This is a genomic window from Gammaproteobacteria bacterium (genome assembly GCA_016200485.1).
GTDB lineage: Bacteria > Pseudomonadota > Gammaproteobacteria > Tenderiales > Tenderiaceae > JACQEP01.
This window is the reverse complement of the sequence record JACQEP010000008.1, coordinates 1-57671: the sequence shown is the minus strand read 5'-3', so window position 1 is coordinate 57671 and position 57671 is coordinate 1. Positions and strand designations below refer to the sequence as shown.

Genomic DNA, 57671 nt, shown 5'->3' with positions numbered 1-57671 from the left:
AGCGAGCCTATTTTAAAATGGGATCACTCCTGGCGCTCGGAAACACGAATAATACTATTAACCATTCTTTGGCCAGAATTTACGATTCCGGTTATGTGAGACCGGAAAACGTTCCTGCTGGTGAGCTGACAGGAAATGAGGGTGTTTATAACAATATAGCGATGCGCGAAGTCGCGGTATTGTCCTACAACGATAGAATTTCCGTGATCGATGCCGGTGCCGGTGATGATGTTGTGGGCACAGAAGCCATTTATCAGCCGGGTTCGATTTGGGAAGCGGTTGGAAGTACCTCATTTTACGGACCGTTGTGCATTGAGGGGGGAGAGGGTAACGATTGGCTGTTTGGCGGGAGTACTGGCGATTTCTTGTCCGGCGGGCAGGGTAGTGATGTCCTCTTTGGCTATGCAGGTGATGATGTACTCTCTGGGGGCGCAGGATGGAACTATTTGTACGGTTCTGGCGGCTCGGATCGATACGTTGTTGACCTGAGTGAAGCGACTGAAACCCATATCGTTGATAATGGGCTTTTTACGAGCAGTGATATTGGGACCTTGCTTTATGAAGCTATGTCAGGCACGTATGAACAGAACATTCAAACCCTAAAAGGGCCGGAAGCGACACTGACCACGCTGATCCCTGAATTACAGGCCATTTTTACTAATGGTTTGGTGCTTGCGGAAGATACTCTGAAGGTTAACGTCAATCTGGCGGATGTAAAGCTCAGCTGGGTCGCGCCGGACAGTGATGGCCGTTTGGGCATCAAAATCACTTCAAAAAGTAATCCCGATGCCTCTGTCTATGTGGCCCAGCGCGGGGACAATGATTTTCTCGGGTTTGGTATCGAAAATTATCAATTCTCTGATGTTACGTTGACGCGATCAGACCTGCTTAATTATTTAGGGCCAGTTCCAACGACCTGGGTTTTCGAAGGTACCGCTGGGAATGACTATTTCACTGGTTCGCAAGGAACTGACATTTTTGTGGGTAAAGAAGGTGCGGATGATCTAGAGGGTGATGACGGCAATGATGTCTATCTCTTTAACCCAGGTGACGGTGGAGACTTTATTTGGGATCTTTCGACACTAACTGGAAATTCTGGTGGTATTGATACATTGTCATTGGGTATGGGTATCCATCCAGAAGATGTGACTGCCTCGCTTCAGTTTGAAGACTACGGAAATGGTAATACGTGGTCAATGTTGCATCTTCAAATTGGGAGCGCAACGGGCGATAGTGTTGATATCAATTGGCAATATACCTATGACGATGGTACCGGAATCGTCAGTAACGATGCATTTGTTGAACAGCTACAATTTCTAAATATCAACGGCGGCCAAGTTTTTGACCTGCTCGGCATCATCAATGCGAGAAAGAACGAATTAATTGACGCCTACAATCAAGGAACTTCAATTCCGCTGTTCACGGCTGATGTAATCGCCAATTTCGATATCACCTCTACGGTGGGATTGGCTGGCGGCGACTATGCATATAACTATGCTACGACGGGTGATATTTATACGGCACCCGCACAGGGGCAGCCATCAACGAACACAGCGCCTCAAGTCAGTCTTCCAATATCTGATCAATTGGCCAGCGAAGGTGCCGTATTTAGCTTCGCAGTGCCTACGGGGATGTTTACAGATGCTGATGCGGGAGATAGCCTGACGCTAAGCGCAACTCGTGCTGATGGAACGGCATTGCCAGGCTGGTTATCCTTTGATGCGGCGACGCAGACTTTTAGCGGCACGCCAGCCAATGGTGATGTGGGTGTAGTAGGTGTTAAAGTCACCGCGACCGATCTGGCAGGTGCTTCGGTAAGTGATAACTTTGTGGTCACTGTTGCCAACACCAACGACGCGCCGACGGCTGCTGCACTGATCGCAGATCAAGCAGCGACCGAAGACCAGGCGTTCAGCTTCACTGTTCCAGTGAACACATTCGTCGATGTGGACGCTGGTGATAGTCTGATATTCACCGCTACAAATGCCGATGGCAGTGCCTTGCCAAGCTGGTTGAGTTTCAATGCAACAACTCGAACCTTTACGGGTACGCCAGTAAACAGTGATGTTGGCAATATCGACATCAAAGTGATGGCTACCGATCTGGCCGGTGCCACAGTGAGCGATAACTTCATCATCTCCGTGGCCAATGTCAATGATGCACCAATCGTGGCTGCGCCTATCGTTGATCAAGCGGCGAATGAGGGCCAACCGTTCAGCCTTACCCTTCCGGCAGGTACCTTTGCCGACATTGATGCCGGGGACACGTTGACCCTGACGGCCATCCAGGCGGATGGTACTGCGTTACCGAGTTGGATGAGTTTCAATTCCGCGACGCAAACCTTCAGCGGTACCCCTGCCATTCCGGATATGGGTACACTGACGATTCGTGTCATCGCAACGGACACCTCAGGGACCCAGGTGACGGGTGATTTCCTGATCAATGTGGGCACCACGCGCAATGTCGTTACCGGAACGAGCGGCAATGATGTGTTGTCAGGCACCAGTGGGGCTGATCTGATGTATGGCTTTGCGGGTAATGATAGCCTGGATGGCGCAGCTGCGAATGATTCGCTGGTGGGGGACGCAGGGAATGATACTTATCTCTTTGGTCGAGGCTATGACGTCGATACCGTCACCGAAAACGACACCACCGCCGGTAACACGGATGTGGCATCGTTCGGCGCCGGGATTGCGACCGATCAACTCTGGTTCCAGCATACAGGCAACAACCTGGATATCAACATCATCGGCACTTCAGACCACCTGGTGATCAAAGACTGGTATCTGGGCAGTGCCTACCACGTCGAGCAACTCAAAACCGCAGACGGTAAGACATTGCTGGACACCAACGTCGAAAATCTCGTCTCAGCGATGGCCGCGTTTTCGGCACCGTCTGCGGGGCAGTTGACCTTGTCGCCGGATGTTGAGACCGCCTTGGCGCCGGTGTTGGTGGCCAATTGGCAGTGAGCGAAATCAGCCTCGGCGTAAATAACGGGGCGATTCGCGAGTAGTCATGTGATCGATACCCGCCCTCATCCTTGAGGGTGGGTATTTTTTTACCTGAATCTGAGTTGCTGGCAATTAATCCGATGGCCTAGTATTATGATGGGACATATTTCAGGTCAATAATTGATATTATGTTTGTGTAACATATTAATATTTTTATATTAAATAACATATTTTCCCCGGACATTTTTCGAGACATTTTGGGTGACAAAAGATATCGAATCTCAGCTCAGAGTGGATACCGACCGTTTTGTCCCCTTTACCTTCCAGGTCGGGGTGGATCTGGCTGCTGTAGAAACCCTGTTGCTGCGTATCGAAGATGCTCACCAGCGGTTTCGTGGCTCACCGTTGTCCCAGGTCGCCAGCCGGTTAGAGAAAGAGGTAGTCGTCAACAGTATCTTCGGCACCAACTCCATCGAAGGCGGCACCCTGTCGGAGGAAGAGACAGAACAGGCGCTTGACCTTGCGCCAGCCCAGGTGCATGACGTTGAGCAGCGGCGCGCCATCAACCTCAAACATGCCTACGAACTGGCCCAACATGCCGCTGCCACACCCGGCTGGCAGCTGAACATCGATTTCATCCGGCAGGTTCATGCCGCGGTGACCGATCAACTGCCGCACGACTACAACCAGCCTGGTCTGTTGCGCGATAACCCCAAGGCATTGTGACCCAAGTGGGTAATAAAGAGCATGGTGGTAGTTACAAGCCACCTCAGTCTGGTCGGGATGTAGAATCACTGCTCAGTTATCTCATTGAGTGGCAGCAAACGCTGAAATTGCAGGGCGTGCCGGTGCTTATCCGGGCGCCGTTGGTTCACCTCTATTACGAGTTGATTCACCCTTTCTGGGATGGCAATGGTCGCGTCGGCCGGGTGCTGGAGGCGACCTTGCTCCAGGCGGAGGGATTCAAATACGCCCCTTTCGCCCAGGCGCGCTATTACTTCGATAACATTCACCACTACTTCACATTATTCAATACCTGCCGCAAACAGGCGGAAAATAAGGTGGTTTTTCCCAATACGGCGTTTATCGCCTTTTTTCTGCAAGGCATGCTTACCAGTATCCATAATCTGCATGATCGCGTGAATGCACTGGTCAGTCTTCTTCTTTTTGAAAATGATCTCAAACATCGTCACGACGAAAAAGAAATCAATTCTCGGCAATACGCGATTGCCAGCCAGCTCATGGCTGCAGGAAAACCGATGTCCTTGGCTGAGCTGCGTAGCGCGCCTTGGTATCAGGCGCTATACGTTAAACTCACCGATAAAACCAAGCAGCGTGATTTGCGTGAAAAGGGGCTCGTAATTCAGGATGAAAACAACAGGCTCTGGCCTGGCTGTGTGGCGCTCGCATCTGAACACAAATAATTCAACGAATGCTCAACATACCTAAGAAAGAGATAATAAAAAGTAGACTATTCGTCCATTATGCAATCAGATTGCATAATGGACGCAATGAGTTTCTCGAGGATCGCAAGGGTAATTTGTTCTTTTCCATTGTCGAGCGTATTCACGCGATGCCAATAGGAGTGTTATAGCGATGCCTCTCGATTTCACCTACCCCCAAATCATGGGCATCCTCAACGTCACCCCGGATTCATTTTCCGACGGCGGTTGTTATGTCGCGCCTGAAATTGCTGTCGAGCGGGCATTGGCGATGGTTGAGGAAGGCGCGGATATCATCGACATTGGCGGTGAGTCGACGCGCCCCGGTGCGCAACCAGTGACAGTAGTCGATGAGATCGCTCGCGTCGTGCCGGTGATCAAGGCGATTCGCCAGCACAGTAATGTTCCAATCTCGGTCGATACCAGCAAGCCAGCAGTGATGCGGGCGGCCGTGGCGGCGGGGGCGAGCATGATCAACGATGTGCGTGCGCTGCAAGAAGAGGGTGCGCTGGCGGCTGCGGCTGAATTAAATGTGCCGGTGTGTTTGATGCACATGCAGGGCGAGCCGCGGACGATGCAGGCTGATCCTCACTACGATGATGTTGTGGCTGAGGTTTTTCATTTTCTTGAACAACGAATCAACGCTGCGCTGGCTGCAGGCATCGCGCGCCATCATCTGTTGATCGATCCAGGTTTTGGCTTCGGCAAGACTTTAGCGCATAATCTGCTTTTACTTAAGGAATTGAACCGATTTAAGGCGCTGGGTGTGCCGTTGCTGGTGGGGATTTCCCGCAAGGCCATGATCGGGCAGATCTTGGGCAAGCCGGTGGAGCAGCGTTTGTATGGCAGTCTGGCGGCGGCTGTCTTGGCCTTGTCACAGGGAGCTGATATTTTGCGGGTGCATGATGTGGCCGCGACGGTGGATGTGCTGAGGGTGTGGCGGGCGGTGTCAATGGTGTGAGGACAGATTATTTATTATCCCCGCCTTCTTTTAGGAGACGGGGAGACATAAGTGGACGCAGGTGACGAGACAAGTATGAAACAACAAAAACGCAAATATTTCGGCACCGACGGTGTCCGTGGCAAGGTAGGTCAGTTCCCAATTACGCCTGAATTCGTGCTCAAGCTCGGCTGGGCGGCGGGCCGGGTACTGGCGGAAAGCAATGGCCGCAAGAGCAAGGTGCTGATCGGCAAGGACACCCGGATCTCAGGCTATATGTTCGAGTCGGCGTTGGAGGCGGGATTATCTGCTGCTGGGGTCGATAGTCACCTGCTGGGGCCGATGCCGACGCCCGGGATTGCCTATCTGACGCGCACGCTGCGGGCCAAGGCCGGTATTGTGATCAGCGCCTCGCACAATCCTTACTATGACAATGGTATTAAATTTTTCTCGGCCGATGGCACCAAGTTGCCGGATGAGGTTGAGCTGGCCATTGAAGCGGAATTGGAAAAGGAAATGACCACGGTGGCGTCCAACGCCCTCGGCAAGGCCGAGCGCGTGCGTGATGCGGCGGGCCGCTACATCGAATTCTGCAAGAGCACAATTCCAAATCGCATCAGCTTGCGCGGTCTGACGATCGTGGTGGATTGCGCCCATGGCGCGACCTATGACATCGCCCCCCATGTTTTTGAAGAACTGGGGGCCAAGGTGATTACCTTGGGCACCGAGCCCGATGGCTTGAATATCAATGAACATTGCGGTTCGACCAGCCCCGAGGCGCTGCAACATGCCGTGCAGGCGAAACGCGCCAATCTGGGGATTGCCCTCGACGGGGACGGCGACCGGCTGATCATGGTCGATGACCAGGGTGAGATCATCGACGGCGACGAGATTCTTTATATCATCGCCCGGGCGACGGCGGGGTGTCAGGATGTGGTGGGGACCGTGATGAGCAACCTCGGCCTCGAGCATGCCCTTACCGAGCAGGGCATCCGCCTGCATCGGGCGGCAGTAGGGGATCGCTATGTGATGGAAATGTTGAAGCAGGGCGGCTGGAGCCTCGGCGGCGAGTCGTCGGGTCACATTATTTGCTTGGATCAGACCACCACCGGCGACGGCATCATCTCGTCCTTACAGGTGTTGGCGGCGATGATCGACAGTAAGCAGAGTTTGCGCCACCTCAAGGCAGGGATGGTCAAGTACCCGCAGGTGATGATCAATGTCCGTACTGAGCGGCGCTTTGATTTTGCCGCCTCGCCTCAGGTGAAGAAGGCGGAACAGGAAGTCCAGGCCCGGCTGGCCGATCAGGGGCGCATCCTGCTGCGCGCCTCAGGTACCGAGCCACTGATCCGGGTTATGGTCGAGGGGCGGGATGCCATCCAAGTCAAGGATTGTGCAACTTATTTGGCCGATACCGTGCGCGAGGCCTATGCCGCGTCGGAGGGTGCGGTATAAAACTGCTAAGCGAGTGGTATCCCCCGCATGTAGGGGCGATTCATGAATCGCCCCTGCGGTTGAGTTCACCTTTCAAGCGAGGATAATTGCAGGACCTCCCAACACCCCGGAAAATTTGATTTATTACGCCGGGGACTGTAATCTTTGCGTTCTTTTTTCATGGCCCAACACAGGCAGCAGAATGCGTAAACCGTTAGTCGCCGGAAACTGGAAAATGAATGGCAGCCGCCAGGCCGCGCAAGCCCTGATCGAAGGGGTCTTGGCCGGGATGGCGGGGGTTAAAGCGGAAGTCGCGGTTTGTCCGCCCTTTGTTTATCTGGGGCAAGTGAAACAACAGTTGCAGGGTTCGGTGGTAGTCTTGGGGGCACAAAATGTCTCTCACCGCGATAGCGGCGCGTTTACCGGTGAAATTTCGCCCGCCATGCTCAAAGACATGGGATGCGACTACGTCATTATTGGCCATTCCGAGCGTCGCGCCCTTTACGGGGAAGACGATGCCGTTGTGGCCGATAAATTGATCGCCGTCAGCAAGGCGGGATTGAAACCCATCCTCTGTGTGGGCGAGTTGCTGGAAGAACGGCAACAAGGCAAAACCGAGGCGGTTGTTGCCCGCCAGCTGGATGCAGTACTGAATAAAGAAGGTGGTTTGGCTGCGCTGGCCAACGCTGTGATCGCCTATGAACCGGTGTGGGCGATTGGTACCGGGATGACGGCATCGCCGGAGCAGGCGCAGGCGGTGCATGCGTTTATTCGCCAGCGATTGGCGGCGCGTGACAGTGGCTTGGCGCAGAAGATGCGGCTACTCTACGGTGGCAGCGTCAAAGGCGATAATGCTAAGGAGCTGTTTGCACAGCAGGATATCGATGGCGGCCTGATCGGTGGTGCCTCGCTCAAGGCGGATGAGTTTCTGACGATCTGTCGGGCAGCGGTTTAATAGAGGATTGATGTAATGTTTACGGTTTTACAAGTGTTTCTCGTCGTGCTGGCAGTGGCTCTGAGCGTGCTGGTGCTGATCCAGCGCGGTAAGGGGGCTGATATCGGCGCGGCTTTTGGCAGCGGCGCATCGAATACGGTTTTTGGCAGCCAAGGTTCGGCCTCATTTTTAACGCGGGCCACGGCCGTGGTTGCGACCTTGTTTTTTATTACCTGTCTCGGGTTGGCTTATCTGACCGGCAAACGTGTCGAAGTTAATAAGAGCGTGGTGGATATGGGGGCGCCGGTACAGTCTGTGCCCGCTGCTCCAACAGCACCCGCAGACGTTCCAGTACTGCCTGCTAATAAGTAATAGAATATAATTGATTTGTTGGCTGAGCCTTGAGATCGGAAATGGCTCAGCCAATGTTGTTTTATGTAATGCCGATGTGGTGGAATTGGTAGACACGCTATCTTGAGGGGGTAGTGGCGAAAGCCGTGCCGGTTCGAGTCCGGCCATCGGTACCATTTTTGTAATAACTGAAGAAATTGTGACTGTTGTTGGATATACGCTTGTTTTACATGAAGCTAGTTACCTTATGTGTATCTAACCTCTAGAATAACAAGGGTATATTCGGATAAGAACCGGGTTGACACTTCACAAAAAACTAACCTAGACTCGACCTCTTAACACTTTTAAAAAACACCCTTCAGGGGTGTTATAAAAAAATGGGGACACAACGCCCTTTATTTCAAAAATAAGGGCTGATTAGGGACAGTATCCGATCGCATGCTGGATAATTATTTACCAATTCTAGTGTTCGTAGTACTTGGTGTTTTGTTCGGCGTCGGGCCGATCATCGCCGGTTTTATTTTGGCCCCGTACCGGCCGGACAGTGAAAAATTATCACCGTACGAATGCGGCTTCGAAGCATTCGAAGACTCGCGCATGAAGTTTGATGTGCGCTATTACCTCGTCGCCATCCTGTTCATCATTTTCGATTTGGAAATTGCGTTCCTGTTCCCGTGGGCCGTGGTATTGAAAGAAATCGGCATGTTCGGTTTTCTGGCAATGGTTTTGTTCCTGGCGATCCTGGTGATCGGTTTCATTTACGAATGGAAAAAGGGAGCGCTAGAATGGGAATAACTGAATTTGCGAGGATGCGAGCGTCCGCGAATGCTGCTGGCTGCCAACGGATGAGTGTTTTGGAGGCAAGCTATGGGTATTGAAGGCATACTCGAAAAAGGCGTGGTCACCACGACCGCTGACAAGTTGATCAACTGGGCGCGCACCGGTTCGTTGTGGCCGATGACCTTTGGTCTGGCCTGTTGCGCCGTTGAAATGATGCACGCAGGCGCAGCGCGTTATGACCTGGATCGTTTTGGCGTGGTGTTCCGACCCAGCCCGCGCCAGTCTGACGTGATGGTGGTCGCAGGTACCTTGGTCAATAAGATGGCGCCCGCATTGCGTAAGGTCTATGACCAGATGGCCGAACCACGGTGGGTGATTTCCATGGGTTCCTGTGCTAATGGCGGCGGTTATTACCATTATTCCTATTCCGTGGTGCGTGGTTGCGACCGGATCGTGCCGGTGGATATTTATGTGCCTGGTTGTCCACCCACGGCCGAGGCGTTGCTCTACGGCATCATCCAGTTACAGAACAAAATTAAACGCACCAATACCATTGCCCGCTGAGCATAAATTATGTCGATCTCGAACGAGAAATTGGTGGAGCGTTTACAGGGGAAGTTCGGCGACGGGCTGGCTTCCTGCGTCGTCGATGTCAATGAAGTCACGATTGAAGTCGGATGTGAGCGCTTGCATGAAACCTGCCTCATTTTGCGTGATGACGCCGGGCTGCATTTTGAGCAGTTGATCGATCTTTGCGGCGTGGATTACCTCGAATACGAAGACGGCGCCTGGCAGGGGGCGCGTTTTGCCGTTGTTTATCATTTGCTGTCAATCAAACATAACATGCGCCTGCGGTTACGCGTGTTCGTTGCAGATGATGATCCAAGGATAATTTCAGTGGCTGATATCTGGGCGAGCGCCAATTGGTATGAGCGCGAAGCCTTTGACCTATATGGCATCCTGTTTGATGGACACCCGGATTTACGTCGCCTGTTGACCGATTATGGTTTTATCGGTCATCCATTCCGCAAGGATTTCCCGCTGATCGGTCAGGTCGAGATGCGTTATGACCCTGTGCGCAAGCGCGTGGTTTACGAGCCGGTATCCATTGAGTCGCGAGTCAATGTTCCGCGCGTGATTCGTCATGACAATCGTTATGCAAAAGTGGCTAAGAGCAGGTAGGCGGCATGGCTGAGATTCGCAATTACACCATGAATTTCGGGCCACAGCATCCGTCCGCTCACGGCGTGTTGCGTTTGGTGCTCGAGCTGGATGGTGAGGTCATTGAGCGTGCCGATCCGCATATCGGATTGCTGCATCGCGCGACTGAGAAACTGGTTGAAGGTAAACCATATCTCCAGAGTATTGGTTATATGGATCGGCTCGATTATGTGTCGATGATGTGTAACGAGCATGGCTATGTGCTGGCGATTGAGAAGTTGTTGGGTATGGAGCCGCCATTGCGGGCGCAATATATCCGCGTCATGTACGACGAGATTACGCGGATTCTGAATCATTTGCTGTGGCTGGGGGCGCATGCACTGGATATCGGTGCGATGACGGTGTTTCTCTACGCCTTCCGCGAACGTGAGGATCTGCTGGACGCCTATGAAGCGGTTTCCGGTGCACGTATGCATGCGACATATTATCGCCCCGGCGGTGTGGCGCGTGATTTGCCGGATACTATGCCGCACTACAAAACTTCAAAATGGCATAACAGCCGTGAAGTGGACCAGTTGAATCGCAATCGTCAAGGCTCGTTGCTCGATTTCCTGGAAGATTTTACGGTTCGTTTCCCGACCTATATCGATGAATATGAAACCTTGCTGACGGATAATCGCATCTGGAAGCAGCGCACTGTCGGTATCGGCGTGGTCTCGCCGGAGCGTGCGTTGCAGATGGGATTTACGGGGCCGATGTTGCGTGGTTCCGGCATCGAGTGGGATTTGCGCAAGAAGCAGCCCTATGAAATTTACGACAAGCTGGACTTCGATATTCCTGTCGGTGTGAACGGCGATTGCTATGACCGTTATCTGGTGCGCGTTGAGGAGATGCGGCAATCCAATCGCATCGTGCGGCAGTGTATCGATTGGTTGCGCAAAAATCCCGGCCCGGTCAAGGTCGATAATTACAAGGTGACACCGCCACGGCGTGAGAAGATGAAGGGTGATATGGAAGCCCTGATTCATCATTTCAAGTTGTTCACGGAAGGATATTCGTTGCCGCGCGGTGAGGCGTACGCCGCTGTTGAGCATCCCAAAGGTGAATTTGGGATTTATCTGGTATCGGACGGCGCGAACAAGCCGTACCGGATGAAAATCCGCGCGCCGGGCTTTGCACATATAGCGGGGCTGGATGAAATGTCGCGCGGTCACATGATCGCTGACGTGGTGGCGATTATCGGTACCCAGGATATCGTATTTGGAGAGGTTGATCGCTGATGTCGTCGAGCAAGTTGCATTTGATTACTGACGCTTCGCGTGCCGAGATTGATACTTGGATTGCCAAATACCCTGTGGAGCGGAAGCAATCGGCAGTGATGCCCGCATTGCGTATTCTTCAGGATCAAAACGGCGGCTGGCTGACCAACGATCTGATGGATGCTGTGGCCGAGTACCTCGATATGCCTGCGATTGCAGTCTATGAGGTGGCTACGTTCTATTCGATGTACGAACACAAGCCGGTGGGTAAACACAAGATATCCGTTTGCACTAACATTTCCTGTTTGTTGTGTGGTTCCGAGGATCTTGTGCGACATTTGGAAGTAAAGCTTGGTGTCAAATTAGGGCAGACCACCGGTGACGGCAAATTTACCCTCAAGGAAGTTGAGTGCCTGGGGGCATGTTGCGGTGCGCCAATGATGCAGATCGGGCGGCAGTATTTTGAAAATCTGACGCCGGAAAAGATCGATCAAATTCTGGATAGTCTCGAGTAACGGCCATGACCAACGAAGTCTGCTTCCGTAATAATCATATCGACAAGTCATGGACGTTTGACGTCTATCAGAATTCCGGCGGTTATGACGTATGGAAAAAGATTCTGCGCGAGAAAACGCCCGCGGAAGAAATCATCAATCAAGTCAAAATTTCAGCCTTGCGCGGTCGTGGTGGCGCGGGTTTCCCAACGGGTCTGAAGTGGAGCTTCATGCCGCGCAACACCCCGGGTCAGAAATACATCGTCTGTAATTCTGATGAAGGTGAACCGGGTACCTGCAAGGATCGTGATATCTTGCGTTTCAATCCTCACCAATTGGTGGAGGGGATGGCGATTGCCGGGTACACCATTGGTGCCACCAAAGGTTACAACTATATTCGCGGCGAGTTCTGGGAACCGTATGAACGTTTCCAGGCGGCCATTGAAGACGCTCGTGCCGCAGGGCTGCTGGGTAAGAACATTCTGGGCTCGGGAATCGATTTCGATCTTGATGTTCACCTGGGTGCCGGAGCTTATATTTGCGGTGAAGAAACCGCACTGCTGGAGTCGATCGAAGGCAAGAAGGGGCAGCCGCGTTTCAAGCCGCCGTTCCCGGCCAGTTACGGACTTTATGGTCGGCCGACAACGATCAATAACACTGAGACGCTGGCTTCGATTCCAATGATTCTGCGGAATGGCGGTCAATGGTTTCTTGAACTGGGTAAGCCGAACAATGGCGGAACCAAGATTTTCTCTGTTTCCGGCCACGTGAATAAGCCGGGCAACTATGAAGTCTCCATGGGCATGCCGTTTTCGCAGCTGCTGGAAATGGCGGGTGGCGTGCGCACCGGCCATAAATTGAAGGCGGTTATTCCCGGTGGTTCTTCAACACCCGTGGTGCCGGGCGATATGATGATGGATGTGAACATGGATTACGATTCCATCGGCAAGGCGGGTTCGATGCTGGGTGCCGGTTCGGTGATTGTGATGGATGATTCGACCTGCATGGTGAAGGCGCTGGGGCGTCTGTCACATTTTTATTTTGAAGAGTCCTGTGGTCAATGTACGCCGTGCCGCGAAGGTACCGGTTGGCTGGCGCGGATGGTACATCGGATCGAGCATGGCGAAGGGCGGCATGAAGATTTGGATCGGCTGGTGGATGTGTCCAACAAGATCATGGGGCGCACGATTTGTGCCCTGGGCGATGCGGCAGCGATGCCGGTTGCGAGTTTCATCAAACATTATCGCGACGAGTTCCAGTATCACATCGACCATCGCAAGTGCATGGTTTGAAGTGAGCGCTGAGATGAAGAAAATTATTGGCGGAGCCTTTGATGGTTAACATAGAGATCGACGGCAAAAAGATTCAGGCAAACGACGGGGCAATGGTGATTGAAGCCGCCGATGCCGCCGGTATTGCTGTTCCGCGTTTTTGCTATCATAAGAAATTGTCGGTCGCCGCCAACTGTCGCATGTGCTTGGTTGAGGTTGAGAAGGCAGCCAAGCCATTGCCCGCATGCGCCACCCCGGTGACTGAGGGGATGAAGGTCTTCACTCAGTCGCGTAAAGCGATTGAGGCGCAAAAAGGCGTGATGGAATTTTTGCTGATCAATCATCCGCTGGATTGTCCGATTTGCGATCAGGGCGGCGAGTGTGAACTTCAGGATTTGGCAATGGGTTTCGGCAGTGACCATTCCCAATACTCTGAAAAGAAGCGTGTAGTGGCGGACAAAGACATCGGTCCGCTGATTGCGACCGATATGACGCGCTGCATCCACTGTACCCGTTGCGTGCGTTTTGGCGAAGAGATCGCCGGTTTGCGCGAACTGGGTGCCACCGGACGTGGTGAGCATATGCTTATTGGTACCTATATACAGAAATCTGTCGCTTCGGAACTTTCGGGTAACGTCATCGATTTGTGTCCGGTCGGGGCACTGACCTCCAAGCCGTTCCGTTTTCACGCCCGTTCGTGGGAAATGGACAAGCGTCCTTCGGTGGCGGCGCATGATTGTGTCGGTTCCAATATTCATGTCGAAACCTTGCGCGGAGAAGTGCGTCGTGTCACGCCCAAAGAAAATGAAGAAATTAATGAAACCTGGATCTCCGATCGTGACCGTTTCAGCTATGAAGGTGTCAATAGCGCTGATCGCTTGACAGTGCCAATGATCAAGCGCGAATCGGGCTGGCAGGAAACGGATTGGGAAACGGCGCTGAATGTCGCAGTGAGTGGGCTGAAGAATGTCGTCTCGCAACGCGGCGCAGCGCAGCTTGGGGCGCTTGTTTCGCCAAGCGCGACTATCGAAGAAATGTATTTGCTGCAAAAGCTGATGCGTGGCATCGGAAGCTCCAATGTGGATCACCGTAACCGTCAGCTTGATTTCAGTGATCAGGATCTGATGCCGAGTGTTCCGACGCTGGGAACTGCAATCCAGCATCTTGAAAAGGCGGATGCTGCGTTATTGATTGGTTCGAATGTGCGCATGGAGCAGCCGCTGATTGGTCATCGTCTACGTAAGGCAGCAGTGCATGGCGGTCGCATCATGTTCATCAATCCTGTCGATTACGATTTCCGCTTTGATGTGCATCAAAAGATTATCGCTGATCCTGTTGCCATGGAGCGTGCATTGGCGGGTATTGCCAAGGCGCTATTGGATGGTCATTCCGGGAATGCACCGCAGGGATTGTCTAAGTTGCTGGCAAGCGTTGTCGCCAATAAGGCAGAGCGCAAGATTGCAGATACATTGAAAGCGGCCTCGAATGGCTCGGTGCTGATCGGTAATTTTGCCCTCAATCATCCGGCGGGTGCTGCATTGCGGGCGTTGGGATTGGCGATTGCACAGCTGAGTGGCGCCAAGTTTGGCTATTTGACCGACGGTGCCAATGCCGCAGGCGCATGGATTGCCGGTGCGGTGCCGCATCGCGCCGCCGCAGGCAAGGGCGGCAGCTTTGGCCTTAATGCGCACGATATGCTACAGGAAAAGCTGCAAGGATATGTTGTGTGCGGTTTAGAGCCGGAATACGACTGCGCCAATCCAGCAATGGCGATGACCGCGCTCAAAAATGCGGAAATTGTAGTGGCGCTGACGGCTTACAAGAGCGGTGCGATGCTCGAATATGCGGATGTACTGCTGCCGATCGCTCCGTTTGCTGAAACCTCCGGTACGTATGTCAACGTGGAAGGCCGTTGGCAGAGTTTCGGTGCGGCAGTCGCTGCCAAAGGTGAAGCTCGTCCTGGCTGGAAAGTGCTGCGAGTGTTGGGCAATTTGTTTAGCCTCGGTGGTTTTGACTATGTGTCATCGGAAGATGTGCGTGATGAACTCAAGCGCGCCAGCGACGCTGAGATTGAACGTGCCAGTGGCACGATGAGCAAACAAGAACATGGTTGGCGTTGTCCGGAAAAGTTACATAGCGCGCCGCCTGGCATGGTGCGTATTGCCGATGTGCCGATTTATGCGCTCGACGCAACGGTGCGTCGTGCGGTCTCGCTACAAAAGAGTCCGTTGGCTGAAACGGCGTTAGTACGTATTAATGACGCTGACACGAAGAAACTAGGTTTGGCTGATGGTGATTTGGTGTCGGTCAAACAGGAAGGCGCCGAGAGTATATTGACCTTGGTGGTGGACAACCGTGTGGCGTCGGGTTGTGCCTGGATATCCGCCGCGCTGGCCGGAACCATTGGCTTGGGTGCTAATGGCATGGCTGTGGAATTAAAACGGGCCTGAGGACGGAGACAATAGCGGGTATGTTGGATACAGCACTCACACTCTGGAGCAGTTTGCCCGTATTGCTGCAGATTATTATCAAGATCGTCGTCATTGTGGTGCCGATCATGCTTAGCGTTGCCTATTTGACGCTGGCTGAACGCAAGGTGATTGGTTACATCCAGGTGCGTATCGGCCCGAACCGGGTAGGCCCGCGTGGCTTGTTGCAACCCATTGCCGACGGTATCAAGCTGGCATTCAAGGAGGTGGTGATTCCGACCAATGCCAATAAATTCCTGTTTCTCTTTGCACCGATCCTGACGTTGGCACCGGCATTGGCAGCGTGGGCGGTGATACCGTTTGATAAGCAACTGGTATTGGCGAATATCGATGCTGGTCTACTTTATATTCTGGCCATGACTTCAATGGGGGTTTACGGCATTATCATCGCTGGCTGGGCCTCCAATTCGAAGTATGCCTTCCTCGGGGCGTTACGTTCATCGGCACAGGTGGTATCTTATGAAATCGCCATGGGTTTTGCCTTGGTCGGTGTGTTGATGGCGGCGGGTAGTTTGAATTTGCGTGAGATTGTGTTGGCCCAGCAAGGCAGCTTCCTGCACTGGTACTGGTTGCCGCTGTTTCCGCTGTTTCTGGTCTATTTTATTTCTGGACTTGCTGAAACCAACCGTGCACCCTTCGATGTGGCGGAAGGTGAATCTGAAATTGTTGCCGGTTTCCATGTTGAGTATTCCGGGATGACCTTCGCCGTCTTCTTCCTGGCGGAATACGCCAACATGATTCTGGTGTCGGCGTTGTGCGCGACTATGTTTGCAGGCGGCTGGCTTTCGCCGTTCCAGGGAGTTCCGGGCCTTGAAGCACTCTTTGCATGGGTACCAGGCATCGTATGGTTGCTGGCCAAGATTTCGTTTTTCCTGTTTTTCTTCTTGTGGTTCCGGGCGACATTCCCGCGTTATCGGTATGACCAGATTATGCGTCTCGGATGGAAAGTGTTTATTCCAGTCACCATCGTCTGGCTGTTGGTGGTTGGTCTGGCGATCATGGGCCATATCGGCCCCTGGTTCGATTAGGCCCTGGGAGGTGCTGCGATGAAAACAATGCAACACTATGTTAAGAGTTTCATACTCTGGGAATTGTTGATTGGTCTCAAGTTGACGGGGAAGTATTTCTTCGCCAAAAAGATCACGGTGCAATACCCGGAAGAGAAGACGCCAATGTCGCCGCGTTTCCGTGGCTTGCATGCGTTGCGGCGTTACCCGAATGGTGAAGAACGTTGTATCGCCTGTAAGCTATGTGAAGCGGTGTGCCCGGCACTGGCGATTACGATTGAGTCGGATCAGCGTGAGGACGGCAGCCGCCGCACCACGCTTTATGACATTGATCTGTTCAAGTGTATCTATTGCGGCTTATGCGAAGAGGCCTGTCCGGTTGATGCGATTGTTGAGACCCGTGAGTTCGAGTATCACTTCGAACGACGCGGTGAGCAGATCATGACCAAGGAAAAACTCCTGGCGGTGGGCGATCGTCTGGAAAAACAGATTGCGGCTGACCGGGCGGTGGATTCGCAATACCGATGACAGCGATGGGACACCTCTATAAATTCGCTGAAGCCGCGCTGGCGGTGTTGCAAACGGGCTCAAAATGCTCATGTACTACATGTACACTGCGCTTTTTCGCCCGTTTGCGCCTTGCCATCATCGGCTTGATCGAATTTATAGAGGTGTCCTTTAGTTTTAATTTAAAAGAGAATAACGACAGGACATGGACACCGTAATTTTTTACTTCTTTGCCGCGATCTTGATCGCTTCTGCGTTGGCGGTGATTACCGTGCGCAATCCTGTGCATGCCGTTCTGTTTCTGGTGCTGACTTTTTTCACCAGTGCCGCGATCTGGTTGATGCTGGAGGCCGAGTTTCTTGCGATCACGCTGGTGCTGGTCTACGTCGGCGCGGTCATGGTCTTGTTCCTGTTTGTGGTGATGATGCTGGATATCAATATCGCTATTCTACGTGAAGGTTTTATTCGTTACCTGCCGGTGGGTATCGCGGTAGCGGTGATTATGGTGATTGAGCTGAGCATGGTGGTCGGCGCCAAGAACTTCGGCCTCGACAAAGTGGCCGCACCGGTGCGTCATGCGGCGGATTACAGTAATACCAAGGAACTGGGACGAGTGCTGTATACCGACTATGTCTATTCCTTTGAGCTGGCTGCTGTCATCCTGGTGGTGGCGATTATTGCAGCGATTGCGTTGACCCTGCGGCGTCGGCCGGATAGTAAGCATCAGGACCCAGGTGCGCAGGTTGCAGTGAAGCGCGAGGATCGCGTCCGTATAGTGAAGATGGCGGCTGAAAAAAAAGAAGCCAAATAAGGGATCCAGGTTCGTAGATTACGAACCAATGAGGGGATTATGATTGCGTTATCACACTTTCTGCTGCTGGGTGCAATCCTGTTTTGCATCAGTGTGGCGGGTATATTTATCAACCGCAAGAATGTCATCGTGCTGTTGATTGCCATTGAGTTGATGTTGCTGGCAGTGAATCTGAATTTTGTCGCCTTCTCCTATTATTTGGGGGATATTGCCGGCCAGGTATTCGTGTTCTTCATCCTGACGGTGGCAGCCGCTGAAGCGGCAATTGGTCTTGCGATACTGGTCGTGTGGTTCCGTAACCGCCGCAGTATCAATGTTGAACATCTGGACAGCCTGAAGGGATAAGCGGGAGCGCCATGGAGAGTCTTTATCTTTGGATTGTACTGGCGCCGCTCATCGGATCGGTGATTGCCGGTTTCTTTGGGAAAACAATCGGGCGTAGCGGGGCGCATTGGGTCACGATCATTGGCGTGGTCGTGGCCTTTGCTTTGTCAGCGATAGTCTTTAATAACATCGTTCTCAATGATGGCGCTGCCTATAACGCGACTGTTTATACCTGGGGTGTGAGTGATGGCATCCGCTTCGAGGTCGGTTTCATGATCGATGAACTGACGGCCTCGATGATGATGATTGTGACTTTTGTCTCGTTGATGGTGCATATCTACACCGTTGGTTATATGCACGATGATCCTGGCTATCAGCGCTTTTTCAGTTATATCTCCCTGTTTACCTTCTCCATGTTGATGTTGGTGATGGCCAACAATTTCATGCAGCTGTTCTTCGGTTGGGAGGCGGTAGGCCTGGTGTCCTATTTGCTGATCGGTTTCTGGTTCAAAAAGGAATCCGCCATCTACGCCAACCTCAAGGCGTTTCTCGTCAACCGTGTCGGTGACTTTGGCTTCCTGCTCGGCATCGCGGCCGTGTTGATGTATTTCAACAGCCTTGATTATGCAGATGTGTTTAACGCCGCACCGCTGATGAAAGATCTGACCATTCAGATCATTCCTGGGATCGATTGGTCGTTGATGACAGTGATTTGTATCCTGCTATTTATCGGCGCGATGGGTAAATCGGCACAAGTGCCGTTACATGTGTGGCTGCCGGATTCGATGGAAGGCCCGACCCCGATCTCGGCCCTGATCCACGCCGCGACCATGGTCACCGCCGGTATCTTCATGGTGGCTCGTATGTCACCTCTCTATGAATTGTCTGAAACTGCGTTGACTGTGGTACTGGTGATTGGTGCCATCACGGCGCTGTTCATGGGCTTCCTCGGGTTGGTGCAGAACGACATCAAGCGCGTGGTGGCGTATTCCACCTTGTCACAGCTGGGTTATATGACCGTGGCGCTCGGCGCCTCAGCTTACGCTGCCGGTATTTTCCATCTGATGACCCACGCCTTTTTCAAGGCGCTGTTGTTCCTGGCGGCAGGTTCGGTCATCGTCGCCATGCACCATGAACAGGATATTCGCAAGATGGGTGGCCTGAAAAAATACATGCCAATCACCTACTGGTGCATGTTGGTCGGTTCGCTGGCATTGATTGGATTCCCCGGTATGTCCGGTTTCTTCTCCAAGGATGCCATCATCGAAGCTGTGGCCGAGTCTCATGTCGCAGGTTCGACCTTTGCCTACCTGTGTGTGTTGATTGGCGTATTCGTGACGGCGCTTTATAGCTTCCGCATGTTCTTCCTCGTGTTCCATGGCAAGGAGCGCATGGATCACCATACCCGGGAACACCTGCATGAATCACCGGCCGTGATCACCGTACCGCTGGTATTGCTGGCGATCCCGTCAGTGATCATCGGTGCCATTGCAGTCGGTCCATGGCTGTTCGGTGATTATTTTGGCAAGGCGATATATGTCAGTGAACATCACGACGTGCTGGGTCATCTGGGTGAGCATTACACCGGAGCGCTTGGCTTCGTGCTGCATGGCATTATGGGGCTGCCGTTCTGGTTGGCTGCCGCCGGTGTCGGCACGGCGTATTATCTGTATATGCAGCGGCCTGAATTGCCGGCGCAGATCAAAGACAAGTTCCAGGGTGTATATAACGTGCTAACAAAAGCGTATGGTTTTGATGCCTTCAATGAAATGTTCTTCGCCAGTGGCAGCCGCAAGGCTGGACGCATGTTCTGGCAATTTGGCGACGTCAAGGCGATAGACGGCATCATGGTCAATGGCACGGCCAATGGCGTGGGTTGGTTGTCGGGCGTCATCCGGCAATGGCAAACGGGTTACCTCTACCATTACGCATTCTGGATGATTATCGGATTGCTGGTGATGCTAGGTTGGCTCCTGGTTTTAGTATAAGAATTCAGGAATAAGTTTAAAAAAGGGCTCGGGTGAATGTCGGATTTTCCGCTTCTTAGTTTGGTGGTTTGGTTGCCGGTACTCGGCGGCTTGCTTGTATTGGCCGTGGGCGCCAGCGGCAATAACTGTGCCGTGCGCTGGACCGCACTGACGGCGGCAATCGTCGGCTTTCTGGTGTCATTGCCGCTCTATACCGAGTTTAATGTCACCACCGCCGACATGCAGTTTGTCGAAAAAGCCTCCTGGATCCCGGCATTCAATATCAATTATTTCCTCGGCGTGGATGGCATCTCCATGCCGCTTATTCTGCTGACCACGTTCACCACGATTCTGGTGGTGATCGCCGCCTGGGAAGTCATCGACTATAAAGTTGCCCAATACATGGCCTCATTCCTGATCATGGAAGGGATGATGAATGGCGTTTTCGCAGCGCTGGATGCCATCTTGTTCTACGTATTCTGGGAAGGGATGCTGATCCCCATGTTTTTGGTGATCGGTATCTGGGGTGGCGCGCGGCGTGTTTACGCGACCCTGAAATTTTTCCTTTATACGTTTTTTGGTTCGGTATTCCTGCTGATTGCGCTGGTCTATCTTTATTTCCAGGCCAACAGCTTCAGCATTCTCGATTTCCACGCCGTGCCGGTCAGCATGACCGCCCAGATACTGATCTTCCTTGCCTTCCTGATCGCGTTTGCAGTCAAGGTGCCGATGTGGCCAGTGCATACCTGGTTGCCGGACGCTCACGTCGAGGCGCCTACCGGCGGTTCCGTGATCCTGGCGGCGATCATGCTCAAGCTGGGCGCCTACGGCTTTGTCCGCTTCATGTTGCCGATTGCGCCGGATGCCAGTGCGGAGCTGGATTGGATGATCATCGCCATGTCACTGATTGCGGTGGTCTATATCGCGTTGGTGGCTCTGGCGCAGGAAGACATGAAGAAGCTGATCGCCTATTCTTCAATTTCGCATATGGGATTTGTCACGCTGGGTTTCTTCGTGGTGTTCGATATTTTCCGGCAGACAGGTGCAGTTGCAGGGGCGGCGATGGGTGTTGAAGGCGCCCTGGTGCAAATGATCTCACACGGTTTTGTCTCCGGCGCGATGTTCCTCTGTGTGGGCGTCATGTATGACCGGATGCATAGCCGTAACATCAGTGATTACGGCGGTGTTGTGAATACCATGCCCAAGTTTACCGCCTTAATGGTCTTCTTCGCCATGGCCAATGCGGGATTGCCGGGAACTTCTGGCTTCGTCGGCGAATTCATGGTGGTGCTGAGCGCCTTTAAAGCGAATTTCTGGTACGCATTCCTGGCCGCGACGACATTGATCCTCGGCGCCGCCTATACCTTGTGGATGGTGAAGCGGGTGGTGTTTGGCGAGATCAAGAACAAACATGTCGCTGAACTCAAAGATATCAATGCCCGTGAAGGGCTGGTGTTGGGTAGTCTGGCGGTATTGGTGTTATTGCTGGGGGTCTGGCCGGCGCCATTGCTGGATGTAATGCATAGTTCGGTAGAGCATTTATTGCAGCAGGCAGTGACATCGAAGCTGATGTAATTAAATGATCGTTAAAGTCTTTGGAAGCGAACGGTGAGCATGAATTTTGTAATGCCAAATTTTATCCCAGCACTGCCTGAAATTTTTGTTTTGGGCATGGCCTGCGCGATCCTGATTATTGATCTTTATCTCAAAGACAGTGATCGCGTCGTGACCTTTTTTATGTCACTGGCGACACTGGCTGGGGCAGCGATGCTGACCATCAGCCTGTCAGAAAGTGAACGTGTGCTGACCTTCAATGACAGTTTCGTGATTGATCAGATGGGTAATGTACTTAAGCTCTTTATCTATCTGGTTACGGCAGTGGTATTTCTCTATTCGCGGCGTTATCTCAAACAGCGCAGTCTGTATCGCGGTGAGTTTTTCGTACTGGGGCTGTTTGCTGTACTCGGGATGATGGTCATGGTCTCCGCCCATAGCCTATTGACCGTATATCTGGGGCTGGAGCTGTTGTCGCTCTCGCTTTACGCCCTGGTCGCGTTTCAACGGGATTCGTTGAATGCCACTGAAGCCGCGATGAAGTATTTTGTCCTCGGCGCGCTAGCCTCCGGGATGTTGTTGTATGGCATGTCCATGATCTACGGCATGGTCGGCAGCCTGGATCTGGCCGTCATCGGCGGCTATGTGGCCTCCAATAGCGATAATATTGTGTTGATGTTTGGTTTGGTGTTTGTGGTGGTGGGCTTGGCCTTCAAGTTGGGCGCTGTGCCGTTCCACATGTGGATACCGGATGTTTATCACGGTGCGCCAACGGCGGTCACGTTGTTCATCGGCACCGCGCCCAAGATCGCTGCATTTGCCATGATCATGCGGCTCCTGGTAGAAGGATTGGGCGATTTGCATCATCAATGGCAAGACTTGCTGATTGTGTTGTCGATTTTGTCGATTGCCATTGGTAACGTCATTGCCATCGCGCAAACCAATCTCAAACGCATGTTGGCGTATTCGACGATTGCCCATGTCGGTTTTCTCCTGCTGGGTATCCTCTCCGGCACCGAAAATGGCTACTCCGCGTCCATGTTCTATGTGATTGTTTATGCGCTGATGGGGCTGGGTGGTTTCGGCATGATCATCGCGCTCAGCCGTGCCGGTTTCGAGGCGGATAAGATTGAAGACTTCAAAGGCCTGAACGAACGAAGTCCATGGCTGGCGGCCATGATGTTGATCCTGATGTTCTCAATGGCAGGGGTACCACCGACCGTGGGTTTCTATGCCAAGCTGTCAGTGATTCAATCCGTCGTTCAAATCGATCTGGTCTGGCTTGCCGTTTACGCAGTCGTCTTCTCCGTGGTGGGTGCGTTTTATTACCTGCGTGTCATCAAGGTCATGTATTTTGACAAACCTGAAGAGGCTGGTCGCATCGAAACGGGTACGGACATGCGAGTTGTGTTGTCGGTAAACTGTTTGGCGATGTTGGTGTTGGGCATCTTCCCGGCAGCATTGATGCGCTACTGTTTAACGGTATTCTAGTTGGAATTGGATTCCGTGTTCATCCCCGAGTTAAGCGGGATGGTTGTAACAAAGGTTCCGCCGTGTCGGCGGGCGGGTATCCTGGCTGGATGTTGGTGATGGCAATATGCGTATTCTGCTGAGCAATGATGATGGTTATCTTGCTCCGGGTATCCAGTGTCTGGCGGAGTCCCTTCGTCAAATCGCTGATGTTACCCTGGTCGCGCCGGAGCGGAATCGTAGCGGCGCGAGCAATTCCCTGACCCTTGATCAACCGCTGCGTGCCCATTATGTGTCTAACAACGTGATCTATGTCGACGGCACCCCCACCGATTGTGTGCATCTTGCAATTACCGGCCTGCTCGATAAAGAACCAGACATGGTAGTCGCCGGCATTAATGCCGGGGCCAACATGGGGGATGATGTTTTATATTCGGGTACCGTCGCGGCGGCAACGGAAGGCCGCTTTCTGGGGTTTCCTGCGATAGCGGTATCGTTGGTGGGCGCCGATCCAAAACACTATGCCACGGCGGCGAAAGCCGCTATGCAACTGATCGATCGGTTGTTACGTGATCCGTTACCTGCGGATACCATTCTTAACGTCAATGTACCGGATATTCCTTGGGAGAAAATCGAAGGCTTTGAGGCGACCCGGCTTGGGCATCGTCATAAATCCGAGCCCGTCATCAAGGCGCATGATCCCCGTGGACGGGATATTTACTGGGTGGGACCTGCGGGTTCTGAGGCCGATGCCGGGCCGGGCACGGATTTTCATGCCGTTCGGCGCAACCGAATATCAGTAACCCCCATTCAAATCGATCTGACGCGTTATACTGCGCTCGAACAAGTGGCAACGTGGTTATCAGGAATGTAAGTTTCATGAATGGTCCTCGGCATCGCGGTATTGGTATGACTTCGCAGCGCACCCGCGAGCGCCTGATCTCGCGCCTGCAGGAACAGGGGATACGCAATCCCAAGGTGTTGGATGTATTCCGCAATACACCGCGGCACATTTTTGTCGATGAAGCATTGGCCAGTCGATCCTATGATGACACCGCATTGCCCATTGGCTTTGGTCAGACGATCTCGCAACCGTATATCGTGGCGCGGATGACTGAAATTGTCATTGAAACCGGCCCCTGCAAGAAGGTGCTGGAAATTGGTACCGGTTCCGGTTATCAGGCGGCAATTTTGGCGCAAGTGGCCGAGCAGGTTTTTAGCGTTGAACGGATAGGTGAATTGTCGCAGCGTGCCCGGCAACGATTTCGTGAATTGAAACTCCACAATCTCAGGCTCAAACACGTCGATGGCCAAATGGGGTGGCAGGAATATGCGCCCTATGATGTCATTGTCATGACCGCAGCACCGCTGGAAATTCCCGCTGCACTGCTTGAGCAGTTGGCCATCGGTGGGCGTTTGATCGCCCCTGTGGGGCAGAGTGGTAAACAAGAGTTGGTGCTGATCACCCGTACCGAAGAGGGATTTCACAGGATGCCGATCGAAGAAGTCGAGTTCGTGCCCCTGTTATCTGGAAATCGCTGATGCGGTTTTTTTCCTTGCTCTATGATAAAGCGCTGAACTGGTCGAGACATCGGCATGCCCCGTGGTTTTTGGGCGCGATAAGTTTTGCGGAATCTTCTTTTTTCCCAATTCCACCCGACGTGATGTTGGCACCGATGTCATTGGCGGCGCCCCGGCGAGCCTGGTTTTTTGCCCTATTAACGACCCTGACCTCAGTAGCGGGTGGGGCGTTTGGCTACCTGATTGGCATGCTGGCATTCGAAGCTGTGGAACCCATTTTGCATCAGGTGGGTTACTGGGATGGATTTCTTAAAGTGAAACAATGGTTTATTGAGGAAGGAATTTGGGTGATTTTTATTGCCGCATTCTCGCCAATTCCCTATAAACTATTTACCATCGGCGCTGGTGTGATGAGCATGGCGTTTGTTCCATTTGTACTCACTTCTTTAGTTGGCCGTGGCGCGCGTTTTTTTATGGTGGCCGGACTGATGAAGTGGGGTGGTGAGCGCATGGAGCGAATGTTGCGTCACTACGTTGATCTTATCGGTTGGCTGTTGGTGGTATTGGTGGTTGTGTTGTATCTGTTCAGTAAGTTTTCTTAAAGGTATTGGCTATTGCGGTTTAATGCGAAGCAACGGATTCAAGAGCACACTTGGGTCTGGTTAAAGACAGTGGTATTTCTCATCGCAACATCGAGTCTGCCTGGTTGTGGCAGTCATTTTTATCACCAGGTGCGTGACGGTGATACGCTGTATTCAATTAGCTGGAGCTACGATCGTGACTATCACGATGTCGCCCGGTGGAATGATATAGAGCCTCCTTACACTGTGCATTATGGTGACTGGTTGCGAGTGGTGCCGCCAGTCGATGGCGAGGAGGGGGCAGTTCAACCCAAAAAACATAGCCCCGGCAAAGCACCGGTGCGATCCTCACAGCCGACAACAGTTGCAAAAACACCTGCTCATCCCGATTCGCGTCAAGCCATTGCACCAGTGGATGCAGCGCCCATCGTTCGTGATGAAGTTGAATGGCAATGGCCCGCACAAGGCGATGTGGTGCATCGTTATGATGCCAGGTCGCAAGGCAAGAAGGGAATTGCTATCAGTGGTATGAGCGGCGATGCCGTTAAGGCAGCAGCGAGTGGCAAAGTGGTTTATAGTGGCGATGGATTGCGCGGTTATGGCAAGTTGCTGATCATCAAGCACAATGACAAATATCTCAGCGCCTATGCTCATAATCGCGAATTATTGGTCAAAGAAGGTGAGCAAGTTAGTCGTGGTCAGGGCATTGCCCGCATGGGGAGTACCGAGGCGGATCGGGTAAAATTGCACTTTGAGATACGGGCCGATGGTAAACCCGTTGATCCGCTCCGCTATCTCCCAAAAGGTGGATCATAACTACCTGTTTAATATTGTTTTTGCACTTCGACATTATGCTTGTTGGAAACTGTTTTTTGCGGTTAGACTGTCAAGTATCGCTCAACGCATCATAATTGGGGGGGTGTTGGGGTGGTGGAGAAAAACCGTTCGGTGGAGCAACCGCAGTCGGATGAACTGACTGACGACACCGAGGCAAATAAACTCTGGACAGAACCAGAGGAGCTACTCAAGGATGAGGTGGGAATTCCCGCAGATGCTGAGACCGCTTCCAGTTGGAAGGCGGTTGAAGTCGTGGTCGATGCGACGCGTATTTACCTCAGTGAGATTGGCTTTTCGCCATTATTGTCCGCCGAAGAAGAAGTTTATTACGCCCGGCGTGCGCTTAAAGGGGATGATGATGCGCGACGGCGCATGATCGAAAGTAATCTGCGCCTTGTTGTCAAAATTGCCCGTTATTACATGAATCGTGGACTCGCCTTTCTGGATTTGATCGAAGAAGGCAATCTTGGGTTGATTCATGCGGTGGAAAAATTCGATCCTGAACGCGGGTTTCGATTTTCCACCTACGCCACCTGGTGGATACGTCAGACCATCGAGCGAGCGATAATGAATCAAACTCGCACTATTCGTCTCCCGGTCCACGTCGTCAAGCAAATCAATAGCTATCAAAAAATTGCCCGCAAGCTTGCCCAAGAGCTCGATCACGATCCCAGTCCCGAAGAAGTCGCCGCCAGGCTCGAATTACCCCTGGCTGAGGTGCAAATGATTTTAGGTTTGCAGGAACAGCTATCAATGGTTGAATCGGCGAGTCTTGATAAGGATCGCTTGTTGCAGGAAACGATCGCCGACGAAAATCAAATCGATCCCGCCGCGCAACTGCAGGAGGAAGAAATCCAGGCCAGTATCGCCGCCTGGTTGTCGCAGTTAAATGAAAAACAGCGCCAAGTCGTTGAGCAGCGTTTTGGACTCAATGGCGATGAGATCGCCACCCTTGAGGAAGTCGGCGAACGCATCGGTGTAACGCGTGAGCGTGTTCGCCAAATACAGGTTGAGGCGTTGCGTAAACTGCGGCGTATACTTGAAAAACAGGGCATTTCTGGCGATCAGTTGTTGGGATAAAGTTGAAAGCAGGGTGGGTTAACCGCGTTGCGGCGCAATCCACCCACTTGTCGCCACAAGCGACACATGAATGAACCCACATCGTTGTCATGTCGCAGATTGAGAGCAGCTACCAAAGTTCAAAACCAATGCCATAAGACGAGCTCTTCATGAAATATGAAGCAATGTTGATCCCATAGCCGTCAAAATAATATAGGTATAACGGAACATCAAAAATCCTGAACGTAGCCTCTAATCTGCGGGTCGAGTTATGGCCTGGATCATGATACCCCGTTCGATAAATGGCGCTGAGTTTTATTTCGTCGAAGTACCAATGTTTACGTTTAAGCGTCTGGCCGACGATTAATCTCAGGCCGTCATATTCATCGATTGGCAACGCTACTCCGACAGGGACTTCCCATGGCCATTTTTCCTCTCTGTCAAGTTTGAACATCTGTTTGTTTAAGTAGAGGTGCCCCTGCAAGTAGACGTACCAACTCTCCTCGGGTGTAACGCTCAACTCCAGATGCAAATAGTCCCAGCCGCGGCTGACATAATCCTGGACATTAGTGGTGTTTAAAAAGTCAGCTTGATTATCGATCGTCTGACCATTTGATTCATGAAAGTAGCCAAACTTTGCCTTGCGTAATGTGTTGTGCCCCAAAAAACGGTATTCGTACATCAGCCCAGGATTTTGCCGCCGTGAGATGATGGGGGAGGAGTAGCGTGATGCCAGGTAAAAATCATACAGGCCATTGTAATTGAAATTAAGTGCGGAATTTTTTCCCAAGAGATATCGAATTGGTCGTTGCAGAAGAGGATATTTGATCGAAAGATAAAACTCACCATGATAGTCATCATCTCCTTTATCGCGGGCAAACACGAAATAGGAGGGTTCGTTGCCGCTAAGATAGTGACTAATGGTATCGACTTTATTTTCCTGATTGGCATCGTCGGCATCCGCCTGCACGCCAACGAGTAACAGCAAACCACAACCCAAAACGATATGTAAGCTAAATCCCCTCATCCCTGCCCTCGCTTGTTACGATCTCATTCATGTGAATGCAAATGTGGAAGCCTTGATATTTATTTAGCAGCTGCTGCGGTGAATTACCAATTAATCACTGAGTCGGGAAAAGTCCTCAAGGAACTGAAGTGGCATTGCAGTGAATCGCAGGCATGATTGCCGACCGTCTTTATTGAGTTGCGGTCGCCAAGCGTTGTGCCGGACGGATTATTGTTGGAGGTTGTTAACGGTGGAGACTGATGTAATGCCTGGCGCAGGCAAGGAATAGTGATGATTGGGAAGTACGGTGCATACCCAAAAATAAATCTACCGAATCATCATCAATCCTGCCACCACCTTTCTGCCTTCCAGGCTGAGCACGTTGTAGGTGCGGCAGGCGGCGGCGGTGTCCATCACTTCAAAGCCGATATGTTGTTCCATCAATGGGGTGAGGAGGGCGCGGTCGGGCCAGGTGAGGCGGGTACCGGTACCGATGAGGACGACCTCGGGATCATAGGCGGCGAGTTGGGCGATGTGGTCACGGCTGAGGGTGCTGATGTCTTGTGGGGGCCAATCACGGATCACGGTTTCGGCAGTGATGATAAAGCTTTGACTGAGCCTCTCGTAGGGCAGGCGCGGTTTAGCGTTGGGGCTGGCATTGCGGGCCTCATCCATCTCTTCCTGACGGGGGGGGAGGCTGACAATGATTTCACCACGCTGATAACTACGAATGGTGTAGATGCTAAAATCAATGTCCTGGTTGAAAGCCATGGTGAGTCCTTTCGTTTTGGAACCCCATTTTGGGTCATGTTATTCCCGCTTTCAAGGTCATAAACGCGTGGTAATTGACAGGGTTAGTCAGCCTCGGTAATGTTAGCGCCCAGTATACTGGCTCTGCCCGCGGGCGGAGCTTTTGTTATTTCATCAGCAGTGGAAGTACGACCTTGATCGACGATTTTCCAAGAATTAAACGCCTGCCCCCGTACGTGTTCAATATCGTTGGCGATTTGAAGGCGAAGGCCCGCGCCCGTGGGGAGGACATCATCGATTTCGGCATGGGTAATCCGGACCAGCCGACACCACAGCATATCGTCGATAAACTGATTGAGGCGGCGCAACGGGGCGATACTCACCGCTATTCCTTGTCGCGCGGTATCCCGCGCCTGCGTAAGGCAATTTGCGGTTGGTATGAGCGCCGCTTCCAGGTACAGCTCGATCCCGAGAGCGAGGCGATTGTGACCATCGGTTCCAAGGAAGGTCTGGCCCATCTGGCACTGGCCACGGTGGGGCCGGGTGATGCGGTACTGGTGCCGAATCCCGCCTACCCGATCCATCCCTATGGCTTTGTCATCGCCGGGGCGGATATCCGCCATGTGCCGTTGGTGGAAGGCGGTGACTTTTTTGCTGAACTGGAGAAGGCGATCAAGGACTCCTGGCCCAAGCCGAAGATGCTGATATTGAATTTCCCCGGCAATCCGACGGCGCAGTGTGTGGAGCTGTCTTTCTTCGAGAAGGTGGTGGCGATTTGCCGCGAGCACAAGATTTGGGTCATTCATGATCTGGCCTACGCGGATATTGCCTTCGATGGTTACGTGGCGCCTTCGATCATGCAGGTGCCCGGCGCCAAGGACCTGGCGGTGGAGTTCTTCACGCTTTCCAAGAGCTACAATATGCCTGGCTGGCGGGTAGGTTTCATGGTCGGTAACCCCAAGCTGGTGGCGGCGCTGGCACGGATGAAGTCTTATCTGGATTACGGCATGTTCACGCCGGTGCAGGTGGCGGCCATTGCCGCGCTGGAAGGGCCGCAGGACTGTGTCCGCGAGATCAGTAATATGTACCAGGACCGCCGTGATGCGTTGTGCAGTGGCCTGAACTCGATTGGTTGGGACGTGACGCCGCCGAAGGCGACGATGTTCGTCTGGGCGCCGATTCCGGAGCAATACCGTCACCTGGGGTCATTGGAATTTTCCAAGAAGGTGTTGCGTGAGGCCAAGGTGGCGGTGTCACCGGGCGTCGGTTTTGGCAGTTATGGCGATGATCACGTCCGCTTTGGTCTGATCGAAAACGAACACCGTACCCGTCAGGCGGTACGCGGCATCCGCGACATGCTGCGCCGTGACTCGAAAGCGGGTTCGGATGTGTCGGCTAAATAATTTTGAACCACAGAGGCACAGAGAACACAGAGGAATTTATTGATCCGGCATGTAACAGGCTGCGTTGATGCTCTTTCTCCCTGCTAGGGGGGATTGAATTGTAGCTTCTTTGTGCCCTCCGTGCCCCTGTGGTAAAGAACTAATTAAATACAAATAGTTGGGAGAACAATCTTGAAACCGGTTAAAGTTGGATTGCTGGGCCTGGGCACCGTCGGTGGCGGTACGGTCAGTGTATTGAAACGTAACGCCGAGGAAATTCAGCGCCGTGCCGGGCGTGGGATCGAGGTGGTGATTGCTGCCGCCCGCGATCTTAAAAAGGTTCGCAATGTTGACACCGGAAACATCCAACTCACCACTGATACCCTGGCCGTGGTCGATCACCCGGACGTGGAGGTGGTGGTTGAATTGATCGGCGGCACTACGGCGGCCCGCGATCTGGTCATGCGCGCCATCAATAATGGCAAGCATGTGGTCACCGCCAACAAGGCACTGATCGCCCGGCATGGTAATGAGATTTTCGCCGCCGCCCACAAGAAAGGTGTAATGGTCGCGTTTGAAGCGGCCGTCGCGGGTGGGATTCCGATCATCAAAGCCATCCGTGAGGGCTTGGCCGGGAACCGGATTCAATGGCTGGCCGGGATCATCAACGGTACGGGTAATTTTATCCTTACCGAGATGCGCGACAAGGGCCGTGCCTTTGGTGATGTACTGGCTGAGGCGCAACGTTTGGGTTACGCCGAAGCTGATCCGACCTACGACGTCGAAGGTATCGATGCCGCCCACAAACTGACTATTCTGGCCTCGATCGCGTTCGGAATTCCGTTGCAGTTTGAGAAGGTCTACACCGAAGGCATCAGCAAGATTACCCCGGCTGATGTTTCCTATGCGACGGAATTGGGTTACCGGATCAAGCATCTCGGCATCGCCCGCCGTACCGATAATGGCATTGAGCTGCGCGTGCATCCGACCTTGATTCCGCATCGCCGCCTGATCGCTAATGTGGATGGCGTGATGAATGCCGTGCTGGTGAAGGGCGACGCTGTCGGGCCTACCCTTTATTACGGCGCTGGCGCGGGTTCTGAACCGACCGCCTCAGCGGTCGTCGCGGATCTGGTGGATGTCGTGCGCGTGTTAACCGCGGATCCCGAAAACCGGGTGCCGCATCTGGCCTTCCAGCCGGATCAGCTCGCTGACTTGCCGATCCTGTCGATGGATAAGGTGCAGACCGCTTATTATCTACGCCTGCATGCGGCGGATCGTCCGGGCGTGCTGGCCGATGTCACGCGTATCCTTGCCGATATGCAGATCAGCATCGAAGCAATATTGCAGAAAGAACCGGCAGAGGGCGCAAGTGAAGTGCCGATTATCATTCTGACCCACAACATTCGTGAAGAGCAGATGAATCAGGCGATCAAGCGTATTGAAGCGTTGGATACGATCCATGGCAGCGTAATGCGGATTCGTCTTGAGACGCTGGATGCTAATTGATTTTTTGATTTTAAAAATCCAACGCGGACGAGCACAGGGATGTGCGAGGTAGTGCAACGCAGGAGCGGTTGCCGAGGCGCAGAGACGCGGAGAAAAATCAAAAGGAGCATGTTTTAGGCCCTTACTTCTTTTTCTCATCTTATCTCTAGCAGGAAGAGGTTTTTTATTTAGTAACATCTCTGCGCCTCCGCGTCTCTGCGTTGGATTTTTATCGGTTTTGTATTTTTTGCTAATTGTTAAGGAGTCATACCATGCCCTTTCGTTCCCGCTACACCGGCCTGATCGAGAAATACCGTGACCGTTTGCCGGTGCATGACGACACCCGTATCATCAGTCTGGGCGAGGGCAACACGCCGCTGATTCGCTTGAGCAACATCCCGCGCGAATTAGGCAAGGACGTGGACATCTACGTCAAATACGAAGGTTTGAATCCGACCGGCTCATTCAAAGATCGCGGCATGACCATGGCCGTGACCAAAGCCGTGGAAGAAGGCAGCAAGGCTATTATTTGCGCTTCGACGGGTAACACCTCCGCCGCCGCTGCGGCCTACGCATCCCGTGCCGGAATTACCGCGTTTGTGCTGATTCCCGAAGGCAAAATTGCCATGGGTAAGTTGTCGCAGGCGTTAATTCATGGCGCGGTGGTGATCCAGATCAAGGGCAATTTCGATGCCGGAATGCAATTGGTGAAGGACGTCGCCAAGTTGGCGCCGGTCACTATCGTCAACTCGATCAATCCCTATCGTCTGCAAGGACAGAAAACAGCAGCGTTTGAAATTGTCGAGGAGCTGGGTACGGCACCTGATTTTCACTGTCTGCCCGTCGGCAACGCCGGCAATATCTCGGCGCATTGGATGGGCTACAAGGAATATCATGATCACGGCATCGTCAATAATGTGCCGCGCATGGTCGGTTATCAGGCCAGTGGTTCCGCGCCCTTCATGCGCGGCAAGATGGTCGATAATCCCGAGACCATCGCCACCGCGATCCGCATCGGCCACCCGCAAAGCTGGGATATGGCCTGGAAACTGCAAAAAGAATCCAATGGCTGGTTCGACGAATGCACGGATGAAGAGATCCTCGCTGCTCAGCGTCTGCTGGCAGTAAAAGAAGGTGTGTTCTGTGAGCCAGCATCGGCGACGTCACTGGCCGGGGCGTTGCGTGATATCAAGAACGGCAAGATCCCTGCCGGCAGCAAGATTGTCTGTACGCTCACCGGTCATGGCCTCAAGGATCCGGACACCGCGATCAAGCAAGGCAAGTCGCCATTGATCACGGTAGAGGCAACCATGGATGCCGTCAAAAAGGCCATCCTTGATAATATGGCTTCATAACTATTTGTTAATTAAAGAAATAAATTCAATATTCAGGGTATTCTAAATACATGTAAAGATGTTTAACAATTTAGTCGACAAATACTATGTGTGACCAAGTTTGCGGTATTAATGTGAACTGACTCCAACTTAAGAGTCTGTTTTGTAAAAGGCAACCCGATGCGAAAGTGTAGGGGCGCAAAGTTACCGGTCTAAGGGGCGACAAGCCCTATGACAGCGGGACCGCCGAAACAGGATTCATCCTCCTATGGGACGGCTGTGCGTTTTCGTCTCGCCTTCGGCAAATAATAGATCAGGAATCCCGGTACTACAAAGTGCCGGTCTTCGGTATCTGCAAATTGTGCAATGCGGCGAGGTGTATCATGGGTAACAACAATTTTGCTTTAGTCATCGATGATTCTGTTTCCATGCGTCAGTATGTGGCTTCAATCTTGCGTCAAGATGGACGTGTGGGCGAAATAGTTGAAGCCGAAAGCCCCGATCACGCTTTACGGTTATTGCAACAACATGACGGCAATTTGCAATTCATCGTCAGTGACTGGAACATGCCAGGCATGCCGTTGGCGGAGTTTCTCAAGAGCCTTCAATTGCGTCCCAGACTGGCCGGAGCCCCGATTTTTTTGTTAACCGCCGAAAACGAGCAAAAGGCGCGTTCAGTGGCAGACTCAGTAGGTGCCACGGCAGTACTGACCAAACCATTTGATCCGGAGCGATTAATGGTGCTGGCGCTGGCGGCGGTGGGGGTTGTTGAGCGACGTTGCGCTAAACGTATTCTTCCCTTTATCGGATGCGAGGTAGATCTGGGGTTTACAGACACTCAGCTAACTTATGCGGCTGAAATTGTGAATATTTCCGATTCTGGAGTTTTACTGCGTTCGCGAGTCCCCGCACAAGGCGTTGGTTATGTCTACGATATCGCTACATTGGTGTTGCGCCCCGCAACGGGTGAGACGCTCAAGCTGTATGCCCAAATAATACGTATTGAGGGGGAACGCACAGAACCAAAAGAAGATAAGAAAGTGCTGATTGCATTCGAGTTCGGCAGGATAGATGACGGCATGAGAAGGTTGTTTCGCCAATATTTGCAAATGAATGATCCAGAGGCAATGATCCAGAGGCCGTGCCGTCAGTGAAAAATTAATCAGCCTTGAGTACTTCGCATAATATATATTATGTTAAATCGCGTATAAGCCTCCGGCAGGCGAAAATGCAGCATCCCCAGCGGATGTCCACTGTCGTCTCTCACCCCGCATGCTTCAGGACGACCTTTGGTCATTCCTGGTAGCTGGTTGGAAGTTGCGTCATCATCGTGCTGCCAGCCAGCATACGACCATACGACCGCTGGAACTTCCCTGGTCACAAGCGGACAGCATGCAACCGAAGCTTGCAAGTGCCAGGGGGTGTCACTTCGAGGCTGCTGATTTCCCACTTCTCACTCTCGCGTACAAACGCGCGGATTCAAAGCCAAGAAAGCCTGGTTCGGATTGAGGTGAAGATCACGGCGTAATGTCGTGGCGGGTGTTGTCATTAAATTTCCATCTTCTATTCAACAATGAAGCCTTAGGAGCCTATGAAAAATGTCTTATGTTCCTTCTCCCTTCGGGAGAAGGTTAGGATGAGGGGATCAAACACAAGGCGATATTTCATACCAATCCCCTCACACCCTCGGCAACTGCTCCGTGTTGCCCTACCTCGCGCATCCATGCGCTCGCAACCCTCCGGGGGGAGAGGGAGAAGTTTTTCAACAAGCCGTTAGGTATTCTTCTCCATGATATTCGTGGGAATCTGATCAAGGCTAAGTTGATTCTTATCTTCCCAGTATTTTTTCAAACCCTCGGCCCCTTTTTTCTTCGCCCAGTCATTGAGCAAATCACGATCACCTTCATAGGAATAATACGGCACTCCCATGCCACAGGAGGTTTGCACCAGATCGATTGAGAGATCAAAAATCTGTCTGGCGCCGGGTAACGGCACAAATTGTGGGAACAGTCCATCCCACTCGGGATCATTCTTATGGATAACCCTGGCCGTACCATATAACCGGAGAATCAGCGGATCGCCCTCAAATGCACAGAACATGAGCGTCATGCGCGGATGTTGCTGGACGTGCGCCGACGTTTCATTGCCGCTGCCGGTAACATTCAACCACGCCACGCGGTTGTTACCCAACACCCGCAGCGAATCCATCCCTTTTGGTGAGACATTCACCCGGCTGTCTGCTTCAGAAATACGTCGAGCACGTGCCGAGCATTTGCTGCATTTAGTTGTAGCGCGCCGTGCCCTTGTGCGGGGTCTTCGATGCGTTCAATCACGGTGGCGCCCTGCTCCACTAGCCAATCAGCCGTTCGCCTCATGGCTGAGATGCCGTCTCGATCGGGGTTCGGATCGCGTCCGCCAGCGGCAGTTATCCAACGAGTGCCACGTAGCGGATGATCACCAAAGGCCCCCGTGAGAATTGCCCGCGTTGGTGGAAAGTCGGTGGCGACGCCTCCGGAACTGGCGACAATGAGCGAAAAATAGTGCTGGCCTCGGCCAGCATCGATCGCGGCGACGGCGTAAGAATTGGCAGACCCGCGACTGAACCCGTGCAACATGGCCATCCCCGGTTGCACGCCGAGTTTCTGGAGCGCAATGTCAATTTCCCGGTAGATTTGCAAGGGTGCGTAATATGATCGCGGTGTATCGTCGGCACCGATCCACCACTGCACACTGAGTAACCCAACATCGCGATCTTTCAATGTCGGGTACCAGATGGCAAGATCATCCGTGGCAAAGCCACGGGTTCCATGAAGCGAAACAATCCAGCGCTTCGGATTTGTTCCGGGCGCTTTCCACGCCACAACAAAACTCTGGCCATCCGATGTTGGCAGAACATCGGGATTCAATTTGGCGGCCTCTGCAAACCAATGCCCGCTTTGTGCCCGGCGGTATACATCTTCCGATGGACCATGAAGCATTACCTGGCCCGGGGCTGCGAACGCGGGTTGCCAGCACAACATAAGAGCTAGGCAAGTTGTGACAATGGTTCTTATCGATTTTGAGAAAAGTTGAATTGTCATAGTCTTTGTATAGAGGAATGAGATTGTCACCAACATCAGTCAAACGTTTTGCGTAATAACTGGTGGATCAAATAATATGAGTGTCAGCGAATGCCGCTTTATGCCGTCAGCGTTGACGCGATTATTAGGCGCCGTAACCATAACAATCAAGACCGATAACCACTAACAATGGCTGAAACGGTAATGGCTGTCCTTTTTTGATTTTATCCCATTCATTTTGTACAACCACTGAATCTAGTGCGCCCGTAGTAAATGCATTGGTCACAACTGCACCTGTTTGTTCATCCTTAAGTCCTCTAATTTTTTCAATCGGGAGCTTACCCAAATAGAGCTGCCTTTTTACAAATAGACTGACTGTTAATTTGACCTCGACCAAGTCGTGGCGACCATTATCCATAAGGGTTGATTGGTCAAAGAAGATGGGTAGATCATGGTGCTCGCCCGGATCAGTTGGGTACTTTCCAAGGTCCCAGTTTATCCGAGCCGTTTCGATAATCTTGCCAATTGGCTCACCATCCTTGTCGTAAACAGGCAAAGTATAGAAGTCAATAGGCATCGAAAAAGGTTTAGGCGCCGAAACGCTAATTCCGAATGACATGTAAGTGGTTCTGAAGTCACAGAGAACTGGCGCAGCGACAGTGGCCGTCCATTTATGTGGATCGGTATCAATAGGGCTATACAATTCAATCTGAAGTTTCTTTGCACGTTTCTTAGCAGATTTTGTGAAACCATTTGGGCAAACAAGCGCTCCTTTATGCGCGCCAACATCCTGCACTAACCCGTAAAATTCCTCAACTCCCTTTACATCGACAGGTGATGCGTAGTCCTTACAATCAATCACTATGCGCATCATGTATTGGCCTACATTTTGCTCAACCAGGACATCTATCTGGCGTTCTGTTTCGCTTTGAAGTCCTGGCAGCTTTACGTTATGTCTGACAATAGCCCCTGGTGCCAATTGCTTTTGGATCGCTGCCACGAGATGTTCAAGCTGCTCCCACTCAGGTGATTTCTGGTCTGTCGCTTCTGACACGTAGCTCTCCACAAGAACGTCAGCGGCTTTGCATTCTGCCTGTGCCTAACTACTAATATCCGACCTAACAACCGCAAAACAACACGGCCACCTTTTCGTTTTATCCATTTTCTACCACTTATTTCACGCGGTTACAAATTCTTTTGATAAATCCTGTCAGCATGACCGCAGGCGGTCTTAAGGCAGCGATGCACTCCCCCGTCTGGATGGGACACAGAATGGTTTACTTTTTCGACAAGGGGGGCAGCGCTATAACCGCAGCCCGCACCGCATCGGCTGCATCAATGAGATTTTTCAACATCGTTTCATCAGCATCAAAATGCCCTTCATATTCGGCGATATTACGTATCTCGTGCGCTTTGGCGAGCACACGCCAAACGGCGGCGGGCAGTCCAAGTGTATGCGGTAACGCCTGAAACACGAGGTAGCGGCTGTCCGAGCGATAGCCGTGCCAGCGCAATGCCGCTAGCGAAAATGCGTGAGCCGCGTTGTAGGCAAGATCGAATCGGCTCGATAGGGCAAGATTTGTGTTGCGTGCATCTTTCAGCCGTTCACTCCCGGAGGTGACTAATCCTTTGATCTCCGTGGGTGCGCCCGGTTCTGCAACCAGTTTGCCGATTCGGGCAAGATTCCCGAGTTCTTTGGATTTCTCAGCCAAGATCTTCTTCCGTGCCGATGAGGAACACCTTAGGTTGAGCGGCTACCTTTACAACAAAGGAATTGCCGTCTTTCCGCTTCTTTCGCCAATTTGCTGGGGTATAGACCGTCGGATTTACAGTGCGCCCGAGTTTCGTTTCCGCCGACTGTAACACTGTAAACACATCTGCATAGTCCACACTGTTGGAGAGTACGAGCACATCGATGTCACTGGATGCAGTATCGCTGCGCTTAGCCACGGACCCGAACACGAAGGCTGCCGTGATGCGGTCCGCCAGCGGCGCCAGCGCTTCCCGCAACGGTTCGGCCAATCCCACGGTCTTCTGCGCGATGGCGCAAAGTTCGGCATAGATGGGTGAATTTGGATTGGCCTGATAGTGCTTCTGCGTTCCCACGCGCGTGACTGTTACCAAGCCACTGTCAGCTAGCCGTGCCAGTTCGCGCTGAACAGCACCAGAGCCGCCACCGGCTAGCCCGATTAGCTCGGTAGCGAAGAAGCTGCGCTCCGGCTGGCCGAACAAATAGCCCAGCACACGCTGCCGAATAGTCGAAAAAAGAGCGTCTGCCAGACTGGTGCGTTTCAGGATTTTGGAACCCCGGGTTTTAGCTTTTGTGCCCATATTGGGCATATTAATGCCCATTTTGGGAATGTTCAAGATGAGTAGGTTTGTTCACGTCGATATCAACTTCTTTTCATACACCCCACAAATCACCTCCCCATCCCAAACATAAGACAAATGCTTGGTTTGCCGTGGCAGTGTAATCGCCGGTGGTCGCAAGGCAGCGATACACTCTCCGCCTGGATGACGCACGGAGCGGTAGAGGATTCCCCAGGAACGCGTTTCTCGCAGTGAGCCACCGAAGGCTTGGGATGGCAGCCAGTTATCGGGTTGGTGGTAGTGGTCAAAACCTGCGCGGATATCATGCAGCGGTTTTGCGACTTCACCGAGATAAACGCGCAGGTCGATTTCCAGTGGCCCTTCATGGGTGTAGCTGAGCCAGCGAGCGCGGCTATGTTTGGATTCGGCGATGGCGGTATCAAGGTCGAGCCCGGCGTAATAGACACCATAATCGCCGGGAGAAAATCGCGATGGGAGCCCGACATGAGTAAATGCGGCCATGACGACGGTGGCGCCGGTGCCGGTGACGCGATCTTCCGCGGGCACCCGACTGATATCGCCGACTTCGTCGCGCAGGCGATCGTTGGTGAGTGATTCCAAGGCAAACAATGCTTCCCACAGTGATGGATCGACGAGACGTTCGAAGAAATTTACCGGTGGATAAGCGGAGGGAATGATTCGGTAGTGGCGTGTGCCCTCCACTTCAGCGATGGGTGGCGTGGTGTTTGTCATGCGCCGCGCTGGGCGTCGAGATAGCGGCGGACGTCGATGAGATCAGCGACATTGCCGGCGGTGAGTCGTGACAAGGCGGTTTTGCCGCCGAACAACGGCGCGGTGTTGGATTTGTGCACCCATTCATTGGCGGCGCTGGGTGGCAGCAGGATATGCAGCGCTTTATAGATGCCGAGGATGTAGCTGATGCGCTCCAGGGTGTCATGTGAGAGTGATCGCGCGGCCCGTTCTGACTTCCACTTATAAAAGGTGGACTCGGGTGGGTTACCAAGGAGGGTTCGTTCGTCACGGGCGGAGAGTTGCCACTGTTCGCTAATGGCGAAAAAGGCCTGGAGGCCGGCAGTGGCCATTTGTTCGGGGGATACATTGGCGGGCGAGGCTTGGCGGGTAGTCATCGGCCAGTACTCCTATATAGAGAGTTAAATAAATAATACTCTATATAGAAAATAAGGCAAGAGGCTTTATTGAATAACCACAGTTATCTCACATTAACAATAAGTATATTATAAACATAATATTAAGCTCTGTTATTAATGTTAGTTGCACGCGGTATTTAAAGTAATATGTAATGATTTTGTTGTTTTCCCCCTTTCTCAGAAAGCCGGCCGAGCGCTACATAGTTCGTTTCAACAATGTGCGCAGTTGAGATAACGACCGTGTATTGAGGACATCTTTCTTCTCCACCCAACCCCGGCGGGCTTGGCCGATGCCGTGAATGAGGTTGTCAAAATCGCGCGTTGAATGAGCGTCAGAGTTGATACACAGCAATACGCCCTCTTCCTTTGCCATTTGACAATAGGTGTCGATCAGATCGAGGCGTTCGGGTTGGGCGTTGATTTCGAGAAAACAACCACGCTGGTGTGCCTGGCGAATGATGCGAGGCATGTCCACGTCGTAGGGCTCACGTTCTTGCAGCAATCGCCCGCTGGGATGGGCGAGGATGGTGAAGTGCGGCTGATCCATGGCTTTGAGGATGCGTTCTGTCTGTTTTTCACGGCTAAGATTGAACTTGCTGTGGACGGCGCCGATGACGAGATCAAGTTTGGCGAGCACGTGCTCGGGCAGATCGAGGCTACCGTCTTCGAGGATATCCACTTCGATACCTTTGAGTAACGTGATGCCGTGCAGCGTTTCGTTCAGTTGATCGATGGCGTCGATTTGCTGCAACAGCCGCTTTTCGTCGAGACCGTGGGCGACGGTGAGGCGGCGCGAGTGTTCGGTGATCGCCAAATAAGTCCAACCGCGTGCCTTGGCGGCGGCTGCCATTTCACTGAGGCTGTTGTGGCCGTCGGTGGCTTGGGTATGGGCATGGAGATCACCTTTAAGGTCTTCAAGTTCAACTAATTTCGGTAATGTGCCCGCCTCTGCGGCTTCAATCTCGCCGTGATTTTCACGCAGCTCCGGTGCAATCCATGGTAGGCCTACTGCTTTAAACACCGATTCCTCTGTTGCTCCTGCAATTTGCTTGTCATTCTTGAAAATGCCGTATTCGTTGATTTTGAGGCCACGCGCCTGGCCACGGCGACGAATGGCGATGTTGTGCGCTTTGGAACCGGTGAAGTAATGCAGTGCGGCGCCATAACTCGCGTCCGGCACGACACGCACATCCACCTGCAAGCCGCCGCGCAAAATCACAGTGGCACGTGTTTCACCTTTCGCGAGCACATTGGTGACTTCGTCATAGGCGACGAAATGCTCCATCACGGAGCGGCTATGCGCGGCGGTGACGAGGATATCCAGGTCACCGACGGTTTCTTTACAGCGCCGATAACTGCCGGCTGCGATCACGTGTTTGACGCCTTTTGCTTTTTGTAGATATTCCAGTAGCGGCTGCGCATATTGCGCGGCCAACGCCCGCTTGATGCGGGTGGTTTGCTGCACGTGGGTTTCCATTGCTTCGAGGATACGACTTTCAGTTTTTTCACCGAAGCCGGGAAGCTGACGCAGGCGCCCGTCATGCGCAGCGCGAAACAGTTGTTCGGCGGTATGGATATCGAGTTCATGATAGAGGGCGTGGACGCGCTTGGGGCCGAGGCCGGGGATTTTCAACAGCTCTGTTAATCCGGGCGCTGATGCCTTTTGCAGTTTTTCCAGCGCCAGGCAATGGCCGGTTTCGACGATCTCTTTCGATCTTGGCCGCCAGATCCTTGCCGATACCCGGCAACTCGGTCAAATCTTCTCCCCGTTCCACCATGGTCTTCGCCTCCTCCCCTAACCCCTGCAAGGTGCGCGAGGCGTTGCGGTAGGCGCGGATACGAAATGGGTTGGCCTCTTCGATCTCCAGCAAGTCGGCAATTTCATCAAAAATCGCTGCAATATCGGCATTGTGGATGGGCATGGTGATTGCCTCGCTGAATTCCCTTTCCTTCTCACTCATTAATCTAGTTGATGGATTAGCAAATACGCAATAATTGTGATTACAATTATTGATAAATTGACCAGTCTAGGTTACCAAGGAGTGAATGGTTTTATGTCACGATGTCGATGGTTATTGGCAGTTTTCACCGGTTGTCTTTGCATTGTGGCGAGCCAGAACGCGGTTGCCTTCCGTTGCGGCAATGAACTAGTAAGTGAGGGAGACTCAAAGCTGTCGGTGCTCGATAAATGCGGCGAGCCGGCTTTAATTGACCGCTGGCCGGAGGAGATTGTTGATTTTCCCGATACTGATTTTGAACGTCGTGTCAGCCGCATTAATGAGCGCTGGATTTATAATTTTGGCCCTGCCCAATTTCTCCGTATTATCACTTTCAAGGATGGCGAAGTATTCAGCATTGAGAACGGCAGCCGTGGTTTTACTGTGGTGCCGGGAATGCAACACTGCAATTTCGACGTTTTGTCTTTGGGGATCACCATGATCGAACTGGGAGCAAAATGTGGCGAGCCCGACTTGAAAGAGCAGCGTTATGAAACTGTTACAACTAAAATACCCGGGGGTAGACGACAAGTAACAGTCACTGTTGATAAATGGACGTTTAATCTTGGTCCGACTCACTTCATACGGATTCTTACATTTCGTAACGGCGAGCTTGTGGAAATAAAAACGGGTGAGAAAGGGTTTAAGTGAATTTCAGCCTAGGTTTCGCTTTTATCCCCTCACCCCAGCCCTCTCCCTGAGGGAGAGGGAGTGCTCTAACTTACCGTCTCCGCGCTATAGCGCGCCAGCAGTCCGGTGCGGACTGCGTGACGATACGTATGTGAAAAGAACCAGCACGCCAACAGCACATAGAGGATTGTCAGACCAGTCCCCCACAATAACATGGGGGCAGAAAAAGTTCCCTGGCTGACGATGGCACGCATCCCCTCAAACACATATGAGGGTGGCAATAACACAGCGACCATTCGCATCCAGTGCGGAAGTGTTTCCAGTGGATAAAATACACCGGCAAATGGTGAAATCAAGGCAGGCAGCGGCCAAATAAACCATTCGGACGCGGGGCCAAACCTGAGAACTACAGCACTGCTCACGATACCCAGTGCGATACCGCACAGAAACAGGATCAATAAAAACGGAATAATCATCAAGCCAAAAGAAAAATAAGAGAGGCCGAAGATTGTCGTAGTTAAGCTAAGCATTACGACCAGACCGATCGAGCTGGTGGCGATACTGGCGATAACTAATCCGCTTAAATACTCCGAGACTGATAGCGGTGTGGCGAACATATTGAGAAAATTACGAGACCAGACATCTTCAAAGAAGGCCATGGTCACGCCTTGCATGACGCGGATCAAAAAGTCCCATAACAAAACTGCACCCAAGAATAGTGGCACAAAGTTGATGCCAGACGAGGTCACGCTGTTGAGATAGCGCGTGATGAACCCCCACAGCACCATATCAATCGCCACCCAGGCAAATAATGGGAACATTCGTGAAAAGCTGCCTCGTATCAGGTAGATCTGGCGCAGGACGACGGCAGCAATACGGGAACTATTCATTGGCGTTACCTAGCCCAATTGTGAGCGGTTCTCGCGCCACCGCGACAAAAAGTTCTTCCAAACTTTCCTTGCCATGTTCGCGTGGCAGGGTTTTCGGATTCCCCTGAAGCAGGATTTTTCCCTGGGATAGAAACAGCACACGATCACACACATGTTCAACCTCGTACATGTTGTGCGAGGTCCACAGAATACCGCCTGAATCTTGCATGGCCACGTCATGGATTCTTTCGCGTATATCATGGGCCGCGGCAGGATCGAGCGAGGCCGTTGGTTCGTCCAGAAACAATAAGCGTGGCCGGTTGAGCATTGCCTTGGCCAAACCGACGCGCGTTTGTTCACCGGAAGATAATATACCGCATTTAACATTTCTAAAACGTTCAAGCTCGAACTGATTGAGCAGCGTATCTATCCGCTCCGGCAGTTGCTTTACGCCGTAGATCATGCCGAAAACGCGAAGATTCTGATAGACAGTCAAGTTGCCGGGCAGCGGGGCATAAACAGCTGCGAAATTTGTGCATGCCAGTGCTTGCGAGCGATGCGCCGTGATATCCATCCCCTCAATCAAGATAGTTCCGGACGTTGGTTCCAGCACACCCAGTGCCATGTTGATGATGGTGGTTTTGCCAGCCCCATTAGGACCCACGAGTCCTACAATTTCGTTATGGCCAACGTTAAAGGAAACATTATTAACGACGGGTTTGTGGCGGTATGCTTTACACAAATCAGTAACCGACAAAATGGCGCTTGATCGATGCGCGCTGGCAATAGCGGTCGACATTCAAAACCTCAGTTAGCTGCACTATCGATGTTTTTGATACAACCCCACCAATTCGCATTTCATCAGAATGTGGCCTTGCATCGCCTTCTCAATGCTGGCTTTGTTTGCATTAGCTATAATCCCCAGCGTTTTGTCCAAGGCATAGAGTTTGAAAAAGTAGCGATGTTTACCTATTGGCGGAGATGGACCGCTATAGCCCGTACTATGGAAGTCATTCATGCCCTCACGAATACCTGGCGGCAACCGGTCGGCGGCGCCTTCTGCCAAGCCGGACGACGCCGGAGGTATATCGTAAAGAACCCAATGTACCCACGTCCGCCGCGGAGCCGCCGGATCGGGGGCATCCGGATCATCGACGATCAATACCAGACTCTTGGTTTGTGGAGGAATCTCTGACCAAACCAACGGAGGTGACGCATCTTCCCCATCGCAGGTGTATTTGGCTGGAATCATGCCTTGGCCGTTAAACGCGGTTGATTTAATTTGCATCTTTCTCAACTGGTTGCAAAAACATCGCTACTGCATAACATTAATGCAGCAGCGATGCCGGTTAAATGGCTTCTTTTACACACCGTATTACAGGCAGGGATCAGTCACCGGATCGGTAATTGCGCCAAAGGTTTGATTCATCGAATTACCCTGGATAGTTTGGATAATTTGCGTTAACCCAAAAGTAAAGCTAAAGAATTGGCAAAATGTGCTCCCTGACGTATTTTGCGAGATTCTCATATTGCCGTTCGAAAAGCTGAACGAACCGCCGGCAAAACTCTGATTGTTGTTAAAAGTGTTCGTATTGGTGTTGGTATTGCTAAAGGTGTTCGTCTGAGCGACGCTAGTCCCTATAGCTAGCACTGAAATTATGATGCCAAAAACCAGATGCCGTGTCTTCATGACGTTACTCTCCCTGTGATCGTGACGAAGTGGACCTGCAATAAACAGTAAAGGCAATAAATGGCTTTTAGTCAATGTGGGCATGTACAATGTTTTTTGAGGCCCCTGGCTATGGCGCCGGTACTTTCACCTGGCGCATCATCTCTGTCATCTGAGGACTCTGCGTTGAAATCAGAATCAATTGCTTGATGAAATTGATGATTCGCGGATCGTCGATGTCGTTGTGATCCTGAATCAGACTCTTATCGACATAGGTGACGAGAAAGGGATTGCGTCCCGCTGAGTTGGGGGTGCGTTCCAGAATCAGGTCATCGAACACGATTTTGCTGCCGGGCGTATCATGCTGCCAAGCGGCTCCGGCTTCGATGGTCTTCGCGATGCCGCCGTCAACGCCCGATGCCATCACCTGCTCCCGCGTTCTGTCGTCAGCAGGATAAAGTGTGTGAGTGCGGTACGGTTTAAAATGACCCACAGCGGTGGTGTTGGCCTCGCCTTCATCTAAGGTTTCGTTTTGTTTGATGGCGGCATTCCAACGTGTGATGTCACGGTCCTTTTCAAAGAAGGTGGAAAACCAGCGCCCTGCCGGGAAGGCATAGCGTGTGGCGTAGTCGTGCTCCGATGTCAATATCGCCATGACTGGGAGTTGGGTATCAAAGTAAGTACCGCGTTCGGCGGACATGTCGCTTAATGGCGCAAACTGCAAACCTTCAAAAGCTGGGTTAATCAGCACCACGAGATTGCCGAAACCTGCGACATTGCCCTGCACGGTGGCCGGGCCGACGGTGTTCACAAAACCATTTTCGAGGATCTGTGCCAGCGCGGAATTAACGACAGCGCCGCCGAAACTGTGGCCGACAACCACCAGGCGCGTGCCGCTGCTGCCGCCCTGGATGCCATCCTTGTCACGCTTGATGAGATCGAGACGGCTGAGCACTTCTGTAACGCCGACGTAACCGACTTTCAGGGCGGTGTTTTTACGATCCCAGAAGGTGATGTTCTCGATCCAGGGCAGCGTGATGGAACTGCCGCGCCAGCCAAGATAAACACCGGCCACTTGCCGCGCCGGGGCGCCAGTCTTCTGAGCGAATGCCGCTTCCGCTGCGCTTACTTGCGCCAGCACGTTGCGGAAGGTTTCGACATTGCCGTCGTATGGGGCTGCGTTATGTTTCCAGCCATGCACAAACACGACCATCAGCAGGTCTTTCGTGGCAGCCTCTGTGGATAGTTTGTCCACTACGGCTCGCATCTGCTTGCGATCCCACAATTGGCCCTGGTCGTCGAATTCGATGAACCCCAGCAGGTAGCTTGCGCCTTCAGGAGTGGTGATTTGCTGTAAGGCGTGGTTTTCACAGGGTGCCGGGGGTGGAATGGCAGCACTGAAACACACATTGTAATCAGTACGGTATTGCGTGAACGGCGCGCAGCCAGCTAGGCTGAGGATCAAAAAGGCCGCTGCGGTAATTCTGAAAAATTGTCTGATCATGATGTATCCTGTTGTCTTAACTCAGAGAGTTCAATATTTTAAAGTTGTCATATGATGAATGATAGCTGACCTTTTATCTCACCACACGAGGCAACCCATGTATATCGCCATGAACCGTTTCAAAATTGCCCTTGGCTGTGAACAGGATTTTATTAACATCTGGAAGAGTCGAGATACCTATCTGGATACCGTGCCCGGATTTAAATCATTCAACTTGCTCAAAGGTCCAACCATGGACGAATATACATTGTTCGCCTCTCATTCGATCTGGGAAAGCCAGCAGGATTTTGAAAATTGGACCCGTTCAGAGGCCTTCCGCAAGGCGCATGCCAATGCCGGTGGCGCCAGGAAAAACATTTATCTCGGCCCGCCACAGTTTGAAGGATTTGAGGCGGTTGCCTGAAGGATTTGGGGATTATAAGCCGCTCAACGCCTTAATGTGCGCTGTTGCGCTACGCCCCAGCGCGCTCAATGCATATCCGCCCTCCAGCACTGAAATGATGCGACCTTTGCACCACTTTTGCGCCACAGTTTTGAGTTCCTCTGTGACCCAGACATAATCGGCTTCGATCAACGCCAGGCTGGCGATGGTTTCTTCGCGGTGGGCATCGAATCCTGCGGAGATGAATAGTATTTGCGGTTGAAATTTTTCCAACGCGGGTAACCAGTATTTACGCACCGCGGCCCGGAAATCTACACCGTTTGTGCCCGCGGGCAACGGTACGTTGATGATGTGATCGCTACCGCTGTCTGCACCACAATGAGGATAAAACGGATGCTGAAAGGTGGAACACAACATCACTCGGTCATCCTCCGCAAAAATATCTTCAGTACCATTGCCGTGATGAACATCGAAATCGGCGATCGCCACTCGTTCCAGTCCATGAACCGCCAAGGCATGTGCCACGCCCACTGCCACATTATTGAATACGCAAAACCCCATGGCATGATCGCGGGTGGCGTGGTGTCCAGGTGGCCGGATATTGCAGAAGGCATTTTCAGCTTGCCCCGCCATCACCAGATCCGTGCCTAATACCACTGCGCCCGCCGCATGCAGGGCCGCCTCCAGGGTGAATGGATTCATCGCCGTATCCGGGTCGAGCTGGATCAGCCCTTTGCTGGGTGCGGCCGCTTCAATCGCTTCGACATAGTGCAGACTATGGACACGCAATAACTGCTCGCGGCTGGCGCGAGGTGATTCATGATGCTGTAACATGGGATACAGGCCGCTGGCGATCAATCGATCTTCGATGGCCATCAGCCGCGTCGGACATTCCGGATGGTGACTGCCCATATCATGCTTACGGCAGGCGGGATGGGTGATGAAGGCGGTTTGCATGGCGTGCTCCTGTTTTTATTCAGCACAATCTAAACTATAACAAAGCAACGGCACGCAGTCTGTCACAACACGTGATTATGTGGCAGATGCCGGCAATTTCAAAACAGGACTGCTTATGGGGCAACACTACCTCAGGACGAGGTGGTGGTTGATGAAAGATTTAATGGTGTGTGGTTCGTCACGCACACCACCCCGCCGCACCCCTCCTTATGGCCATGAGGAGGGGATAAAGAGTTGTGTTACTGGCCATCTTTAGATGGCTCACGGTGTTAACGCACCTTTGAGGCGCTCACCCAATAAGCCACCGGCTTTACCGGTGGCCATTTAACTTCGATTTCTACGGAGGATTTATGGTCACATCAACTCGGGCATTCTCCATCACTCCCTTTATCATTGGCTTTGCCTTTTTACTGCAATTACTATTCGGTACCAGTGCTCACGCTACTGAAATCACCTCGCAGCAGTTGCTAAAGCTCATGGAAACGAACACTGCACCGATGGTATTGGACGTAAGAAGACCCGATGAATATGTCACTGGCCACGTACCCAAGGCCATCAATATCCCGCACACCGAATTGGAAAAACGCATTGATGAAATACGCGATAACATGGACAAAGAAATTATTGTTTATTGTGAAAGCGGGCGCCGTGCCGGAATCGCCATGGATATTCTCAAACAAGCAGGCTTTACCAAGATATTGCATCTGGAGGGTGATATGAAGGTATGGCGCACACTGGGATTACCTGCTGATAAGGCCGTTAATCCAGTTATGCCTTAAGTATTGGGGCATGGCTAGAGCACGGTCGACGCCCGCATCCGTGGACGCACTAACATGAACAAGAGGTATTCATTATTTGTTAAAGCAATAATTCTCACATTTACCCCTTGATACATATCAGTGGTTCAAGCCTAGCCACTTTATTGGCAAGACCGGCCTGGTCCGCTGCCTCAACTACAGCAGAAACATCTTTGTAGGCACCGGGGGCTTCTTCAGCCACGCCGCGATAACTTGTGCTGCGGATGATGATGCCACGATTGGCCAGTTCATCAATGACCTCTCTACCGCGCCATTGTTTAGTGGCGGCATGACGGCTCATGGCGCGGCCGGCACCGTGACAGGCAGAACTGAAAGAGCGTTGTTCATTATCCTTGGCACCGGCGAGGATGTAGGATGCAGTACCCATCGAGCCGCCAATCAGCACGGGTTGTCCTACCGCGCGAAGTGTCACGGGGATATCGGGATGGCCAGGGCCAAAGGCTCGGGTCGCCCCTTTGCGATGAACATAGACTTTGCGCCGTCGGCCATCAATGACGTGCTCTTCAACTTTGCAGGTGTTGTGGGAAACGTCATATAAAAGATCCATGCTGGACTCGGGTAACAACTGAGCAAAAGCTTTACGGGTGAGATGGGTGAGAATCTGACGGTTGGCCAAGGCGCAATTGATCGCGGCCCGCATGGCACCGAGATACTTCCGTCCCAGTGGTGAGTTGATCGGTGCGCAGGCCAGTTCACGATCCGGCAGCGTTATGCCGTGGTCACTTGCGGTGATCACCATTTCTTTGAGGAACTCGGTACCGATCTGATGCCCGAGACCGCGCGAACCACAGTGAATGCTGACCACAATATCGCCTTCGGCAATGCCAAAGGCGGCGGCAATCTGTGCGTTATAAACTACCTTTACTTCTTGAATCTCCAGATAATGATTACCAGAACCGAGCGTGCCCATCTCATCCTGTTGCCGTTTTTTGGCGTGGGCCGAGACTTGGGCTGGATCGGCACCTTCCATGCAGCCGTGTTCTTCGATGCGATCCAGATCTTCGGCGCGACCATAACCATGTTTCAGTGCCCATTGCGCACCACCGCGCAACATGGCATCCATTTCGTTGCTATTCAGGTGCAGGCGGCCAGTGCTGCCGACGCCGGCGGGGATGGTGACATAGAGATATTCCGCCAACTCTCGTTTTACCGCTTCGATATGGTGACGTTTCAAGCCAGTGCGCAAGGTGCGCACACCGCAGGAGATGTCGAATCCGACTCCACCCGCAGAAACTATTCCACCCTCATCCGGGTCGAAGGCAGCCACGCCGCCGATGGGAAAACCGTAGCCCCAATGAGCATCAGGCATGGCATAAGCAGCCTTGATAATACCGGGTAACATAGCAACGTTGCTGACCTGCTCTGCCACCTTGTCGTCCATGTCGCGAATCAATGCTTCGCTGGCATAAATGATGGCCGGCACTCGCATGTTTCCGGAGGGCGGGATCTCCCATTCATAGGCCGAATGTCTTATAAAGCGGGCGATATCCATGTTGCGATCCTTGCGTTAGGGCCTGTTAACACTAATTAAGCCGCAGCGACGTAGGCGCTTTTTCCGCGATACGGCGTTGCACCTTCGCTTATGTACATCAAGTACACTACACTCGGTGCGCCTTGTCTCGCGGAAAAAGCGCCTACGTCCCTCGGGGTTGCGCCCCAAAAGGCGCCATGCCGCGTTGCTCGTCGTTCATTTGGAGTAACCAAACTTCTCTCCTCGCGCCTTGCCTGGCGCCTTTTGGGGCAGCAACGCTGCGGCTTAATTAGTGTTAACAGGCCCTAAGCATCACACATCCACGACACACTGGGCGATCCAGAGACCATGCTCCTGCTGGTATACCTTTAGTTCAGTATAGGTAGCACCTTTGATTTCGACAGCAGGCTTGTGTCTGCTGACATCCACGGGTTCGCCCCAGGCCTTGGCGCGCAGATGGGTTCCCGTCAATACAACTTCGAACCGGGCAAACAGCATCTTGCGTAGCGCCATTTCGTAGATCAAGGCATTGATCCAATCGGCGAATAACAGTTCTGCATCCGGCGCCTCACACTCAATGTCCACCCGTTCCTGACATGCCACCGCATTTATTTCGGTAATCACGGCCGTCATCGCCAAAGCGGCCTGTTCAAAAGCAGCGGTCAAGGAATCCGCTACGCCACGAATGCCGATATCGGCTTCGTGAGAAAAATGTTCCCAATAGGGAGTGTTCATCATCGTTTATATCATTCTCTGTCTTCGATCCTCTTTAGCCATAGCGCGAAGTTGTTCATAGAGTTTTCGCTCCTTGGTAGAAAGATGTTCCGGGATGTGAACTACGATGCGTAAGTGGAGATCACCTCGGTGAACACTCCCAAATGAGGGCAGCCCCTTGCCCCTCAGCCGCAAAATCGAATCTGATTGCGTGCCCGCCGGAATTGTCACCTCGATATTTCCTTCCAACGTAGGCACGCTAAGTTGGGCGCCAAGCACCGCATCGACAAGTTCAATGGTTTCGCTACGCCAGAGATCGGCATCCACTCGTTCAAAGCGCGGATCCGGCGCGGTGCGAACCACAACAAAAAGATCACCAGGAGGTGCGTTGGCTTCATGTGATGGAAGCCCATGGCCTGAAATTCGTAACGCGGTTCCTTCCTCGATCCCTATCGGAATATTGACCTTCAGCGTTTCTACTCGATCAACTTCGCCGCGTCCTTCGCAATCCTTGCATGGTTTGTCGATGATGGTACCTACACCGCCGCAGACTGAACAGGTCGAGATTTGTTGGAAGTGAATGCCTCCTTTTTCTTGGTGAGCGATGACCTTGCGCCCCGTGCCGTTGCATTCGCTACATGTTCTCGGTGCAGTACCTACCCTGGCCCCTGTACCATGGCATGTCGCGCAAATCACAGGGCGACTGATGCGAACCGTTTCTTCACCGCCATGAAGAACACGTTGCAAAGGAACGTTCAAAAGTACTTCTACATCTTGTCCGCGGCTAGGCGCCGCCCTGGCGCGGCGAAACAGCCGATCGAATAATCCGCCTCCGAAATCAAAGCCAAAACCGAGATCGCCAAAGATGTCGCCGAAGTCGATGCCACCAAACAGGTCTTCAGGCGTAAATCCGGCAACGCCGGCAAAACCCTGCGCATCATAATCGGCCCTCTTTTTTGGATCCGACAAGATGGCATAGGCGGCGGCGATTTCTTTAAAGCGCTCCTCCGCATCTGGCGATTTATTGCGGTCAGGATGATACTTTAACGCGAGTGTACGAAACGCCTCCTTAATGGCCTTGGCATCGGCGTCGCGTGATACGCCGAGCACCTCGTAATAATCGCGTTGCGCGCTCTCCATACATCACTGTTTAAGGTTGGTTAGACGGTTTCTTTGTAATCTGCATCGACTACACGGCCGCGTGAACCGGAACCCGACGGCCGCGCCTGACCACCAGAACCTGTGCCCTGTGAGGCACGTGTCTCCTTATAAACTCCGGCTTGCGGAGTTTGCGCATAAATCGCGACACCGGCTTCTTTCAATACCTTTTTGAGTTGTTCGGCACGCTCTGTGGCAAGCGCCGCATCCTGTTTCACATGTGCTTCTCGCGTTTGACGCAGACTATCTTCAATCCGCTTGCGCATTTCTTCCGCCAATTTGTTACTGAAATCCGCCAGCAGCTTTTCTGCCTGATAGCATACTGCATCTGCCGCATTCAATTTGTCGGCCTTTTTACGCCGCTGTTTATCTTGCTCGGCATATTTTTCTGATTCTTTGATCATGTGTTGTTTTTCATCTTCACTGAGCCTGGTTGAGCCAGTAATAGCAATCGATTGCGATTTTCCTGTAGCTTGATCTTTCGCAGTGACATTGAGGATGCCGTTAGAGTCGATATCAAAGGTCACCTCAATCTTGGGTACGCCACGTGGTGCGGGGACAAGTCCATCAAGATTAAATTCGCCCAGGCTGGTATTGTCGGCCGCCATGGGTCGTTCACCTTGATAAACATGCACCGTGACACTGGGCTGCATATCGGCGGCGGTGGTAAAGATTTCCGAATGTTTCACGGGAATCGGCGTGTTGCGTGCGATCAACGATGTCGCAACACCGCCCAACGTCTCAACACCCAAAGTAAGTGGTGTTACATCCACTAAAACAATATTACCAACCTCGCCACTGAGTACACCCGCCTGAATCGCCGCGCCTTGGGCAACGCATTCCATGGGATCGATGCCGGACTCTGCCTTGCGCTCGAACATCTCTTCGAAAAAAGCACGGACGGCAGGCATCCGTGTCGGCCCGCCGACAAAGACAATGCGATCTATCTCCTTCGGTGTGACACCGGCATCACTCAGCGCCTGCTCTATCGGCCCCCGGCAACGTTCGATCACCGAACGAATGACACGCTCCATATCCGTGCGCGTCAGATCAATATCCAGATGTTGTGGCTCTCCGCTTTTGGCCGTCAGATAAGGAAGGCTGATATGGGTTGTGGTGCTCGTGGAAAGCTCGATTTTGGCGATCTCCGCCGCCTCAAGCAAACGTGCTTCCGCCTTGTGATCGCCACGGATATCGATGCCGGTCTGTTCTTTGAAGCGCTTGACGAGGTAGTCAAAAATATTTTCGTTCATATCGGTGCCACCCAATTGAGTATCACCGCTGGTGGCCTTCACCTCGAACACACCCTTACCAAATTCCATAATCGTGACATCAAGCGTGCCGCCGCCAAAGTCGATGACCACAATGCGCAACTCTTCGCCAAGCCGATCAAGACCATAAGCCAACGATGCCGCAGTCGGTTCATTGACCAAACGTGCGACATCGAGGCCGGCGATGCGACACGCATCCTTGGTTGCATTACGTTGATTATCGTCAAAATAGGCTGGGACGGTGACAACCGCCTTTACCACCGGCTCGCCGAGATAGGCTTCGGCGTCACGTTTTATTTTTTGAAGCAAAAAAGCAGACAGTTGCTCGGGTGAAAACTCGCGGTCACGCAGGCGAATCTTGTCACGCCTGCCCATTTTGCGCTTAAAAGCCGTTACCGTCCCTTCTGGGTTGGCGGCTGCCTGACGCCGCGCCGACTCACCCACCAGGGTTTGGCCATCGGCAGTGATCGCTACATAACTGGGAAAGGCCTTGCCACCAAGGCTGATCCCCTCCGCGCTCGGAATAATAACGGGGCGGCCACCACGCAATACTGCCGCCGCCGAATTGGATGTGCCCAGGTCGATGCCAATGATTGCCATTTCCCCACCTCACGCTGTTGTGCACTGTTTTATGGCCAACATTATTCAATTTAGACTAACGTTTCTGTTTCTTCACGGACAGTGGTTTTCTTCATCCCTGCCTGCCTCTCAGCACTACGCAAATTAAAGCGCTTATCGAGCACACCCAGCTTATCCATGATGCCGGTGTATTCCAGTTCCGACATGGGCAGCATCGCAGCACCAAAAAATCCTTGGCGCCGCATTTCCAGTGCTTTGTCTGCCGTACGGTTACGAACCAGATCCCAGAATGGATGGGCAAAGGCATCAACCGCTTCGGTAAACTTGCCATGATGCATAGCAAAGGCGGCGCAGGTGACCACTGGTGGGCCATCAAAGTAACTAATACCAGTATTGAGTCGCACTGGCATCAAGGGCATCTGATGTGACCCACGCATACAGCCGGCCACCAAGTGACCAATCGCATACGGCGCTAACACCTCACCAGTGGCAGGAAAATTTTTCTGCACGCGCATCAACATCACAGGATCATCCTTGCCGGTGTATTTGCCAGCGATATTATGCAACCGCGAAGTTGATACAGACACCGCCTGTTCACCGGTGTCGCGCGAGTAGATAGACTCGACCACATAACGCTCGGTATCGCGTAACAGCGCGGCGATATCATAGAGCCCTTCAGTGGCATTCAATTCGATTATGCGATCACCCTCGGTACAATTGACATCCATGATTATAAATTTAAAACCTTTGGCCATGCCTGGGGCCAACATCAATCCCGGTGTATTCATCGGATCGGCAAATCCGAGATAGAGCGGCAGATTAAAGGCACCGGGATCGGTCTTGTCCGCTGCAAAAAACAGGAAAGGTTCGTTGGGGCGCTCCTCGAATTCCATCTCGGCTACGGCCGGACCCATGCCTCGCACATTACCGGAAAAGGCGTCTTTCAGAAGATCCTGCCCGGCGCCATAGAGTCCCTGTTGTTTCGCCACCTCCGTTCCGGCAATAAAGGCATCCCAGGCAAGTTTATGGATAGCTTCATCGCCAACGCCACGTTCATGACTCGTGACGATGGCGATATCATCCCCGGTCGAACTGATATAACTATCCAGCAGCAATTTTGTGCCGTGTTTGTAGATGTGATTGCGAACTGATTCCAGCAGCAGCTGCGACGGACAAATATGTCCCCCGATGGAACCGATATCTGCTTTGATAACACTTAGCGTTAATTTCATGGCGAGACCCTCTATTCTTATTCCATATCTTCTTTCATTGCTCCAAGCCAAGTCTTGGTCAGCCCTTTCTTCGTCAATTTCTTTAATGATAGACGATGTTTTAGCATCGGCGTCCCAATTCGACTCACGAGATATCTACCTTTTTGCCAGAAGTCTAAAGAGATTACTTGTGATACATCTGACCGATATAATTCCTATCAATTTCAATAAGATTTACAGAGTGGCATTTTTGTCCCCAACCTTCTCCAAAGACATCTTTAATCCGCGCAATCGCGTAAATATAAATGTCAGTTCTGAGGAAATATGTATCGCCGTTTCAGCAGGTTAGCCAAATAAAACATAGGCGGTATTTTTAAATGATTGTCACCAGCTCAATTTTAATGCAGGCAAGTAGATCACCGCTGCGATTATCCCGGAAAGATGTGACTACCGGCTTATCTGTCCCCAAATCATATGATATTTCTGATGTTTTTCTACGAGGAAGGATTTTATTTGTGACAGACACCTGTCAATATGGAGAGAATCTTCTCTCGGCACATATCCGGTCACGACCGGTCTGTTTTGCGAGGTATAGCGCTTGATCGGTGGTCCGCAATAGGTGTTCCGGGGTATCGTTACAATCAGTAGTACTGGCGATGAGCAGGACACCCACTCGAGGCCCTCATCCTCGATGGGCAAACTCTGTCCGGCACGGATATCCGGCTCACCCTCAATAGAGCACTTGTAATAGCTGGCTCATGGTTTTGTGTCCTCCACGTTCAAAATCCTTCTGATAGTACCCAACAACTGTGCATTGCTGGTCATGGATTTGATCAGGGCTGCTGCCACCTGATCGGTGATATTACGATCAGGTATCTGCGCCGAGAAGATCAATACTGGACAACGCCCCTTCAGCTCGGCCAGCAGTTCAAGTCCTGAGCCGTCCACGAGGGCCAAGTCAAGGATGACCAAATCAAAATTTTGATCAGCCAATTGTTGGCGCGCATTCTGCAAGCTATTCACATATGTCATATCAGCCACGCCATCAAGCAGCACTTGGACGATTTGCACAATGTCGGAGTCATCTTCTACGTGCAGGATATGTGGCCGCTTGGTACGACTCAGTGCATCCTGCAGCGCCTGCGCCAGGCGTTGCTTCCCTATTGGTTTCTGAATCCAATCTACTACGGTAAGCGCATCGCCGCTGAAGGCGACACGTCCCTCTTGAGCACGACCTGAGACCACAATAACCGGCAGTTTTGCGGTAGTCACATTTGCACGCAATTCCTGTAAAAATACCAGACCATCGGCATCAGGCAGAGTCAGGTCAAGTAGCATCAAGCGATAGGCATGTTTGGCCAGTAATGATCTTGCACCGGCAGCAGAGGCGGCGATATCACAGACCACGCCTTCTTGTTGCACCATGTCGGCTAGAATATGAGCCACATCCGGGCTGTCTTCGCAAATTAGCGCACGTCCTTCAGTGGAGCCTTTCTCTATTGTTTCTACCACGTCACGCAAAGCCGGAAGATCAAAAAAGAAAACAGTGCCCACGCCAACTGCGGTCGTGTAGTCAATCTTGCCTTCATGGCGCTCGATAATAGCTTTAGTAATACTCAAGCCGAGGCCAGTACCGCCTTTTTCCCGGGTATCAGAGCTATCGGCCTGGGCAAAGCGCTGGAAGATCCGGCTGCGAAACACCTCTGGTATTCCTGGCCCACGATCCTTCACTTCCACCCGAAAACCATCGGCATACGCAAATACTGAAACAACAACTTCACCGTTCTGAGAGGAATATTTCACTGCGTTCGAAATTAGATTAGCAAATACTTGTAATAGTCTATATTCGTCAGCCCATATTGGTGTAAATGTGATGTCATGATCGAGTATGAGCCGCACCTGGTGTTTGCGAGCGAAACCTTCATTGTCTTCCAACGCACGTCTGGCCAAGGCGACCAGATCTACCATTTTGAAATCAAACGCGAGACGACCTGCCTCAATTTTTTCCAGGTCAAGAATATCATTGATCAACAGGGTCAACCGTTCACTGTTGCGCTCAGCCATCTCCAGCATATGCAATGCTTTTTCTGGTAACTGCGCGGCAAACATACCTAACACGAGCCCCAAAGCCCCTTTTATTGAAGTCAGGGGTGTGCGCAATTCATGACTAACAGTAGAGATAAATTCACTTTGTATCCGTTCTGTTTTCTTACGTTCTGTGATGTCACTCCCTACACCAAGAAAACCGATAATATTTCCTTCCGCCCCCCAGACCGCAGTGATAGACAGCAATACGGGAAAGCGTGATCTATCCTTGCGAATATAGGTCCACTCTCTCTCATCAGGTATGCCTAAGCGTGCCTTAGTCACGAAGGCCTCGAATCCTGGCTCGATGGTTCTACCCAGTTCAACAGAAAGTTCTTTAGCTCGTATAACAATCTCGTCAATATCATGAATAATTGCTGGTGAACATCGACCCACCATCTCTTCAGCCGAATAACCCAGCATGCGTTCAGCGCAGCGATTAAAACTCTGAATAGTGCCATTGGAATCAGTCGAGATAATGGTGAAGTTGGCGCTATCCAAAAGAGCCTGGCGTAACGCGGTAATATTCAACAACATCTCTTCTGACCGCTTGCGCTCGGTGATGTCACGTATGATCCCGGTAAACATGCGTTCGCCAGCCACTTCCATTTCACTGACCGCCAGCTCCATGGGAAAGGTAGAGCCGTCCTTGCGTTTGCCCGTGACTTCACGGCCGATGCCAATGACTTTTTTGATGCCGGTAGTGAGATAGTT

52 protein-coding genes, 1 tRNA gene, 3 pseudogenes and 1 riboswitch (1 of these 57 running past the window's edge) are annotated in these 57671 nt (G+C 52.2%); of the genes and pseudogenes, 34 read left to right on the top strand and 22 right to left on the bottom strand.

What is annotated here, in order from left to right:
- From HY272_04800 to rpoS, 27 genes and pseudogenes are all read left to right on the top strand, one after another.
- Positions 1-2969: part of a putative Ig domain-containing protein coding region (locus tag HY272_04800; protein MBI3771999.1), annotated on the top strand (this coding region is incomplete at its 5' end). 4868 nt of the annotated region lie to the left of the window's left edge; the window shows 2969 of its 7837 annotated nt.
- 321 nt (positions 2970-3290) lie between these two features.
- Positions 3291-4375, top strand: a pseudogene (locus tag HY272_04795) (Fic family protein).
- A 172-nt stretch (positions 4376-4547) separates the two neighbouring features.
- The gene (gene folP, locus HY272_04790; GenBank protein ID MBI3771998.1) at positions 4548-5354 is read left to right on the top strand and encodes a dihydropteroate synthase; all 807 of its coding nucleotides are present in this window, start codon (positions 4548-4550) and stop codon (positions 5352-5354) included.
- Positions 5355-5429: 75 nt separating this feature from the next.
- Complete coding sequence (glmM, locus tag HY272_04785; GenBank protein ID MBI3771997.1) at positions 5430-6788, top strand: phosphoglucosamine mutase; 1359 nt, start codon at positions 5430-5432, stop codon at positions 6786-6788.
- A gap of 181 nt (positions 6789-6969) precedes the next feature.
- The gene (locus HY272_04780; protein ID MBI3771996.1) at positions 6970-7722 is read left to right on the top strand and encodes a triose-phosphate isomerase; all 753 of its coding nucleotides are present in this window, start codon (positions 6970-6972) and stop codon (positions 7720-7722) included.
- A gap of 15 nt (positions 7723-7737) precedes the next feature.
- A complete protein-coding gene (gene secG / locus HY272_04775) occupies positions 7738-8073 on the top strand; it encodes a preprotein translocase subunit SecG (GenBank protein ID MBI3771995.1) in 336 nt (111 codons plus the stop codon).
- Between the two features lie 70 nt (positions 8074-8143).
- Positions 8144-8228: transfer RNA gene (locus HY272_04770), tRNA-Leu, on the top strand.
- A 262-nt stretch (positions 8229-8490) separates the two neighbouring features.
- On the top strand, positions 8491-8847 hold the full coding sequence (locus tag HY272_04765; protein MBI3771994.1) for an NADH-quinone oxidoreductase subunit A: 357 nt from the start codon (positions 8491-8493) through the stop codon (positions 8845-8847).
- Between the two features lie 72 nt (positions 8848-8919).
- Entirely contained in the window at positions 8920-9396 is a 477-nt protein-coding gene (locus HY272_04760; protein ID MBI3771993.1) for an NADH-quinone oxidoreductase subunit B, read from the top strand.
- A gap of 9 nt (positions 9397-9405) precedes the next feature.
- Positions 9406-10014, top strand: coding sequence for an NADH-quinone oxidoreductase subunit C (locus tag HY272_04755; protein ID MBI3771992.1), 609 nt, complete (start codon positions 9406-9408; stop codon positions 10012-10014).
- Between the two features lie 5 nt (positions 10015-10019).
- Positions 10020-11273: an NADH-quinone oxidoreductase subunit D gene (locus HY272_04750; GenBank protein ID MBI3771991.1), complete on the top strand. Its 1254-nt coding sequence runs from the start codon at positions 10020-10022 to the stop codon at positions 11271-11273.
- Positions 11273-11767 (top strand): NADH-quinone oxidoreductase subunit NuoE, encoded by a 495-nt coding sequence (gene nuoE / locus HY272_04745; GenBank protein MBI3771990.1) that lies wholly within the window; start codon positions 11273-11275, stop codon positions 11765-11767. The genes HY272_04750 and nuoE overlap by 1 nt, the downstream gene beginning before the upstream one ends.
- A 5-nt stretch (positions 11768-11772) precedes the next feature.
- A complete protein-coding gene (nuoF, locus tag HY272_04740) occupies positions 11773-13038 on the top strand; it encodes an NADH-quinone oxidoreductase subunit NuoF (protein ID MBI3771989.1) in 1266 nt (421 codons plus the stop codon).
- Positions 13039-13076: 38 nt separating this feature from the next.
- Positions 13077-15467, top strand: coding sequence for an NADH-quinone oxidoreductase subunit G (locus HY272_04735; protein MBI3771988.1), 2391 nt, complete (start codon positions 13077-13079; stop codon positions 15465-15467).
- 20 nt (positions 15468-15487) lie between these two features.
- Entirely contained in the window at positions 15488-16534 is a 1047-nt protein-coding gene (nuoH, locus tag HY272_04730; protein ID MBI3771987.1) for an NADH-quinone oxidoreductase subunit NuoH, read from the top strand.
- Between the two features lie 18 nt (positions 16535-16552).
- Complete coding sequence (gene nuoI, locus HY272_04725; GenBank protein ID MBI3771986.1) at positions 16553-17041, top strand: NADH-quinone oxidoreductase subunit NuoI; 489 nt, start codon at positions 16553-16555, stop codon at positions 17039-17041.
- Positions 17038-17238 carry a hypothetical protein gene (locus tag HY272_04720; GenBank protein MBI3771985.1) on the top strand — a complete coding sequence of 67 codons (201 nt, stop codon included), beginning with the start codon at positions 17038-17040 and terminating at the stop codon, positions 17236-17238. Before nuoI ends, HY272_04720 begins: the two co-directional genes overlap by 4 nt.
- Complete coding sequence (locus tag HY272_04715; GenBank protein ID MBI3771984.1) at positions 17226-17831, top strand: NADH-quinone oxidoreductase subunit J; 606 nt, start codon at positions 17226-17228, stop codon at positions 17829-17831. Before HY272_04720 ends, HY272_04715 begins: the two co-directional genes overlap by 13 nt.
- A 39-nt stretch (positions 17832-17870) precedes the next feature.
- Positions 17871-18176, top strand: coding sequence for an NADH-quinone oxidoreductase subunit NuoK (gene nuoK, locus HY272_04710; GenBank protein ID MBI3771983.1), 306 nt, complete (start codon positions 17871-17873; stop codon positions 18174-18176).
- Positions 18177-18187: 11 nt separating this feature from the next.
- Positions 18188-20143: an NADH-quinone oxidoreductase subunit L gene (gene nuoL, locus HY272_04705; GenBank protein ID MBI3771982.1), complete on the top strand. Its 1956-nt coding sequence runs from the start codon at positions 18188-18190 to the stop codon at positions 20141-20143.
- A 36-nt stretch (positions 20144-20179) separates the two neighbouring features.
- Positions 20180-21697 (top strand): NADH-quinone oxidoreductase subunit M, encoded by a 1518-nt coding sequence (locus HY272_04700; protein ID MBI3771981.1) that lies wholly within the window; start codon positions 20180-20182, stop codon positions 21695-21697.
- Between the two features lie 39 nt (positions 21698-21736).
- The gene (gene nuoN, locus HY272_04695; protein ID MBI3771980.1) at positions 21737-23167 is read left to right on the top strand and encodes an NADH-quinone oxidoreductase subunit NuoN; all 1431 of its coding nucleotides are present in this window, start codon (positions 21737-21739) and stop codon (positions 23165-23167) included.
- Between the two features lie 106 nt (positions 23168-23273).
- Positions 23274-24020, top strand: coding sequence for a 5'/3'-nucleotidase SurE (gene surE, locus HY272_04690; protein ID MBI3771979.1), 747 nt, complete (start codon positions 23274-23276; stop codon positions 24018-24020).
- Positions 24021-24025: 5 nt separating this feature from the next.
- Positions 24026-24688 (top strand): protein-L-isoaspartate(D-aspartate) O-methyltransferase, encoded by a 663-nt coding sequence (locus tag HY272_04685; protein MBI3771978.1) that lies wholly within the window; start codon positions 24026-24028, stop codon positions 24686-24688.
- Complete coding sequence (locus HY272_04680) at positions 24688-25269, top strand: DedA family protein (GenBank protein MBI3771977.1); 582 nt, start codon at positions 24688-24690, stop codon at positions 25267-25269. The genes HY272_04685 and HY272_04680 overlap by 1 nt, the downstream gene beginning before the upstream one ends.
- Positions 25270-25338: 69 nt before the next feature.
- Complete coding sequence (locus tag HY272_04675) at positions 25339-26064, top strand: peptidoglycan DD-metalloendopeptidase family protein (protein ID MBI3771976.1); 726 nt, start codon at positions 25339-25341, stop codon at positions 26062-26064.
- 111 nt (positions 26065-26175) lie between these two features.
- Entirely contained in the window at positions 26176-27165 is a 990-nt protein-coding gene (gene rpoS, locus HY272_04670) for an RNA polymerase sigma factor RpoS (GenBank protein ID MBI3771975.1), read from the top strand.
- A 109-nt stretch (positions 27166-27274) separates the two neighbouring features.
- Here rpoS and HY272_04665 read toward each other — a convergent pair whose 3' ends face one another.
- Positions 27275-28171 carry a phospholipase A gene (locus HY272_04665; protein MBI3771974.1) on the bottom strand — a complete coding sequence of 299 codons (897 nt, stop codon included), beginning with the start codon at positions 28169-28171 and terminating at the stop codon, positions 27275-27277.
- Positions 28172-28477: 306 nt separating this feature from the next.
- The gene (locus HY272_04660) at positions 28478-28921 is read right to left on the bottom strand and encodes an Mth938-like domain-containing protein (GenBank protein ID MBI3771973.1); all 444 of its coding nucleotides are present in this window, start codon (positions 28919-28921) and stop codon (positions 28478-28480) included.
- 173 nt (positions 28922-29094) lie between these two features.
- On the opposite strand from HY272_04660, the gene alaC reads away from it, so the two are divergent.
- The 4 genes from alaC (at position 29095) to HY272_04640 (ending at position 34258) form a co-directional block, all read left to right on the top strand.
- Positions 29095-30303, top strand: coding sequence for an alanine transaminase (gene alaC, locus HY272_04655; protein MBI3771972.1), 1209 nt, complete (start codon positions 29095-29097; stop codon positions 30301-30303).
- A 171-nt stretch (positions 30304-30474) separates the two neighbouring features.
- Positions 30475-31791 carry a homoserine dehydrogenase gene (locus tag HY272_04650; GenBank protein ID MBI3771971.1) on the top strand — a complete coding sequence of 439 codons (1317 nt, stop codon included), beginning with the start codon at positions 30475-30477 and terminating at the stop codon, positions 31789-31791.
- Positions 31792-32042: 251 nt separating this feature from the next.
- Positions 32043-33125: a threonine synthase gene (locus tag HY272_04645; protein ID MBI3771970.1), complete on the top strand. Its 1083-nt coding sequence runs from the start codon at positions 32043-32045 to the stop codon at positions 33123-33125.
- A 140-nt stretch (positions 33126-33265) separates the two neighbouring features.
- Positions 33266-33355, top strand: a riboswitch (cyclic di-GMP riboswitch).
- A 132-nt stretch (positions 33356-33487) separates the two neighbouring features.
- The gene (locus tag HY272_04640) at positions 33488-34258 is read left to right on the top strand and encodes a response regulator (GenBank protein MBI3771969.1); all 771 of its coding nucleotides are present in this window, start codon (positions 33488-33490) and stop codon (positions 34256-34258) included.
- 619 nt (positions 34259-34877) lie between these two features.
- Here the strand turns inward: HY272_04640 and HY272_04635 are convergent.
- From HY272_04635 to polX, 8 genes and pseudogenes are all read right to left on the bottom strand, one after another.
- A pseudogene (locus HY272_04635) lies at positions 34878-35345 on the bottom strand (pyridoxamine 5'-phosphate oxidase family protein).
- Positions 35330-36082, bottom strand: coding sequence for a hypothetical protein (locus HY272_04630; protein ID MBI3771968.1), 753 nt, complete (start codon positions 36080-36082; stop codon positions 35330-35332). The pseudogene HY272_04635 and the gene HY272_04630 overlap by 16 nt, the downstream one beginning before the upstream one ends.
- A 226-nt stretch (positions 36083-36308) precedes the next feature.
- On the bottom strand, positions 36309-37217 hold the full coding sequence (locus HY272_04625; protein ID MBI3771967.1) for a restriction endonuclease: 909 nt from the start codon (positions 37215-37217) through the stop codon (positions 36309-36311).
- A 223-nt stretch (positions 37218-37440) separates the two neighbouring features.
- Complete coding sequence (locus HY272_04620; protein ID MBI3771966.1) at positions 37441-37875, bottom strand: hypothetical protein; 435 nt, start codon at positions 37873-37875, stop codon at positions 37441-37443.
- Positions 37868-38494 carry a nucleotidyltransferase domain-containing protein gene (locus tag HY272_04615; protein ID MBI3771965.1) on the bottom strand — a complete coding sequence of 209 codons (627 nt, stop codon included), beginning with the start codon at positions 38492-38494 and terminating at the stop codon, positions 37868-37870. The genes HY272_04620 and HY272_04615 overlap by 8 nt, the downstream gene beginning before the upstream one ends.
- A 51-nt stretch (positions 38495-38545) precedes the next feature.
- The gene (locus HY272_04610; GenBank protein ID MBI3771964.1) at positions 38546-39226 is read right to left on the bottom strand and encodes an RES family NAD+ phosphorylase; all 681 of its coding nucleotides are present in this window, start codon (positions 39224-39226) and stop codon (positions 38546-38548) included.
- The gene (locus HY272_04605; GenBank protein MBI3771963.1) at positions 39223-39621 is read right to left on the bottom strand and encodes a DUF2384 domain-containing protein; all 399 of its coding nucleotides are present in this window, start codon (positions 39619-39621) and stop codon (positions 39223-39225) included. Before HY272_04605 ends, HY272_04610 begins: the two co-directional genes overlap by 4 nt.
- Before the next feature lie 217 nt (positions 39622-39838).
- A pseudogene (gene polX / locus HY272_04600) lies at positions 39839-41564 on the bottom strand (DNA polymerase/3'-5' exonuclease PolX).
- 75 nt (positions 41565-41639) lie between these two features.
- Between polX and HY272_04595 the strand changes: the two are divergent.
- The gene (locus HY272_04595) at positions 41640-42290 is read left to right on the top strand and encodes a DUF2845 domain-containing protein (protein MBI3771962.1); all 651 of its coding nucleotides are present in this window, start codon (positions 41640-41642) and stop codon (positions 42288-42290) included.
- 65 nt (positions 42291-42355) lie between these two features.
- On the opposite strand, the gene HY272_04590 is transcribed toward HY272_04595, so the two are convergent.
- The 5 genes from HY272_04590 to HY272_04570 all read right to left on the bottom strand — a co-directional run bounded on the left by HY272_04590 (position 42356) and on the right by HY272_04570 (position 46311).
- On the bottom strand, positions 42356-43159 hold the full coding sequence (locus HY272_04590) for an ABC transporter permease (GenBank protein ID MBI3771961.1): 804 nt from the start codon (positions 43157-43159) through the stop codon (positions 42356-42358).
- Positions 43152-43937 (bottom strand): ABC transporter ATP-binding protein, encoded by a 786-nt coding sequence (locus HY272_04585; GenBank protein ID MBI3771960.1) that lies wholly within the window; start codon positions 43935-43937, stop codon positions 43152-43154. Before HY272_04585 ends, HY272_04590 begins: the two co-directional genes overlap by 8 nt.
- Before the next feature lie 21 nt (positions 43938-43958).
- Positions 43959-44426, bottom strand: a complete 468-nt coding sequence (locus tag HY272_04580) for a YbhB/YbcL family Raf kinase inhibitor-like protein (GenBank protein MBI3771959.1) — start codon at positions 44424-44426, stop codon at positions 43959-43961.
- An 87-nt stretch (positions 44427-44513) separates the two neighbouring features.
- Positions 44514-44828, bottom strand: a complete 315-nt coding sequence (locus HY272_04575) for a hypothetical protein (protein ID MBI3771958.1) — start codon at positions 44826-44828, stop codon at positions 44514-44516.
- Between the two features lie 109 nt (positions 44829-44937).
- The gene (locus tag HY272_04570; GenBank protein MBI3771957.1) at positions 44938-46311 is read right to left on the bottom strand and encodes an alpha/beta fold hydrolase; all 1374 of its coding nucleotides are present in this window, start codon (positions 46309-46311) and stop codon (positions 44938-44940) included.
- Between the two features lie 97 nt (positions 46312-46408).
- On the opposite strand from HY272_04570, the gene HY272_04565 reads away from it, so the two are divergent.
- Positions 46409-46714 (top strand): antibiotic biosynthesis monooxygenase, encoded by a 306-nt coding sequence (locus HY272_04565; GenBank protein MBI3771956.1) that lies wholly within the window; start codon positions 46409-46411, stop codon positions 46712-46714.
- A 12-nt stretch (positions 46715-46726) separates the two neighbouring features.
- On the opposite strand, the gene HY272_04560 is transcribed toward HY272_04565, so the two are convergent.
- The gene (locus tag HY272_04560; protein ID MBI3771955.1) at positions 46727-47650 is read right to left on the bottom strand and encodes a histone deacetylase family protein; all 924 of its coding nucleotides are present in this window, start codon (positions 47648-47650) and stop codon (positions 46727-46729) included.
- Between the two features lie 350 nt (positions 47651-48000).
- Between HY272_04560 and HY272_04555 the strand changes: the two genes are divergently transcribed.
- Positions 48001-48429 carry a rhodanese-like domain-containing protein gene (locus tag HY272_04555; protein ID MBI3771954.1) on the top strand — a complete coding sequence of 143 codons (429 nt, stop codon included), beginning with the start codon at positions 48001-48003 and terminating at the stop codon, positions 48427-48429.
- Positions 48430-48529: 100 nt separating this feature from the next.
- Here the strand turns inward: HY272_04555 and HY272_04550 are convergent, their stop codons facing one another.
- The 6 genes from HY272_04550 to HY272_04525 form a co-directional block, all read right to left on the bottom strand.
- Positions 48530-49960, bottom strand: coding sequence for an RtcB family protein (locus HY272_04550; GenBank protein ID MBI3771953.1), 1431 nt, complete (start codon positions 49958-49960; stop codon positions 48530-48532).
- A gap of 291 nt (positions 49961-50251) precedes the next feature.
- Entirely contained in the window at positions 50252-50677 is a 426-nt protein-coding gene (locus tag HY272_04545) for an archease (protein MBI3771952.1), read from the bottom strand.
- 3 nt (positions 50678-50680) lie between these two features.
- Complete coding sequence (gene dnaJ / locus HY272_04540; protein MBI3771951.1) at positions 50681-51793, bottom strand: molecular chaperone DnaJ; 1113 nt, start codon at positions 51791-51793, stop codon at positions 50681-50683.
- A 20-nt stretch (positions 51794-51813) separates the two neighbouring features.
- The gene (gene dnaK, locus HY272_04535) at positions 51814-53682 is read right to left on the bottom strand and encodes a molecular chaperone DnaK (protein ID MBI3771950.1); all 1869 of its coding nucleotides are present in this window, start codon (positions 53680-53682) and stop codon (positions 51814-51816) included.
- 50 nt (positions 53683-53732) lie between these two features.
- Positions 53733-54893 carry a fructose 1,6-bisphosphatase gene (locus HY272_04530; protein ID MBI3771949.1) on the bottom strand — a complete coding sequence of 387 codons (1161 nt, stop codon included), beginning with the start codon at positions 54891-54893 and terminating at the stop codon, positions 53733-53735.
- 735 nt (positions 54894-55628) lie between these two features.
- A partial coding sequence (locus tag HY272_04525; GenBank protein MBI3771948.1) for a PAS domain S-box protein occupies positions 55629-57671 on the bottom strand: 2043 nt, incomplete at its 5' end.

Bases quoted from the DNA above. Each gene is read 5' to 3' on its own strand.
- nuoH (MBI3771987.1), top strand. From the start codon at position 15,488: ATGTTGGATACAGCACTCACACTCTGGAGCAGTTTGCCCGTATTGCTG.
- HY272_04750 (MBI3771991.1), top strand. From the start codon at position 10,020: ATGGCTGAGATTCGCAATTACACCATGAATTTCGGGCCACAGCATCCG.
- HY272_04575 (MBI3771958.1), bottom strand. From the start codon at position 44,828: ATGAAGACACGGCATCTGGTTTTTGGCATCATAATTTCAGTGCTAGCT.
- HY272_04780 (MBI3771996.1), top strand. From the start codon at position 6,970: ATGCGTAAACCGTTAGTCGCCGGAAACTGGAAAATGAATGGCAGCCGC.
- HY272_04610 (MBI3771964.1), bottom strand. From the start codon at position 39,226: ATGACAAACACCACGCCACCCATCGCTGAAGTGGAGGGCACACGCCAC.
- nuoI (MBI3771986.1), top strand. From the start codon at position 16,553: ATGAAAACAATGCAACACTATGTTAAGAGTTTCATACTCTGGGAATTG.
- HY272_04660 (MBI3771973.1), bottom strand. From the start codon at position 28,921: ATGGCTTTCAACCAGGACATTGATTTTAGCATCTACACCATTCGTAGT.
- nuoE (MBI3771990.1), top strand. From the start codon at position 11,273: ATGTCGTCGAGCAAGTTGCATTTGATTACTGACGCTTCGCGTGCCGAG.
- HY272_04615 (MBI3771965.1), bottom strand. From the start codon at position 38,494: ATGGGCACAAAAGCTAAAACCCGGGGTTCCAAAATCCTGAAACGCACC.
- nuoL (MBI3771982.1), top strand. From the start codon at position 18,188: ATGGAGAGTCTTTATCTTTGGATTGTACTGGCGCCGCTCATCGGATCG.
- nuoN (MBI3771980.1), top strand. From the start codon at position 21,737: ATGAATTTTGTAATGCCAAATTTTATCCCAGCACTGCCTGAAATTTTT.
- HY272_04580 (MBI3771959.1), bottom strand. From the start codon at position 44,426: ATGCAAATTAAATCAACCGCGTTTAACGGCCAAGGCATGATTCCAGCC.
- HY272_04560 (MBI3771955.1), bottom strand. From the start codon at position 47,650: ATGCAAACCGCCTTCATCACCCATCCCGCCTGCCGTAAGCATGATATG.
- HY272_04630 (MBI3771968.1), bottom strand. From the start codon at position 36,082: ATGCTTCATGGTCCATCGGAAGATGTATACCGCCGGGCACAAAGCGGG.
- HY272_04700 (MBI3771981.1), top strand. From the start codon at position 20,180: ATGTCGGATTTTCCGCTTCTTAGTTTGGTGGTTTGGTTGCCGGTACTC.
- HY272_04680 (MBI3771977.1), top strand. From the start codon at position 24,688: ATGCGGTTTTTTTCCTTGCTCTATGATAAAGCGCTGAACTGGTCGAGA.
- dnaK (MBI3771950.1), bottom strand. From the start codon at position 53,682: ATGGCAATCATTGGCATCGACCTGGGCACATCCAATTCGGCGGCGGCA.
- glmM (MBI3771997.1), top strand. From the start codon at position 5,430: ATGAAACAACAAAAACGCAAATATTTCGGCACCGACGGTGTCCGTGGC.
- HY272_04530 (MBI3771949.1), bottom strand. From the start codon at position 54,893: ATGAAATTAACGCTAAGTGTTATCAAAGCAGATATCGGTTCCATCGGG.
- HY272_04645 (MBI3771970.1), top strand. From the start codon at position 32,043: ATGCCCTTTCGTTCCCGCTACACCGGCCTGATCGAGAAATACCGTGAC.
- HY272_04565 (MBI3771956.1), top strand. From the start codon at position 46,409: ATGTATATCGCCATGAACCGTTTCAAAATTGCCCTTGGCTGTGAACAG.
- HY272_04685 (MBI3771978.1), top strand. From the start codon at position 24,026: ATGAATGGTCCTCGGCATCGCGGTATTGGTATGACTTCGCAGCGCACC.
- HY272_04545 (MBI3771952.1), bottom strand. From the start codon at position 50,677: ATGATGAACACTCCCTATTGGGAACATTTTTCTCACGAAGCCGATATC.
- dnaJ (MBI3771951.1), bottom strand. From the start codon at position 51,793: ATGGAGAGCGCGCAACGCGATTATTACGAGGTGCTCGGCGTATCACGC.
- HY272_04720 (MBI3771985.1), top strand. From the start codon at position 17,038: ATGACAGCGATGGGACACCTCTATAAATTCGCTGAAGCCGCGCTGGCG.
- nuoF (MBI3771989.1), top strand. From the start codon at position 11,773: ATGACCAACGAAGTCTGCTTCCGTAATAATCATATCGACAAGTCATGG.
- HY272_04640 (MBI3771969.1), top strand. From the start codon at position 33,488: ATGGGTAACAACAATTTTGCTTTAGTCATCGATGATTCTGTTTCCATG.
- secG (MBI3771995.1), top strand. From the start codon at position 7,738: ATGTTTACGGTTTTACAAGTGTTTCTCGTCGTGCTGGCAGTGGCTCTG.
- HY272_04590 (MBI3771961.1), bottom strand. From the start codon at position 43,159: ATGAATAGTTCCCGTATTGCTGCCGTCGTCCTGCGCCAGATCTACCTG.
- surE (MBI3771979.1), top strand. From the start codon at position 23,274: ATGCGTATTCTGCTGAGCAATGATGATGGTTATCTTGCTCCGGGTATC.
- HY272_04605 (MBI3771963.1), bottom strand. From the start codon at position 39,621: ATGACTACCCGCCAAGCCTCGCCCGCCAATGTATCCCCCGAACAAATG.
- HY272_04760 (MBI3771993.1), top strand. From the start codon at position 8,920: ATGGGTATTGAAGGCATACTCGAAAAAGGCGTGGTCACCACGACCGCT.
- HY272_04570 (MBI3771957.1), bottom strand. From the start codon at position 46,311: ATGATCAGACAATTTTTCAGAATTACCGCAGCGGCCTTTTTGATCCTC.
- HY272_04585 (MBI3771960.1), bottom strand. From the start codon at position 43,937: ATGTCGACCGCTATTGCCAGCGCGCATCGATCAAGCGCCATTTTGTCG.
- nuoK (MBI3771983.1), top strand. From the start codon at position 17,871: ATGATTGCGTTATCACACTTTCTGCTGCTGGGTGCAATCCTGTTTTGC.
- HY272_04550 (MBI3771953.1), bottom strand. From the start codon at position 49,960: ATGGATATCGCCCGCTTTATAAGACATTCGGCCTATGAATGGGAGATC.
- HY272_04715 (MBI3771984.1), top strand. From the start codon at position 17,226: ATGGACACCGTAATTTTTTACTTCTTTGCCGCGATCTTGATCGCTTCT.
- HY272_04665 (MBI3771974.1), bottom strand. From the start codon at position 28,171: ATGAGGGGATTTAGCTTACATATCGTTTTGGGTTGTGGTTTGCTGTTA.
- HY272_04755 (MBI3771992.1), top strand. From the start codon at position 9,406: ATGTCGATCTCGAACGAGAAATTGGTGGAGCGTTTACAGGGGAAGTTC.
- HY272_04765 (MBI3771994.1), top strand. From the start codon at position 8,491: ATGCTGGATAATTATTTACCAATTCTAGTGTTCGTAGTACTTGGTGTT.
- HY272_04555 (MBI3771954.1), top strand. From the start codon at position 48,001: ATGGTCACATCAACTCGGGCATTCTCCATCACTCCCTTTATCATTGGC.
- folP (MBI3771998.1), top strand. From the start codon at position 4,548: ATGCCTCTCGATTTCACCTACCCCCAAATCATGGGCATCCTCAACGTC.